The sequence below is a fragment of the Robertkochia marina genome, assembly GCF_004799345.1.
Lineage (GTDB): Bacteria > Bacteroidota > Bacteroidia > Flavobacteriales > Flavobacteriaceae > Robertkochia > Robertkochia marina.
The window spans coordinates 1-57,671 of the sequence record NZ_SSMC01000001.1 but is presented as its reverse complement, the minus strand read 5'-3'; the positions used below and the strand labels follow the sequence as shown (position 1 = coordinate 57,671).

The following is a 57,671-nucleotide window of genomic DNA, read 5'->3' as shown; positions in this document are numbered from 1 at the left end:
ATTTTTAAATACATTGCAGATGAAAGCTTTTAAACTGTCATTTTCATGATTCGGTATGTACTGATAATTTGTTTTGGTCTTTGTTTCGGTGTAAATGCCCAGACCCTGGATTTTGAACAACTACAACATTTAAAGATCCGGAATATAGGCCCGGCCAATATGAGTGGGCGTATTACCGACATTGCCGTGGTAAATGCCGATATGAAGACTATTTATGTGGGAGCTGCCTCCGGAGGGGTATGGATGTCGGAAAATGGGGGCTCGGCCTGGAGGCCGATCTTTGATGAACAACCCACACAGAATATAGGGGCGGTAGCTGTTGATCAAAGCAATCCTGATATCATTTGGGTAGGCACAGGGGAAGGAAACCCGAGAAATTCCATGAACCTTGGGATGGGAATTTTTAAAAGCGAAGACGGAGGTAAGACCTGGAAGCACATGGGGCTGGAGCATACCAAAACCATTCACAGGATCCTGGTGCACCCGTCCAACGGGAATATAGTTTATGCTGCTGCCATGGGCGATCCCTTTACTCCCGGTGAACATCGGGGGCTTTATCGTTCGGTTGACGGGGGAGGGCACTGGCAAAAGATCCTTTATACCAATACCTCCACCGGGGTGGGCGACCTGGTGATGGACCCTGAGAATCCCGATAAACTTTTTGCTGGCATGTATGAGCATCGCCGCACCCCATATTCGTTTACCTCGGGTGGCCCCGGTTCCGGCTTATTCATCTCATCAGATGGGGGCGATACCTGGCAACAACTGGGGCCGGAGCATGGATTACCTGATGGAGATCTCGGCCGCATAGGCATTGCCATTGCCCCAAGCAACCCCCAAAGGGTTTATGCCAAAATAGAGGCCGAAAAGAATGCCCTTTATCGCAGTGATGACGGGGGGTATACCTGGCAGATGATCAATGATGATCCTAAATACACCAATAACCGACCATTCTATTTTCAGGATCTTGCGGTGGATACCAAAGATCAGGATAGATTATATAATATCTATCAGCCCCTTTCTGTGAGTTACGATGGGGGAGAAACCTTTGACCCAACCCCTATGATCCCGGCCGATGAAACCAAAGGGATCCATGCCGATTTCCATGCCTTTTGGGTGAATCCCGAAGATCCTGAACATTTTATGATCGGGGGCGATGGCGGATTGGGCATTACCTACGATCATGGCAAGAGCTGGTATTTCCCGGAAACGATCCCGGTGGCTCAATTCTACCATATCAATGTGGATGAAGAAACCCCTTTTAATGTCTATGGCGGGATGCAGGATAACGGCAACTGGTCAGGACCGGCCTATACCTGGAAAAGGGGAGGTATACGAACCCTTTATTGGCAATACCTGGTTGGGGGAGATGGATTTTATATCGCACCCGACAGGCAGAACCCGAGATTTGGATATGGCACCTCTCAGAACGGAGATCTTTACAGGTACGATAAACTTACGGGATATTATTCAAGTATTGCGCCTCAACCGGAATCAGCGGATGATCCCTTGCGCTTTAATTGGAATGCCGGTTTTGCCAAAGATCCGTGGAATGAAGACGGATTGTATTACGGCTCACAATACGTGCACAAAACAACTGATAAGGGAGCTACCTGGAAGATCATCTCTCCTGATCTTAGCACCAACAATCCGGAGCACCAGAAGGGCGATTACGGCGGACTCACTCTTGACGTTTCCGGGGCAGAGAACTATAATAGCATACTCACCATTGCTCCCAGTGCTCTGAACAAGGATATGATCTGGGCAGGTACCGATGATGGCCGGGTACATCTTACCAGGAATAGTGGGGGCACCTGGCAAGATATTACCGCAAATATCAAAGGGTTGCCCCATGAGGCATGGATCACCCGAATCTACGCCTCCCGATACAGGGAATCGGCAGCATGGATGGTGGTTAACAATTACCGAAAAGGAGATTATGCCCCCTATTTATATAGAACGGAAGATTACGGAAAAACCTGGACCCCTATGGTTGATGAAAATGATGTAAGGGGCTATGCCTTATCCTTCGTACAGGATCCGGTAGAAAAAGACCTGGTTTTTCTGGGTACTGAGCACGGACTTTGGGTGAGTATCAATGAGGGTAAAGAATGGGCCCCGGTCAAGAATGGTTTTCCATCAGTATCAACCACCGACCTGGTGATACAGGATAAGGAATCGGCCCTGGTGATCGGAACCTTTGGACGTTCTATATGGATTCTCGATGATCTGTTGAGTCTGCGGGCGATCGCAGGAGGGAAAATGAATTCAGGGATCACCGGCTTGCCGGTTAATGAGGTAGTGCAGGTAAAAGGACTTTTTATAGCACCTCCCGGTAATATCTGGACAGGGTTTCATACTACTTTTGAAGGAGAGAACCGCCCGTTTCAAAAGGTGGAAATTCCTTTTTACCTGAACAACCTAAAGCCAACCGACTCCCTGGTAAGCGCCGTTATTTATAATGCCGAGAACAAAGAGATCAACCGGGTTAGCAAAACAGACCTCGTAAACGGATTAAATTATATCACCTGGCAGCTCGATGAAAAGGCAACAGTATTGCCCGGGACTTGGGTTACAGAGGAGTCGAGGGGTATTCCGGTTTTACCGGCAACCTATAAGGTGATGCTGGAGTATGGTAGCCATCAGGATACCACAATGGTTAAGGTAGTGTCTGACCCTCGCTTCGATCTGCCGGATGAGGTTGATAAGGAGCTTTACAGGTTTCAAAAGGCGGTAGATGCTCACGTAAGGGAGCTTACCGAACTAATGAACGGGCTGAAAACACAAAAGGAGTCTTTTGAAGCCATGGAGGACTATTATGAGAAAAGCGATACCAATGTACTTCCGGAGGAAATAAAGAAGTTCGGGGAAGTATTAACCTCCTTAGAGCAACAGGTAAAACCCACTCCCGATGAACGCCAGGTGGGGGCATGGCAATCCCAAACCATCTCAGCATACAGTGCAACCAGGGCTGCACAGAAGGCGGCCATGTCTCGTACCACGGTACCATCGCCCCACGATTGGGAGCGACTGGAAATGGCCAAAGAGCTTACTGCAGCCTTTATAAAGCAGTACAGAAGTTTTAACCGGGAATATTGGGAGCCTATACAAACCAAATACAAGAAGGAGTATCCGGATTGGTTTAAATAATGAATGGTTAATCCAGGCGGGCTTCAGCTTCGATCTCCACCAGGTATCCTTCACCAACCAGTTTTCCTTGTACCAGGGTATTCGCCGGGTTAATGCCGTCAAAGCGTTTTCCGTGGGCCCTGGCTACGGCTTCCCAGTGTTCAAGGTCATGTACGAATATGCGTGTTCTGACCACATCGTTTAATGATCCTCCTAATGAGGCGATAGCTCCTTCTATCTTATCAATGATGTAATGGGCTTGGGCTGCAGGGTCGAGTCCGCCAATACGAAGGTCACCATGGGTAGCTGTGGTGCCTGATACAAATATGGAATTCCCTTTTCTAACGGCCCTGGAATAGCCTGCAAACCATTCCCAAGGGGTGCCGCTGAATACCTGGTGTCGGTCCGGTCCGGTTTGTACCGCGTCAAACACAGGAGGAATGGTTTCCAGGTGATGGCTCAGGTCTCCGGAAGCTGTAAGGAAAGGAGGTTTCCGGTACTCATCTCCACAGTCGCCCGGCACCGGCTGTAAAGGTCCTTGTACTTCGCGAATTCGATCAATATCTTCGGGGTCAAATTCGATATTCAGCATCTCCCGGTGGTCCCTGATGTGGTTGCGTTCTCCCAGCCGGGCTCCTATGATCACCGCAGCCACATGCTGGTTTTCCAGCATATACCGGCTGGCTATATTGGCTATAGAAGTTTCGTGCTTTTTGGCTATACTATCCAGTACCTTAAGTATATCCTGAAACATACTCCAACCTCCTACGGCATCAATGAATCGTTTGTATTTCATCTGCGACCATGTGGTTAAGGAGTCCATCTCCGGTTCCGGTTTTCCCAGCCATTTATCAGAAAGAAAGCCCCCGGCAAGAGTGCCGTAAGCCAATAACTTCACCCCATATTCATTGCAAACCTCTGCCATTTCCTTTCTGGCGCGGCAATCAATAACAGAATGGGCAACCTGGTTGCTAACAATGGGAATACCGCTGGCCAGGGCTATTCTGAGGTGAGGGGCATCAAAATTGGTGACCCCGATGTTTTTAATGAGCCCTTCCTTCCTCAGTTCATCCAGGTAGAACAAGGCATCTATCCAATTAGGGTCCGGATAGTGCCAGGCATGAAACTGCATCAGGTCGATACTTTTTTGGCCCATGCGTTCGAGTGCAGAGTTTACGGCTTCCCGAACCGTTGTAAGAGTGATCTTTCCGGGTTTTGGCACCCATTTGGTAAACAGTTGAATACTATCGGGATCTGAAGAATTATTTTTGAAGGTCCCGGCAATGATCTCACTCGAGCCGTAGTGGTCGGCCATATCAAAGGCTGTAAATCCGGCTTCGTTGTAGGGCTGCATAAAATGAGCTGTGGCGGCCGGGTCTAAGGTTTCTCCGTGTCGTTCCATATCGGCGATCTGCCAGAGACCGATCACCACCCGTGGGATCTGAAGACTTTCGGAGAGTTGGAAATGTGTTTTCATATTATTCGTTTGGGAGAGTTTTAAAGTTGGAGGTTCCTGTGTTTGTGGAAGACACCTTTTGCCAATGATACCGGAATATAAAGCTTCCTAACACCATGACCAGGAGCCATACATAGGTGGAATGAAAATACCACGCCTCTACCTCTTTGGAGAGGTCTTTGTAAATATGGATCACCAGGAATAAAGTGATCAGTGCGATCCCGGTGATGCCTGTAACCAGCTGTAGTTTTCTGTTTCGAAATACCGTTATGGCTCCGGCCAGTTGGGGGTTCACTCTTGGAATGCTTAAGAGGGTAACAGACATAAGCAGGAAATTGACCAGCATGGCAATGACCATGATGTCGATGCCCAGGAAGAAGTCTCCTGCAAAATGAGATCCTAGCACGCCGATACTTGCAATGATTCCCGCAATGATTAGCGCCACGTAAGGAGTGTGATTTTTAGGATGTACCTGTGAAATCGCTTTTGGAAAAATACCATCACTGGCCCAGGCAAACATAAGCCGGGAAACAGAAAGCAACATGGCCGGTAAGTCGTTAATCAGTGCAATGGCCGCTCCGGCCAGAATGGCAATATCCCAACCTGATGGCAGGATCAGGCTCAACATTCCGGGAGCTGTGATATCTGTTGTTTGTGCCTGCAACGCTATATAACTCCAGGGTACCATATGATACACAGAGGCCGTAAATAAAAAATAAAAAGTACCTACCCCCAGGATGGCCAACAGGATGGCAAGGGGAAGGTTGCGGGTTGGATTTTTAGCTTCGCTTCCGGTTTGTGCGATGGCGTCAAAACCAATAAAACTGGAGAACAACACTGCTGCGGCCGATAAAAAGGTTACCCAGTTAAAAGGCTTCTCGTTAACCGGGATAAAGGGAGTAGCAGCCGTGGTCTCCAATGCAATTACATAGTCATTGGTGTCATAGAATAGACCGGAGACGATCACAATACCTCCAAGGGCAAAGATCAGCACCACCATAGGCAGTAATAACCGTGAATAGGTTTGTATTCCCTTGAAATTGATCCATACAAAAAACCAGATCATACCGAGGCTTAGCACAACCCTGATCCAGGGTATAGTCAGCAAATGTGCAACCTGATCCATATGGGTTACCACGGCGATATCGCGAACAAAAGGGATGGTCAGATAGGCGATAACCCCGATCACGATGGAGAGGCCAAACCATTGCGAAAAACTGGCAACAAAACCCAGGTAAGGATGAAGTCCTCGACTGGCGTAGAGGTAACTCCCTCCGGCGCGAGGCATGGCGGAGGAAAGAATGGCAAAGGCCAAACCGGCCATCAGCGCAGGCAGGGCAGCAAATACGAAGGCCCACAGCACATAGGGGCCGATCTCCGGCACGCTGCGGTGTATCATGAAAGGAACAATATTGATAGAAGCCCCTACCATCGATGATACCCCGGTGGCGGTAACCACAAGAAGTCCCATCTGTCTGGTTAGTTTAGCTTTAGCAGGTTTTTTCATGGGTGGGGAATTTACGAATGAAATTCCATGTAAGTATTTTAGTACGTGTTAAATTTTTCGGTGAAGATTCAAGAGATAAGAATCAAGAGTCAGGAGAAATACCGCAACGAACTATTTTGAAGTTTAAAGATTACAAATTTTAGCGTATATGTACTATATTGAAGACTTTGATACCCTGTGCTTTATCGTTTTAAGGAATCGGGAAGTTCAGGGATAAATTGACCAACCATGAAACAAATATTACCCACTTTGGTCTTAACGATGTATTTAATCTTCTTTTTTGTTGGTTTTAATAGCTCTGAATCCATTCAGAAAACTATTGATAGTAAAAACGTTTCTTATCGGTTAGCGGAAGGGTGGCCACTTATGTCCCCGACATTTAAATTAGGTAACCCTACGGGAATAGGGATTGATTCCAATGGTGACGTTATAATATTTCACCGTGCTAACCGTATTTGGACTGAGCCCATGCCTAAAGATCTTATCGACCGTAATACGGTTGTTAAATTAGACCCTAAGACAGGCCAAATTAAGGAGGAATGGGGTAGCAACTTATTTGTCATGCCCCATGGATTGGAGGTGGATAAAGATGATAATGTTTGGGTGACAGATGTAGGGCTCCACCAGGTGATGAAGTTTGATAAGCATGGGAATTTACTCTTGACTCTTGGTGAACCCGGAGTGAACGGAAGTGATGCACTTCACTTTGATATGCCTACCGATGTGGCAGTAGCATCCGATGGTAGTTTTTACGTGTCTGATGGGTATGGTAACAGTCGTGTAATGATGTTTTCATCAGAAGGTGATTTCTTGATGGAATGGGGAACAGAGGGTGAAATGGAGGGTGAATTCATTACCCCTCACGGCGTAGATCTGGATAATGAAGGGAATGTTTATGTTGCTGATAGAGAGAATAATCGGATTCAAAAATTTAATAAAGAAGGAGGTTTTTTAAGATCATGGAAAAACCCGGATGCTAAACAATTATATGCTTTAGCATTTGACACATTTAACCAGACGTTATTTGCTATTGATTTTGATTTTACTGACCAAGATCAAGGATGGAAAATACATGGTTCGGATATTATGGGTTTTAGTTCTGATCTTGAGCCAAAAATTAAATTTGGAAGAACCGGTAATTATCAAGGCCCGGTTACCAGGTATCACGATATCGCGGTAGACCCTGAAGGAAATATTTATGTGGGAGATATCCTGGGAAACAAGGTTCAGAAATTTATCAAAGAATAACACAATTCAAATCGATACGTTGATCAAACTGCCGATCATTGAAAATATGTGCTTTTAATCAGAAATTCCTCGGCATTTTCCATCATCAGGATATCATTTAAAGCTTGTGTCTTGTCATCCGCCTTGTCATAATAGGCCTTACATATTTTATACCCTATAGCGTACCCCAACAATCCGGGGTTGTCCTTTTGGTCGAGTGAATCCCAAAGCCAATACTTTTTATTTTGAGATTGAAGATCTTCCTTGAATCTGACTTTGAGGGCTTCTTCGTTTTCTTCTATATAGGTGAGTGATTTGGTTCGGGTAATATCATCGTTTACCAGCCAGGTGATGAATTCTGCGCCTCCTTCTCTCAGGCAGATCCCCAGCATATTTTCGGAGCTGCTGTAGAGGCTCACATACTTTTGTCCACCCATGGCCATAGCCTGCTGAAAGTGGGTGAGCTCATGGGTGGTCAGTTTTTTTAATTTTTCCATATTGTCAGCCACCCTTTCTACAGTGATTAACTGCCCTACCATAGAGGCTTGTCCGATACCTCGATTAGCATCAACCAGGAGCCATGTGGGAGCATACATAGCGTTAGGCAGTATTGTGCTGTAGGTTTTCATGAGTTCTTTGTACCGGGCTTCTGTCTCCCTGATGTTACTCAGCATAGATGGGATCAGGCCGTAACGATCCGGGTACTTTGTTAATGCTTCTTTTAACATCTGGGGTGTTAGCTGATGCCGGTTGATGAATTCTTTAAGACCCGGAGTTGCACGGTCAAAGTAAAAGGTTTGCAATACTGCCAGGGTATCACTGTTATTTTCGAGTTCCTGGTAAGCTTCAACAAAATGTTCTATATCGCTGTAATAGAGTTCCGCCTGTTCCGGATCGGTAGGGAAGGAGGGTTGGGCGTTCGAGATGAAAGAGAATAATATGAATAGCAGGGTAAGGGGAAAGGGACTTTTGCAGCTACTGGCTAAAAGTTTCATTTTTAATTGGTTTTGATGGTTATTTATTTAATGACGAGTGGGGTGGGTGGTTTGTTACACCTGGGGAGTAATGCATTTTTGCTTAGATTGGATCAGTTGAGGTTGAAATATGTTTATTTAATAAAAAAACACTCAATATCATGAGAATCATCTCTGTCAGGTTCCATGCTGACGGTATACCTCATGAAATATCTTGTAATGGCTAGACAATCATATTTTTCAATGCCTTGTAACTGGAATTATTCTTAAATTGTAATTATAACAGAACAAAAAAAATGCAGGCGCAAATAAGTTAAATGGCATTTAAATTTTTTAAATACCAGGACAAGCCAATTACCTTCTTGATGTTCTGGTTCAAAAAATCCCCCGTCCCATTTCTAAATAATTTTATAGAGTAGTAATTATAATTTCTTAAGAAATGAGAAGCATACCTCTTGTTTTTTGCGTTACGATCATTATGTTATTTTTAAGCTGTGGGGAAGATGAGCAGCCGACCTTATCAGAAGGTAATGATCTTATTCTATTTCGGTTTGAGTCAGTAAAGAATCCATCACTAAATATAGATATCAACGGTGTAATTGATAATGATAACGGAAGTGTTGAATTGATCATTCCTGATGGTGTAATTGAGGAAGAGGTGTCACAATTCATAGCAACATTTGAGGTTTCTACTAATGCCAGTGTTTATGTTGGGGAGACTAGACAGGTGTCAGGTGAGTCCGTCAATGATTTCAAATCCCCTGTAAACTATATAATCAGGGCCGAAAATGGGACTGAGCAAGTCTATAGAGTAAGCGTTACAAATCTTACCAAATCCGATGAAAATGATTTTCTGACCTTTAGTTTTCAATCGGTAAACAATACAAGCCTTAATGAGGATTTTATTGGGGAGATCAATGTGGAAAATAGAACGATTGAGGTTTTAATACCGGAAGGATCCATTGAAGGAGATTCTTTAGAACTCATTGCCACCTTTGACGTTGATGAAATGGCCACTGTGTATGTGGGTGAGGAAGAACAAATTTCGGGTCAATCGATAAACAATTTTTCTGAGACTGTTACTTATAAGGTAGTCGCTGAAAACGGAGACGAAGCCTTTTACTCAGTGAACGTTTCAATAATATCTGAGGATTCAAAATATATACTTTCATTAACCTTTCCTGTAGATCTGAACCCTAATTTGTTCAGAGAACCCTTTGTAAAGATCGATAGCGCTAATAAAACAGTTAGATTTCATAATCCTCAAGTGGTTGAAACAAACCTGATCCCGGTTTTTGAATTGTCTGAAGGGGCAAAACTTTTTTGGGGCGATATTGAGTTAAGCAGTGGTATCTCGATCATTGATTTTACCGAGGAAATTACGGTTGATGTTGTTTCAGCTTTCGGTAGGGTTACTTCATGGAGATTGTTGATGACCAGGGAAATTGTGGATATAGAGGATTTTTTAAGGGTGTGTCCGCTTGAGGATCCCAATATTAATTTAATACTTGATGATTTTGAATTCCGTCTTAATGGTCAGATCATCGGTGAGTTTCCTTGTGCTGAGCCTTATTACATAATGGAAGAGCCAACGGCCAATTTTTCCGAATCAGAATATTACAAGGAGACAACGATGCTACAGACACTTCGATTTTTATATTACCTTGATTACGATGATCCTTATATCATCCCCTGGGCAGGTGAGAGGCTCTATGACTGGGTTGGCTCAAAAATTGATGGAATCAATATAGTTGATGGCATCAGTGGAGGGGTGTGTTGCAGATCTTTTGATGGTAAAACGTTTATTTCGGTCGGTAATACAAGAACTGATGATGGGCAAAAAAGGTCTGCCGAAAATCTTTACTGGGGGTTCAGGCTTCTTAATATGATTATTATTCTTCATGAGGCCAGGCATGTTGATGGTTTTCCTCATTCCAGTTGTTGTGGTATAGCAAACGGATGTGATGATGTATTGAATCTTAACAATCCGAGTGCTTATGCTACCTCCGTCTGGTGGACTCAAGTTCAGTATGAAGGAATTTACGATTTTGATGCTTGTTCAATTGTAAAGGATGGAAGGGCAGCTTATGGCGATCGTATTCAGTTGTCCAGTATCTTTGATCCTAATATATGGTCAAATCGCTTTTGTTCGGGTACCTATACCTATGAATTTCCGGAAGAGGTATTGAGGGCATGTGATTGAATAGGCAATTGATAATTCTAGGTGATTTCATAAAAGTTGAAATTCAGGGGGTATCATGAAAGGGTATGTGGTGGTATAATCCGTATTTTTAATAACTGATTAATAATACTTTATAAATGGTGTCCAGGCTAATTATTTCCCTTCTGCTACTTATTCTCTTTCAAAATTTAAGAGCCCAGGAAGAGGTCTATGAATTAAGGACGTATCAATTCGAATTTTTCCGATCGGCAGATGTGCTCCATAACTATTTAGAAAAAGCACTTATTCCAGCCCTAAACCGGCAGGGTATAGAAAATGTTGGAGTTTTCGAAGAGGTTGGAGAAGCATTGCCCAAGAAGATCTATTTGTTGATTCCGCATAGTAATATCCAGGGTTTTCAAAATAGTACAGATCTGCTGTTGAAGGATCAGGTCTATTCAGAAAGTGCAACCCCGTATTTGATGTCTCCTGAAAATGCCATCCCTTTCAGCGATTATACCACCAACCTTATTCGTTCAACCTATGGATTTCCAAACCTGGTGAGGCCCGATGTCTCATCGGAACTTTTTGAGTTGCGCATTTATCACAGCCATAATGAAGATGCATTGCGCCGAAAAGTAAAGATGTTCAATGATGCTGAATTTCCCATCTTTAAGGATGCCGGATTGCCTATGGTTTTCTTTGGGATGGATATCGCCGGAGAGCATATGCCTTCTCTGACCTATATGCTCGCTAATAAAGATAAGGAGGCGAACGAAAAAGGCTGGTCGGCATTTCTGGAGCATCCTGAATGGAAACGCATCACCCAGATAGAGGAGTATGCAAATTCCGTGAACGATATTACACGTGTTTTTCTAAAAAGACTTCCGTATTCGCAATTGTAGGGTCTGCAAATTGTAAAAACACTTCTATTGCATTTCCGGCAACATCGCGCAGGCCTGGCTTCTTTGCTCCTTTACCCCTTCGCTCCCCTGCCTGCTGCAGGCAGGTTAGCCTCTTCACTTCTTTACTTTGAAATATTGTAATAACCCAAATATGTGTTTACTCAATGATTACTTTTATCCTGGTCTGATAATACTGTGGTTGCATCTACTGGGTACACATGACTAAGTCATCTACTATTGCTGAATCTTGTTTCTCATAAATATAGTTGTAGATCCCTTCGGTAGTTACATCTACCCAAATCATCAGGTCTTCTTCCACTGCAAATAGCCAAACATGTCCGCTGTTAAAGGTGATCTCTAAATATTCCTCTGTATTTTCAGTGATGGTTGCATCAAAGTCACTCAACTTATAATTGGAATGTTCATAACACCCCGCTCCATAGATTAATAACCACTGTTCAAAAGGAACAGACGCGTCATTGTGAAACATTAAATATTCACTGTTGAATTCATTGATCGCAATCTGCCAGAGGGTGCCTTGGTGTAGTTCTAAAAAAGTGGGTTCAACAACAGGGGTCATCTCATCGTCGTCACTTGAACAGGATGTGGTAATGGTAAACCCGAATACAATTACCAAAATAGTGAAATAGAAGTGCCTCATAATAGTAGATTTTAACACTTAAATTATTCAGGAACAGAAGGGTAGGTAATGATGGGGGTCAATTTCTGTGAAAGAATCAGTGGCTGTAAGTGCCGTTGGTCGAAAAATTACTGGGTGCACATCGTTAAGTCATCTACAACTTCTGAATTTTGCTTTTCTAAAGTGAAGATCGTCTCTCCTGAATCCACCGTTTTCCAGGTCCAGACCATGGAATTTTCTTCCACTTTAAATAACCAAACATCCCCGCTGATAAGGGTAATCTCTAAAACTTCTTCAGAGTTTTCAGTGATGGTCGTATCAAAGTCATCCAACTTAAAAATATCGTTTTCATAACAATCTCCCCCATTCAACGAAGACCATACTTCAAAAGGAGCAGACTCGTCATTGTGAAACATTAAATAATCGCTATAGGATTCATCAACCGCAATTTGCCAAACAGTCCCCTCGTATCGTTCTAAAAAAGTTGATTCAACATCGTCATCACTTGAACAGGAGGTAGTAATTGTAAAACCGAATACAACTACCAAAAAAATATAATAGAAGTGTCTCATAACAGTATGATTTATCTTCATAAAGTATTTGTTTTCAGCGCATTAGGCAATGACGAGGGTCAATTTATCTCAATAACTCATCGCCGATGTGTGCAGTTGGTCGAAAAATTACCGAAGCTTATTAAGGCTAATGTGAAAGCATAGAGAGGCGAATCGGGTAACTGATGCGCAGTGTTACGATTTCTACATTACTATGCCGAACCATCGGGATGACAACTTTGCTATATTATAGCTTAGCTTTTTTACTCCTTCGCTAAAGCTACGGAGTACAAAGTGGAATTTGTTTATTGGAATTTCTTATTGGTAATTCGCTGGATTAACTCCCTCGTTCCACTCGGTCGTTGGACCCGGTGGAGGACCGAACGTTAAGAAACGGTCCGGTGGACCGTTTTAGTGAAGGGGCCAGGCGGCGCGCTGGCAATACCAAAACCGGGGCTTGCTCCGCAAGGCCTGGTTTTTTATGCCCGTTATCCGGCTGAAACAGGTATATCCTCTTTGCTTCTTCGCTCCTTTGCTTCTTCGCCCTTTTGGAGTTTGTGTATTGGAATTTCTCGTTGGTGATACGCTGGAGTGCCTCGCTTTGCTCGGCGGACCTTGGGTGGAAGCTTACTACCAAAACCGGGGCTTGCTCCGCAAGGCCTGGTTTTTTATGCCCTTCCGTTTCGCTAAAGCAAGCTTTGCTCACGTTAGGGCATAAAAAAACCGGTTTCTCTCGAAACCGGTTTTGGTAGTAGCGGGAGCTGGACTCGAACCAGCGACCTTCGGGTTATGAGCCCGACGAGCTACCTACTGCTCTATCCCGCGATGTGGACTGCAAACATACGAATATTAATTAATGCAAAACAAGTATGAGTCAAAATAAATTTCCAGGTCAATTGCAGGGTATTCATTTTGAAAGCGTTGTCCTTTGAATTTTTTTTACCGGTATCTGCCAGCACTATATTTCAGCAGATCGTCACAGGCATTACATGGCCCTGTTTGCCGAAAGGCTGGCTGCCATTGACGGATCTTAATTCTAAAAGTATGGATGAAGTAATTGGCCAACCACCCCGGCCTGTGGCCCCCTCATTTCCAGGGAGGGTGTGTTTCTAACTCTTGGTGGATTTAGATATAGAAGCCTTCTTCACAAAGAGCTTGTCAGAAGTAAAATCCCCTCCCTGTTGGCAAGGGGGAGGTGGTTTTGCGTTGCAAAACCGGAGAAGGTGTGTCAGTTTAGTCAACCCCGGATGTATGTATAATGGGATCGCCACATCACACATCGTGATATTCACAAAGATGATTATTTTTCATTTGTTCGCATAACCGCATAACCGCATAACCGCATAACCGCATAACCGCATAACCGCATAACTGTCTAACAGAATTGCCCCATATTCTCCTAAAATGACTATTTTAACCTCCCGAAAATAATGTAGACACCCGAAAACCCAACTTGACCTATGCTTGAATACCTGGAAGGACTTACGAGTCAGCTAATTGGAATTGCCGAATGGTTAATGCTCATTTTTGTGATCGGGGGAGGTACCTTCCTCGTTTTTTATTCCCGCTTTAAACCCTATCGTTATTTTAAACATGCCCTGGAGATCACTGCAGGGAAACACGATAAAAAAGGTGATCCCGGCGACGTGAGTCATTATCAGGCACTGGCAGCTGCCGTAGCAGCAACAGTAGGTTTGGGTAATATCTCCGGGGTGGCCATTGCCATTCATCACGGTGGCCCGGGAGTGGTATTCTGGATGTGGATGACAGCTCTTATCGGGATGTGTATAAAATTCTATTCCTGCTCACTGGCAGTGATGTTCCGTACCAGGGAGGAGGATGGAAATGTGTTAGGGGGGCCAATGTATGTTTTAACCAATGGGTTGGGACGTTACGGGAAGCCTCTTGCTGTTGTTTTCTCGATTGCTGGTCTGGTAGGAGTTTTGCCGGTTTTTACGGTTAACCAACTTACCGAAACCCTGATCGCTGTTGTGCAGCCTGATCAAAACATTGCCATGTTCGGTGAATTCTCATGGCGTGCTATTATCGGAGTGATCCTGGTGATCATTACCTCCTTTGTAATCTTCGGAGGGCTAAAGAATATTGCCAAAGCTTCGGCATCTCTGGTACCATGGATGGTGGCCTTGTATCTGCTTGCTGCCGTACTGATCATTGTAACCAATATTGATCAGATCCTGCCATCGTTGGGCCTGATCTTTACCGAAGCCTTTAATGTGGAGACCATGGTGCAGGGTGGACTTTGGGGGATGATCCTTCTGGGAATTCGCCGTGCGGTCTTCTCCAGTGAATCCGGTGTAGGAAATGCGCCCATGTATCACGGACAATCAAAAACCACCGAGCCTGTACAGGAAGGTCTGGTAGCCATGCTGGGTCCTTTTATAGATACGATCGTCATTTGTACCATCACCGCTTTGATCATCCTGGTGAGTGGGGTATATCTCGAATCTGAAAGCAACGGGATCACCCTGACGCTTTTAGCATTTGAGCGTTCACTTTTTGGATGGGGAGCAGAGTTTCTGATGATCCTGGTAGTGGTATTTGCGATATCAACCCTATTTACCTATTCGTACTATGGTACCAAATGCCTCACCTTTCTTACCGGGAGTAAAAAGATAGGAGGATATTACAACCACATTTACATTATAAGTATTATTTTTGCTGCAGTTGCTTCCCTTGATCTGGTCATTAACATGATCGACCTGGCCTTTGCCGTAATGAGCATTCCTAATATGATCGCCGTACTGTACCTGGCACCCCATATCAATGCTAATATGAAGGCCTATTTCTCAAAAAAAGAACATGAGTACGCATAAAGCAGGATTTGTAAATATTATAGGGAACCCCAATGTGGGGAAATCGACCCTGATGAACGCCTTTATAGGCGAAAAACTTTCTATAATCACCTCCAAGGCCCAAACCACGCGTCACCGGATCTTCGGGATCGTGAACGGGGATGACTTTCAGGTAGTAATCTCAGATACTCCCGGAGTGATTAAACCTGCCTATGAATTGCAGAAATCCATGATGGAGTTCGTGCGTTCGGCCTTTGATGACGCAGATGTGTTGCTTTATATGGTAGAGGTAGGAGAGAAGGCCCTGAAGGATGAGTCTTTCTTTAAGAAACTGGAAAACTCTAAGGTGCCGGTGTTGCTTCTGCTGAATAAGATCGATAAAAGCGATCAGGAAACCCTGGAGAGCCAGGTGGACTATTGGAAAGAAGCCCTGCCTAAAGCAGAGATCTACCCGATATCTGCCCTGGAGAATTTCAACGTTGAAGTGGTATTCTCAAGAATTGTTGAGCTGCTTCCGGAATCTCCGCCTTTTTATCCGAAAGATCAGATCACCGATAAGCCGGAACGGTTTTTTGTCAATGAAGCCATACGCGAGAAGATCCTCCTAAACTATAAAAAGGAGATCCCTTATGCGGTGGAAGTTGAAACGGAAGAGTTCCTGGAGGATGAAGACATTATTCGAATTCGTTCGGTTATTATGGTGGAGCGTGAAACCCAGAAAGGTATCATCATAGGGCATAAGGGTGCCGCCATTAAAAAGGTGGGTATTCAGGCCCGGGAAGACCTTGAGAAGTTTTTCGGGAAACAGGTACACCTGGAAATGTACGTCAAGGTCAATAAAAACTGGAGGTCAGACCAAAGGCAGCTTCGTCGTTTTGGGTATGACCAGAAATAAAAAACCCGGCCAAAGCCGGGAGTTTCATCCATTTCCTTTTTCATAAATCATTGATCATTCCTTATTGTTCTTCAAAGGGGGTGTATTGAAATTTTTGCCCTCCTACCGAAACATCGGCCATCAGACCTCCTTTTGAATGGGTAACTACAGCTACTCCTTCTGAATAGGAAGGTTGATAGGACTCGCCCTGCTCAAGAGCAACGGCAGAGGCGCCCGCATCAAACTTGAATTTACCTTTTTTAAATTCTTCCAGTTCATTGGCGGTTTCAAAGAAAATGACCTGTATAAGGGCTTGTCCGCCAGCCTGAAGCCCTACATTCATCTTGGTAAGACGTGCAGAACCTATAGCTTTACCATTTTCATAAACCACTCCGTTCCCGGAAGCCCCTCCAACGACAAATCCTCCTTTTCCGACATTGGGAAAGATGGCATAACCTACTGAATTGTTGAACATTTCCTCTATGCCTGGGTCTTCAGCAATTAATGTCTGCTTGGCATCTTCGGCATCCAGCATGATCTTTTTGTCTTTAGTGGTCTGTCCTGTGGCGTTTAGGGAAAAAACTCCTAAAAAAACAACCAACAGCATTGTTTTTAGACTGCTCATAATGTTCTGATTTTTTTTCGTTGTTCTGTTAATGAAAACCAAATTTAGTAAAACATAAATAATTGATAATCAGATTATTGCATTATTTTTGAAATGTGTTCAAATTTTTAAGAGTAAGCCTGCAAAATTTTAATAATTAAGCTACCGGCACACAGATATTCAACATTTTGATCATGGTCTTAACAGTAGAAGTATTAATTGTTTTAACTTAAAGTCATTGTGCGTACCTTTGCGCACTAATTTATTTTTTATGAGTGGAATCGTAGCCATAGTAGGAAGACCTAATGTTGGGAAATCTACCTTATTTAACCGTATGATCAAGCGTCGTGACGCCATCGTTGATGAGATGAGCGGTGTTACCCGTGACCGGCATTATGGACGAAGCGACTGGAACGGCAGGGAATTTTCTTTGATCGATACCGGGGGCTACGTAGTGGGTAGTGAGGATATTTTTGAGAAGGAGATCGACAAACAGGTAGAACTGGCTATCGATGAAGCCGATGTGATCGTCTTTGTGGTCGATGTGGAAACCGGTGTTACAGGGATGGATGAAGAGGTTGCCCAACTGCTCAGACAGGTAGATAAGCCTGTGTTCGTTGCTGTAAATAAAGTTGACAATGCCATGAGGGCTGCTGATGCGGTAGAATTCTATGCTCTGGGACTGGGAGATTATTATACCATTTCAAGTATTAACGGTAGCGGTACCGGAGAATTACTCGATGCCGTGGTAGAAGGCCTTCCTGAGAATGTGGAAGAAGAAGAGGAAGACCTGCCAAGGTTTGCTGTGGTGGGTAGACCCAATGCAGGGAAGTCGTCATTTATAAACGCTCTCCTAGGGGAGGAGCGCTATATCGTAACTGATATTGCCGGTACTACACGCGATAGCGTTGATACCCGATACAATCGTTTTGGCTTTGAATTCAGCCTGGTCGACACCGCCGGAATTCGTCGTAAGGCCAAGGTGAAAGAAGACCTTGAATTCTATACTGTCATGCGCTCGGTAAGGGCCATTGAACACAGTGATGTCTGCCTGCTGGTGGTTGATGCCACAAGAGGATTTGAGAAACAAGATCAGAATATATTCTGGCTCGCTGAGCGTAACAAAAAAGGGATCGTGATCCTGGTGAATAAATGGGACCTGGTTGAAAAGGAAACCAATACCATGAAAGAGTTTGAGAACCGGATCAGGAAGGAGATCGAGCCTTTCACAGACGTGCCTGTCATTTTCATGTCTGCCCTCACCAAACAACGTATCTATAAGGCTATTGAAACGGCCGTGGAGGTGTATAAAAATAAAACCAAGCGCATTTCAACATCCAAGCTCAATGATGTAATGCTGCCTATCATAGAACATAATCCGCCGCCGGCACATAAAGGGAAGTACGTAAAGATCAAGTTCTGTACGCAACTGCCAACCCCAACCCCTCAATTTGCTTTCTTCGCGAACCTTCCGCAGTATGTGAGAGATCCCTACAAAAGATTCCTGGAGAACAAGCTTCGTCAGAATTTTGATTTTCATGGGGTACCTGTACAGGTGTATCTTCGTAAGAAGTAGGTTTTTTCCCGAATATTTCTGATTACTTTAACATGCAGTTTAGAGTGTGGGTATTAATTTCGGTCGCCAATGTCCGGAACCTTGTCCGATTATAAGGCGCTGTGCCTTTTTTGATGATTTTAACATTCCCCCGTTAAACCATCGGTACAGGAACCGGTCTAATCTGAATTAACGCCAAATACATGAGAAACCTTTACCTGCTTCTATGCTTCCTGTTGGGGAGTAATGTTATCATTGCCCAGGAATTTCACATCACCGGAAAAGTAATGGATGCTGCTAATAAGCAAGCCCTGGAGGCCTCCACCATTTATGCCGAGAGCTTAAAAGATTCCAGTCTTATTTCATACACCATTACCGGTAAAACAGGCGACTTTGACCTTGCCTTTAATACTCAGGAGCCCCGGGTAAAACTCTATGTTTCCTATAACGGCTACCAGCCGCAGTCAAGAAGTCTGACGCTCGACCAACGTACCCTGGCTTTAGGAGATTTTTTACTGGAGATACAGGCAGAGCAGTTGGAAGGGGTAGATGTGGTTGGTGAGCGTGTGCCCATACAGATCAAAAAGGACACCCTGGAATTTAATGCCAATTCATTCAAGACCCGGCCCGATGCTTCTGTAGAAGATGTGTTGAAGAAACTGCCCGGGGTACAGGTTGATCTCAATGGAAATATTACCGTGAACGGGAAGCCTGTTAACAGGGTATTGGTGAACGGACAGGTGTTTTTTGACAGCGACCCAAAGGTGGCTACCCGAAGTTTGCCAAAAGATGTGATCGAAAAGATTCAGATCACCGATACCAAAACAAGAACAGAGGAATTTACAGGAGACCAGGCTGATGGCGAAAATAAGACCATTAACCTGACCGTGAAAAAAGATCGCAATAAAGGAGTTTTCGGAAGAATGGCGGCAGGCTATGGTACAGATGATCGCTACCAGGCCAGTGGTCTGCTTAATTATTTTAATAATACCCAGCGGTTTAGTGTTTTGGCAGCTTCAAACAACGTGAATAGTCCGGGCTTTTCAACAGATGAGGTTTTTGAGGCTGTAGGAGGTAATATTAGAAATGTGCGGGTTTCCGGCAGAGGTACGGGGCGAGGAGATTCTTTCAATATAAACGGTATCAATTTTGGAGGTAACCAGGGGATTACTACCTCTACCAATGCCGGAGCCAGTTATGCTAATGCTGAAAAGGATAAGTATGAGTTAAGTAGCAATTACTTTTATGGAAACAGTGAGAATTTTAATGATCAGCGTACCCTCAGAGAGAATTTGTTGCCTGACAATACCTTCTTTACCGAAGATGTAACTTCTACCCGTGGAAGCTCCAATTCTCACCGTTTGAGTGGCGATCTTGAGTATAATCTGAGTGAGAGTTTCCAGATCTCGGTTCGTCCTGCTATGACGGTGAACAATACCAAGACGTTTAATGAGAATACTACCCGTAGCTTTGATGAGCAACAGGTGACGGCCAACGAGAATCAAACCACGAATTGGTCTAATGGAGAAAACAGAAATTACAACAATCGTGTAGATTTCTTTAAACGATTAGATACCCTTGGGCAGTTCGTGAGGCTTACTATCTCTAACGATAATAGTACCACTGTGAATTTAGGACGTCAGAACAGCCGCCGGGAGGTATTTGGTACAGATCCGTCCTTAGTGCTGCTAAACCAGGAAACTACCGTAAACAACGCAGAAGATCAGTATGGTATTGAATTAGATTATCGTTTTCCTCTTTCTAAAGCTTTGCGGTTAGAGTTTGAGTACAACTATGAACTCAATGAGCAGAAGAATATCAGGGAGGTATTTGATTTTGATGAAAATACCGGGGGTTATACCAGTTTTAACACCTTGCAAAGTTCTGACTTTGAATTTCGTAATATCCGTCAAAGTCCGTCACTGGGAATATCCTATCGTAAGAACCGGAATTTTATCAGTCTTGAGGGAGTGTTTCAGCGCAATGATCTGAGAAACGAAGATTTTCTGCAAGGCATTTCCTTTTCGAAGGCCTACGAAAATTTCCTGCTGCAGTTCAGGGCCGGTCTGGGTGTAGGAAAGAACACGCGGATCTTTATGGGGTATTTTCCAAATATAAACGTACCCTCGGTAGGGCAGCTTCAACCCATTCCTGATGTAAGTAATCCTTTGAATATCGTAGTGGGTAACCCGAACCTCGATCCGGAATTGACGCACAGGTTCAATCTAAACTTCAATAATTACGATTGGAAGAGCGGGCAGGGGTTCTTTATTTATGCCGGGGGTAGTTATAGTGAAGATCAGGTGGTGGCTCTTACTACTACCGATGAAAATTTCCTGAGAACCACAGCATTTACCAATGTTGACGGGGCTTACAATTTTGGTGTGGGTATTGGGTACAATAAACAGTTAAAGAAGAAAGATAATTATACGCTAAGCCTGCGTCTGGATCCGAATTATAGTATCAGTAAGGTTATTAATTTTTCTAACGGGGTTCAACTGGAAACAGAGACCAGCGCTCCTGGTATCAGGGCTTCAACTACCTTTTCCTGGAACGAAATGATGGAAATAGAACCTCAGTACAGTTTTAGGTATAATGATACGCGATATAGCCTTGATCGGTTTGAAGATGTGAATTTCGTGACCCACAATGCCGGTCTGCGAACCACTACTTATTGGCCGGAGAATATTATCTGGGGTAATGATATTACCTATACCTACAACGGAAATGTGAGTGAATCTTTTGATAAAGATGCCTTGTTCTGGAATATGACCCTGGGGGTGGAGTTGTTTAAAAAACAGGCCAGCCTGAAGGTGATGGCTTATGACCTGCTCAACCAGAATATTAATACCCAAAGAACCACCGGGGTTGATTTTGTTCAGGATTCCCAGGGAACGGTACTTACCCAGTATTTCATGGTTACCATGACCTGGAAGTTTGATCAGTTTGGTGGAAAACGTCCGGGCAATTCAGGAAGGATGAGGTATTACAGGAGGTAACAAGTGACAGGTAACAAGTTGTGTGCTGGTTGAATGCTATGAAGTCTATTCTTTTGGACTACCCTTAGCTCTTAACCCTTAGCCCTTAACTCTTTCTACCATCCCCCTGAGGCACCACCACCGCCGAAGCCGCCACCGCCAAAGCCGCCACCAAAACCTCCGCCACCGAAGCCACCTCCGCCGCCGAAGCCTCCGCTGCCAAAGCCACCGCCACTGCGACGTCCCATGTTGCTCAATATGATCACGTCCCAAAGGTCCAGACCTCTTTTGCTGCCCGGACCACGGCCGCCTCTGCCGCCTTTACGGCGTGAAAGTATTATCATGATCAAAAAGATCATAAAAGCCAGGAAAAAGATATTAGGGAAGCCGGAAGAAGGCCCTTTAGGCTTTCGGCTGCCTTGATATTCTCCTTGTAAGACCTGGAAAATAACATCAGCACCCCGATCCAGACCGGCGTAGTAATCGCCTTTGCGGAATTCGGGAAGAATAACGTTTTCAATAATTCTTTTAGACAGGGCGTCGGTCAGTAAATGTTCTACCCCATAACCTGTATTGATAGCGATCCTTCGGTCGTCCCTGGCGAGAAGGATCAGGACCCCGTTGTCTTCTTTCGCCTGTCCGATACCCCAGGCTTGTCCCCACTGGGCTCCCAGGTAATTGATATTCTCACCTTCTGTAGAGCTGATGATGGCTACCACGATCTGGGTCGAGGTAGTGTCTGAGTAACGAATCAGTTTCTGCTCAAGACTGTTTTTCTCACTGCCTGAAAGTAAATTGACGTAATCGTAAACACTGGTTTGAAGATCCGGTTTAGGTGGGATCTCAAACTGGGCATATAGCATGGTTGCCTCCCCAAGCATAAGAAAGAGGAGGATGAAAGGGCATATATATTTTCTAAGTTTACTCATCCTCTGGATACTTCATCAGACAATTCATTGGCGTCATTACGATCCCAGGGGAAATACTTTTGGAGTTGTTCTCCGGCATGAAGTACCCCGGCAATGATACCTTCTCTGAAGTGACCGTTTCTAAAGTAGAGTTGCATCTCATCCCGGGTACTGTCCCAGAAATCATGAGGTACTTTTTCATAGATACCCTTATCGCCGTAGATCACGAATTTATGCGCTTCTACCGCAATATAGATCAACACGCCATTACGGGCTTCGGTTTGGTCCATCCCCAGTTCGTGAAAAACATCAGCTGCGTGTTTCAGAGGGTCTTCATCGGTGGTGGGTTCCAAATGAACTCTGATCTCTCCGGAGGTTGTTTTTTCTGCCTTTCGTATGGCCTCTACAATGACCTTTTCATCCTCTTTACTTAGAAAATCTTCTACCTCAGACATAACTTAGTTTTGGAAATCAAACTCCACTTCGGGAGCTTTTTCTGCTCCTGCTTCGGCTTCGAAAGGCGCTCTTTTTTCAAAGCCCAGCATTCCCGCAACCAGGCTGTTGGGAAAGATCCTGACGTGACGGTTGTATACGTTTACGGTTTCGTTAAAACGATCTCTGGCCACGTTGATACGGTTTTCGGTACCTTCGAGTTGTGATTGTAATTCCAGGAAGTTCTGGTTGGCCTTCAATTCAGGATAACGTTCTACTGTTACCAAAAGTCGCGACAATGCTGAAGAGACACCTGATTGCGCCTGCTGGAACTCTGCCAGTTTTTCCGGGGTAAGGTTTTCCGGGTCTATTTGCACCTGGGTCGCCTTTGACCGGGCCTCAATAACATCGGTGAGGGTACCTCTCTCAAAATCGGCTGCTCCCTGTACGGTTTGTACCAGGTTGCCGATAAGGTCGTTCCTGCGCTGATAGGAGCTCTCAACATTTGCCCAGGCTTGTTTTACATTTTCGTCGTATTCTACAGCGGTATTATTGATCCCTGCGATCCAGCTACCGATCACAAATACCAGCACCCCGATAACGATCAGGGGTATCAGCCATTTTTTCATAAGATGTATGTTAAAGTTGATTTTTGATCTTTAAAAGCTCAGCTTTTATAGCTTCCAATTTACGAATAATCTCGTAATTGTTCAGGGTTTGCTGCCCCTGTTCCTTAAGGTGTGTCTTGGCACCTTCCAGGGTAAACCCACGTTCTTTGACCAAGTGGTAGATGACCTGCAGGGTCTCAATATCGGCCTTAGAGAACCGGCGGTCTCCTTTGGCGTTCTTTTTAGGTTTGATCTCCTTGAATTCCTTTTCCCAAAATCGTATAAGAGAGGTGTTCACCCCAAAGGCTTCAGCGACTTCTCCGATACTGTAGTATAGTTTATCCGGGAGGTTAAGATGCATTAATCAAGAGATTGGTTTTCTTGTGAGGCTGCTTTCAATAAGGCTTCGAATTCTGCAGCCGATAAACTTCCGTAATAGAAATTGATCGGGTTGATCCGTTGTTTGTCCTTCCATACCTCATAGTGCAGGTGAGGTGCCTGAGACCGGCCTGTACTTCCCACATAGCCAATAATGTCGCCTCGTTTTACTTTTTGCCCTTTTTTCACCTTGTATTTACTCAGGTGGGCATAAATGGTTTTGTATCCGAAACCGTGATCGATCCTGATGTGATTACCGTACCCGGTAGCCCTGTTGTCGGCGCGTATTACTTCCCCGTCTCCGGTAGCATAGATCGGAGTGCCTCTCGGAGAAGTGAAATCCATGCCGTAATGAAACTTACGAACCTTGGTAAAAGGGTCTGATCGCCATCCGTAACCGGAAGCCATTCGCTTCAAATCTTTATTTCGAACCGGCTGAATAGCAGGGATAGAAGCCAGAAGTTCGGCTTTTACCTCTGCCAGGTCAGTGATCTCGTCAAGAGATTTCGATTGGATCACCATACGTTTCTGTAGCTTTTCCAGTCGCTGAGTGGTGTTGATAATGAGTTCGGAGTTCTGGAAACCTTCAAGGTCCTTATAGCGGTTAACCCCTCCGAAACCGGCATTACGCTGTTCAGCAGGTATGGGGTCTGCTTCAAAATAAAGTCGGTAGATGTTGTTGTCTCGTTCTTCGATATTGGCTAAAACATCCTCGATCTGAGCCATCTTTTTATTTAACAACTGGAATTGGAGTTCATAATTCTTCAATTCGCGGGCCTGTGAGAGCTCCTTCGGAGTATTCACCAGACTGGTGTTGAGCAAAACAATGAGTCCAAGCGTTCCGAAAAGGAAAGAGGCCAGCAGGAAAAGAATGAATGTCAGGATGTTTTTACCTTTTTTAGGCGCGATACGCCTGTAGGATAAAGTGTCTGAATCGTAATAATATTTTACCTTCGCCATTCGCTTAAATGTTCTATTTTTGCCATCTAAAGATGCAGCAGTAGCAACTGTATAACAAACAAATATAAACATTGTTTTGTAGTTGCCTGAATTTTTGTAAAAAGTTAGGATTTTATGATGACATCAAAGGAGATACGGCAGGAATTCCTTAAGTTTTTTGAAACCCGAAAACACCAGGTGGTTCCTTCTGCCCCCATGGTAATAAAGGACGATCCTACCCTGATGTTTACCAATGCCGGAATGAACCAGTTCAAGGAATTCTTTCTTGGCAATAAAACTCCCAAATACTCACGTGTAACCGATACCCAGAAATGCCTTCGCGTAAGCGGAAAGCACAATGACCTTGAGGAAGTAGGAAAGGATACCTACCACCATACCATGTTTGAAATGCTGGGCAACTGGAGTTTTGGAGATTACTTCAAAAAAGAAGCTATTGAATGGGCATGGGAGTTGCTTACTGAGGTGTATAAGATCAATAAGGACCAATTATATGTAACCGTTTTTGAAGGAGAGGCAAGTGATGGCCTGAAAATGGACCAGGAGGCCTACGACCTTTGGAAACAAATCGTTCCTGAAGATCGTATCCTGATGGGGAATAAGAATGATAATTTCTGGGAAATGGGTGAACAGGGGCCTTGCGGGCCTTGTTCAGAGATCCATGTTGATATTCGATCTGAAGAAGAGCGTCAAAAAGTTTCCGGAGCATCCCTGGTTAATATGGACCATCCGCAGGTGGTAGAGATCTGGAACCTGGTATTTATGGAGTTTAACCGTAAAGCCGATGGCAGCCTGGAAAAATTGCCGGCTCAACATGTAGATACCGGGATGGGCTTTGAACGCTTGTGTATGGTTTTGCAAGGGGTTCAGAGTAATTACGATACCGATGTATTCATGCCGCTTATAAAGCAACTGGAAGCTGGTAGTGGTGTGAAATATGGAGCTTCAGAAGAAACAGATATTGCTATTCGGGTAATTTCAGATCACGTAAGAGCAGTGGCATTCGCCATAGCTGATGGTCAGTTGCCTTCGAATACCGGTGCAGGATATGTAATAAGAAGAATATTAAGAAGGGCCATCAGGTACGGATTTACCTTCCTAGATAAAAAAGAACCCTTTATCTATGAGCTCGTAGCCCTACTAAGCGACCAAATGAAGGAGTTTTTCCCTGAGATAGGCGCCCAGTCTCAACTGGTGGCAAAGGTGATCAGGGAAGAAGAGGCCGGATTCTTAAGAACCCTTGAACAGGGCTTGCAACTGCTCGATCAGATCATTGCCAACAATGAGGGGGATACGGTGAAGGGTGTTAAGGCTTTTGAGCTTTATGACACCTACGGATTTCCCATAGACCTGACGGCCTTGATTCTCAGCGAGCGAAATATGAAGCTTGATGAAAAAGGCTTTCACGAGGAATTAAAAAAACAAAAAGAGCGTTCAAGAGCGGCTACGAAGGTAGAAACCGGCGACTGGACCATCCTGGATGCCGAGGCGGGAGAAGAATTTTTAGGGTATGATACCCTGCAAACTCCTTCACGAATTACCCGTTATCGAAAGGTAGAACGTAAAAAAGGAGGAACCATATATCAAATGGTACTTGACCGTACCCCTTTCTATGCAGAAGGCGGAGGTCAGGTTGGAGATCAGGGCTACCTGGAAGACGTTGCAGGAAATAAGATTCCTGTAAGCGACACCAAAAGGGAAAATAATCTGATCATTCATTTTTCGAAATCCTTACCGAAAGATCCTGCGGGTGAACTAACAGCGGTGGTAAGCCGTAAAAAGCGTTTGATGACCCAGGCTAACCATACCGCCACCCATTTGCTGCATCAGGCCCTTCGGCAGGTGCTTGGTACCCATGTGGAGCAAAAAGGGAGTATGGTAAACAGTGATGGTTTACGCTTCGATTTCTCTCATTTCAGTAAAATGACGAAAGAAGAGTTGGCGGAGGTTGAAAAATTCGTCAACGACCGTATCAGTGAAAAACTTCCAAAAGTAGAAAAGAGGGCCGTAGGTTTTCAGGAGGCAGTTGACGATGGAGCCATAGCGCTGTTTGGTGAAAAGTACGGGGATAAGGTAAGAACCATTAATTTTGGAGAAAGTACTGAGCTGTGCGGAGGAACCCACGTAGAGAATACCGCTGATATCTGGTATTTTATTATTACTTCAGAAAGTGCTGTGGCTGCCGGAGTGAGAAGGATAGAAGCTATTACCGGAGAAAAGGCCATGGAATACCTCAATAAGAGAGATACTACTCTTGAGGAGGTTACCCAGGTGCTTAAAAACCCGGCAGATCCAGTAAAGGCAGTAAGTAATTTGCAGGAAGAGAACGCAGCCCTCAAAAAGCAGGTGGAAGTTCTGCTGAAAGAAAAGGCAGGAAACCTCAAGCACGACCTTAAGGGGAAGATCACTAATGTAAACGGCATAAATTTCCTGGCTGAAAAAGTAGATCTTAACCAGGGCGGGATCAAGGACCTTTGTTTTGAACTGGGTGGAGAGATGGACGACCTCTTTCTTTTCTTTGCTACCGAAGATAACGGTAAGGCCATGCTGAGCTGTTATATCTCAAAAGATCTTGCTGCTGCCCGGGGGCTTAACGCAGGTCAGATCGTTAGAGAATTAGGGAAATATATCCAGGGAGGGGGAGGTGGTCAGCCTTTCTTTGCCACGGCGGGAGGAAAGAATCCGGATGGAATTCCCGAAGCATTGGAAAATGTAAAGACGTATATTCAAGCATAAAAATAATCCCGCATTCGTGCGGGATTTTTATTTTTGGAAGGATAAATGCTGAACCCATGAAGTTTCAAACGTTAGTTCCTGTCAAAAAGGAAGACCCGCAGATCGATTACCATGCCCGTATGGTGCTCATGGGGTCTTGCTTTGTGGAGCATATCGGAGAAAAACTGGAGTATTACCAATTTCAGCAAATGACCAATCCATTTGGGGTGTTATTTAACCCTATGGCTATAACCGGGCTTTTAGAGCGGGCGGTAAATCAGCGGTGGTTCACTAAAAATGATCTGTTTTTTTCAAACGGACGCTGGCATTCTTATGAGTTGCATTCTGTCTGTAGTCATGCTGATGCAGATCACATCCTGGAAACGGTGAATAACAACATGCTAAGACTTTACGGGGAGCTTCAGAATGCCAGTCACTTTATTCTTACCCTGGGCACTTCATGGGTGTACAGGCATTTGGATACGAACAGGGTGGTAGCAAACTGCCATAAACAACCTCAAAGGCTGTTTGAAAAAGAGCTGTTGGATATTCATGAGATCGAATTGCAATTAGAGAAGACCGATCATCTTATAAAAAGTATAAATCCTGACTGCGCTGTAATTACCACAGTCTCTCCTGTGAGACATATAAAAGACGGGATAGTAGCCAATCAGCGCAGTAAAGCGCACCTAATAGCTGCCCTGCATCAATTCCTGGAGACTGTAGATACCTGGAGTTATTTTCCTTCCTATGAGATCCTGATGGATGAATTAAGGGATTATCGCTTTTATACCGACGATATGCTTCACCCTTCCCCGATGGCGGTAGAAGTGGTTTGGTCAAGGTTTCTGGAAGCATGGGTGGCACCCGGGACACATTCTGTAATGGAAAAAGCAGATCGGATCAGGAAAGGTTTAAAGCATAAGCCATTTGATCCTGAAGGGGAGGCGCACCTGAAGTTTGTAAAAAAGATAAAACAGCAAATCAAGGAGCTCGTTACCCAATACCCGCATATGAAATTCGATGATGAATTTTTCGGATCCTGATGCAGTCTAGCCTTTTTCAAGAATCCATTGTACCAAACCTGTTTTAAGATCAGAGCCGCTTACCGGAAGGCTGTCAATAAGTGGAGATTGTTTTTCGACTATACTGTTGTTCACTATCTTTTGATAATGAAGTTGAAGGGCTTCCAATTTTCCGGTAGTCCAGTAGATCTCTTTTTGATAGGGGGCGCCTTCGGCGGAGCTTAGTACACTTACGCTAAGATGACCATTTCCGATAAATCCCGGGTATAGAAGCCTTTGTTTTTCCTTGTCGGTAATGATACCGCCGAGTATACTTATACCATCAAGGGAGGGTGTGCGTGAAAATCTCCCGTAGTCAGGGTTGTAGAGGTAAACTATATATTCGGGATTGCCATTATTGTCAGTTCCTTTTTTGAAGCTGAAATCAGTATATCCGTCAAAATTCAAGTCTTCCTGTTTATAATGTTTTTCCCGGGTAATAAGATCGGTCAAAGAGGCTCTTCCGGGAGTTCCTGCCTGCGGTAGTCTGAATATCAGCCTGTTTTTTACCGGGTCAACCAGGTCCTTATGTTGTACTCTAACCGCTACCTCTTGCTTTAATGGGTTCGCACGATGATAAGAAGCCGTGTATTTCCAAGCTAGCTGTTTCCCGTTCAGCCTAAAGGTGTCGGTTTCTATTTCAAACACACTGTCCTTAAGCTGGCGGTAGTATTGGGGGTAGTTTTCAACCGATCTTACAGAGTCTGTCTTTATAAGATCGAAGGTGAAATTCCTATCATAGCGATAGTGGCGTATAACCGAGTCTTTTTGGTAAACAACCAGGTGGGGATGATCATATACAAGGCTGTCACGAACGCTGTGCTGCAAGAACAAAGTGTCGTTTACAAACGCAGATTTTATGTAGCTGTTCACTTCTTTACCCCTTTTCTCAGCCCTGAGGGTTGTTACCTGGTAGGTGCTGTCAGTAGGGTAGGTAACAAGAACATTGGCTGTTTGATTTTGAGATACCACCCATAGTCTCTCCATAGATACGCTGAGATAATCAGGTAGTAAGGGTCTGTGATCTGTATAGACCTCCTTTCCGGGAAAAACAGAGTCCGAAACAAAGGTGTTGTTCAGCCTGGCCGATTTGATGGTTTTAAAGAACCGGTTAGGGTTGGGGAGATCTGATTCAAATTGACGTTGGGTAAGAAGGTCAAAATAATAATTAGCTTCCATAGGGGCCGGAAGCAGTTCAAGGGTGTCTGAATGGATCTCAAGCCCTTGGGCGCTTACCTCACCCGAATCCTTCTCAAGAACGTAAAATATAACCTTGTTCTGATCGCGGAGGTCAGTGCGGAATAATTCTCCTGGGAGTATTCCTCTGGCCACTTTGCCGTTGTAGGTAATAGCGGTGTGCGTAAAATGAGTGATCCTGCCTCCCTGGTTCGACTTCCCGGTCAACTTCACCCCGGTGAGAAGAGAGTCTTCAATGGCGATAACACTGGCTTCTGAATACACTGAATCGCCGGAGGTAAAGGAGTTATTCTTTACCCTACGCACACGTTCGGCTAACTCCTCTTCAGTTTCAAGGCGTTTTCTATTGTTGATGGAGGCCTGAAGAAGGGAATCGGCTTTTTGACGTTCTTTTTCAAGAGCCTCATCATCAACCTCGTTTTTGCACGAAATTGTGCATAGCAATATGGCTGAAATAATCACAAAAAATAGTGAAAAGGCAGAAGATCCTCTTAGTGGATGTCGACTTAGGAAATGTAATCTCATGAACCGACTTTCGATGTTTCGACCAATTCTATGCCATTGTCAATGAGGTGACCAACCTCAGGTCGGTCCAGTTTGATCTGTTGTAAATGCCCGAGGATCTCCTCGGCAAATTCATGGTCGCCTCCTTGTACTGCCAATTCGTATAGCTCCACAGAGAGCAGCCAATCTCTTGGGTGGTCTTCACGAAGTTCGTTAAAAACCTTATGACGTGAAATGGTTTGGTTGCTGCCTTCTCTGTATTCTCTGATCTGTTGGTATAACTGTTCAAGACGCAGTGTTTTTTCAGGTCTTTTGGCTTTTATGGTCTGTTCTGAAGGAACATGGGTGATCAGGTCAAAACTATTACTGTCTGCAGGACCGCTGAAAGCAGAAATGACTTCTTTTCCTACCGCCATATCGTAAATTCCCCATTCCGGTTTAAAAAGGACTTCCTCTCCATAGGTAACGGTACAGTTTTCAAAACTGATCAAAATGATCTTGCCCTGAAGATTTCGTTTCCCGGTAATAATATTTCCTTCTACGGCGATACCTCCTTCGAATTCCAGGCGAATAGACTCTCCTTCATAGATCTTATAAGCCTTCAGGTCACGCGGACTCATATCTTCAATAGCCAGGTTAATGCCTTTTAATTTGCCAACCGGACTTCCGAAACCGTCAGGGTGGTTAAGTGTGCCGTGACCAACCAGTTCTTTTTCCCTGAGGGCCAGGGCAGTATCTCCATGGGTTTGAAAATAGATGGGGCGTCCTTCGTGGCTTATCACCCTATTGAAAACACCCGATACTTGCAGGCCTGTGCTTAATTCTACCGTGCCCAGGGCCTTGGAGTTGATCAGTTTCTGCAATCCGCTCAATCCGCCCTTGCGAAGGGCCATGGTGTTGGCAAACTCTTCCAGTACCAGGCTTAAGTGGGCAAAGTCGGGGGTCACGAAAAGTTGTGGTTGAGGTTTGGTGATGTCAAAATCCTGGTAAGCTGCTTCCAGGGTATATGGCAGTTTCTTAACCTTATCCGTCATACACCAGGTACTTTCTCCAATGGAGGAAAGCAAGCCCGCTCCATAGATCTTCGGGTTGTCAAGAGTTCCTATAAGTCCGTATTCAACGGTCCACCAATGCAGGTTTCTTATAAGCGCCATTTCACTGGGTTCGCCGGCTTCCTTCTGGAGCTCGTCTACCTTCTTTTCTGCCGCTTCGATCTCCTCAACCGGGGTGCCTTCGGCTTCCTTAATAATACTGAGGTGTCTTATAGCTTCGTAGATCTCATAATCGCGGGCGCTACTGATGGCCTTGCACCCTATTTCTCCAAAACGTCTGAGGTATTCGGCGTATTCGGGGTTGGCAATGATGGGGGCGTGGCCTGCACCTTCATGAATGATATCGGGTGCCGGCGTGTATTCAATATTCTCCAGTTGACGGATATCTGAGGCGATCACCAAAACGTTATATGCCTGGAATTCCATAAAAGCATTTGGAGGGATGAATCCGTCAACAGCAACGGCAGCCCAGCCGATCTCTTTCAGGATACGGTTCATGCCGTACATGCTGGGGATATGATCAATGGAAATTCCGGTTTTCTTAAGCCCTTCTGTATATGAATCGTGGGCTACCCGGCTGAGATAGTCAACATTTTTTCGCATTACGTACCGCCATACAGCCTGGTTAATCGGGGTGTAGTCGTCGTAATTCTGAGGCTTTATAAATTGCTTGAGATGCCTGGGCAAGCGCTCAATCAATGGGTTGGTTTCGTACTGCATTTCCATAACTAGTGTTTGTTGCAGGATAAATTTACAAAACAGGCAGGAAAATGTTCTTAAAAAGGATATAAGTTATGCGGTTATACGGTTATACAGTTATTCGGAAATAAAGCTAAAGGCAGAACTGCTGTTTAACGGCATAACCGTATAGTGGTATAACTAAAAAAGCCTCCATCAGGAGGCTTTTTCTAATTTCCGGCAGTTTCTGCCTTTATCGGTGGAGGGAATTCCCCCAATATCTCGTTCACAAAAAGTGCTATGCGCTCTTCTTTTTTGGTAATGTCACCGTTAGTGATCAGGTCACCGGTACCCTTACCCTGCCACACCAGTTCTTTACGTTTGGTGTCGATCAGGTCGATGTAGAGCGATCCTTCGGTATTGGTGCTTACAGTAGAACCATAAGCTCCGCCCCATCCGGGTCCCCAACCGGGACCCCAGCCCCAGCCCCAACCCCAGCCCCAGCCGGCGTTGTTGTATACGGTAACGCGATCGCGCTCACTGGTGAAAATACTGATCAGCATATCGGGGTTGCTTGATTTCTGATAGCCACGATTAACCAGTTCATTCTGTATACTGCGCAGGATACGCTTTTTATCCAGGTCAGAAATATTAGCCCGGTCAATGCCCGGTTTATAGAATGCAAAGGTTTTGTATTGATCAAAATCGGCCATGCGATCGTAATCGGTGGCCACCCGAACACTGGTGCACCCGGTGAGTAAACCCACCAATACTACCAAAGACAATGTTAGTTTAAGTGTTTTCATAGTTTTTTAGTTAAAGTGTTAAGCATGGCAGCACCCTTAAAAGGTTGGTTGGCGACCTGCTTTAACCCTAAAGAAGGTCAAACAACTTTTCATCTACCCGGTTAGGCAGTGTAACCTTTAGTTTTGGTTCGGCCTTCATGGCTCGTTTAATAGCAAACACGGCTTCCTCGTTACGGGCCCAGCTTCTGCGTGCAATTCCGTTGTTTACATCCCAGAATAACATGGACTTAAGGTTGGCATCTGCTTCCTTAGAACCATCAAGAACCATACCAAAACCACCGTTGATCACCTCTCCCCAGCCAACGCCACCGCCGTTATGGATGCTCACCCAGGTAGCGCCGCGAAAGCTGTCGCCGATCACATTGTGTATGGCCATATCGGCTGTAAACCGCGACCCGTCATAAATATTTGAGGTTTCTCTAAAAGGAGAATCTGTACCGCTTACATCATGATGGTCTCTTCCTAAAATTACAAAACCAATTTCATTTTTTGAAATAGCTTTATTAAAGGCCTCTGCAATTTTCATACGGCCCTCGGCATCGGCATATAAGATCCGGGCCTGTGACCCAACCACGAGTTTGTTTTCCTGAGCCCCCTTGATCCATTGAATATTGTCGGCCATTTGTTGCTGGATCTCCCTAGGGGCATGTTTTCTCATCTCTTCCAGTACCTCACAAGCAATGTCGTCAGTTTTTTGAAGGTCTTCGGCCTTTCCGCTGGCACAAACCCATCGGAAGGGACCAAAGCCGTAGTCGAAGCACATGGGCCCCATGATGTCTTGTACATAGCTTGGGTATTTGAATTCTTCAGAGGAATTGTTCTTCATAATATCGGCCCCGGCTCTGGAAGCCTCTAAAAGAAAGGCATTGCCATAATCAAAAAAGTAGGTTCCCCTTGCAGTGTGTTTATTAATGGCATCTACCTGTCGCCTAAGAGATTTTTGAACTTCTTCCTTAAATTGTTCCGGTGCTTCGGCCATCATCCGGTTGGCTTCTTCGAAGCTTAGCCCTGCCGGGTAATAACCGCCGGCCCAAGGGTTATGAAGGGAGGTCTGATCAGATCCCAGGTCAATATGAATGTCTTCTTCATAGAATTTCTCCCATACATCAACAACATTGCCGTCATAAGCAATAGAGACAACTTCCCCTTCACGCTGTGCCTTTCTAACACGTTGCACTAATTGATCAAGGTCTGCAATCACTTCATCCACCCATCCCTGGGAGTGTCTTGTTTTAGTCGCTTTTGGGTTGACCTCGGCACAAACGGTAATACAGCCTGCAATATTTCCAGCTTTGGGCTGTGCTCCGCTCATTCCTCCAAGACCGGAAGTAACAAAAAGGTGTCCTTTCGGGGCTTTACGGATCTTTCTGAAGCCATTTAATACCGTGATGGTGGTACCGTGAACGATGCCTTGCGGACCAATATACATATAACTTCCGGCAGTCATTTGTCCGTACTGGGTTACTCCAAGGGCATTAAACCGTTCCCAATCATCAGGCTGAGAGTAATTAGGGATCATCATACCATTGGTAACAACCACCCTGGGAGCATTTTTATGGCTGGGGAAAAGTCCCAGCGGATGACCGCTGTACATGACCAGGGTTTGTTCATCAGTCATTTCGGCAAGGTATTTCATCACCAGGCGATATTGCGCCCAGTTTTGAAATACGGCTCCATTCCCGCCATAGGTGATCAGTTCATGAGGGTGCTGAGCAACCTTAGGATCCAGGTTGTTTTGTACCATCAGCATGATAGCCCTGGCCTGATGAGACTTGCCCGGATATTCTTCGATAGGGCGGGCATACATGTCGTAATCAGGCCTTAACCTGTACATATAGATGCGACCGTAGGTTTCCAGCTCCTCCAGGAATTCAGGGAGCAGGGTGCTGTGCTGGCTTTTATCAAAATAGCGAAGCGCATTGCGCAAAGCGAGTTTTTTCTCCTCCGGATTTAAAATGTCTTTACGTTTGGGTGCATGGTTCACCGAAGGGTCATAAGGTTTTGCTGAGGGTAATATGGCAGGAATGCCTTCCAGAATTTGGTCTGTAAAAGTCATGATCTTTTAGATTGAAATTGGTAAATAAGGGCAACCCACAACAGAGAGCATCGTTCATGTGGGTGCATTCAGGACCTGTTTAATGGCCGAAGATTTGGAAATTTCCTTTTCAGGAGATCGCTAACTAGGGGTAGCGTATATCGGCACGGTGTTGATTACCGTATATCATGATCTTGTATTTCATGATGCCAATATCCATAGGGCTACCTGTTTGTGTTGGTTTTTTTATTGAATCCGTATGGGCAATGACGACATCCACTCTGACAACAATACCCTCGCTTTAAGTGGTATTGTTCGGTGAACACCCTGTAGCCTTCAGGGCTCAGGTAGTAGTCACCTTCTTCAGGAGGAAGAATCTTTCGGTTCATCAGATGCAATAAAATTTGGGTTGTTTTTGCAAATATAGAAGAAAAGCGTATCTATATACCATCATTAGATTTATGATTTTAATTTTCAAATACATATTTCCGGGTAAATACGTCGGATTGGCCCTTTGGCCATTTATCGTATTGAAGAGTGTTGATCTGAAGGAAGATCATTCACTAATGAATCATGAGCGTATTCATCTCAGGCAGCAACTCGAAATGTTGATCCTGCCTTTTTACCTTTGGTATACCTTTGAGTGGCTTGTACGGTGGATAATTCTTGGCAATGCACATCGCGCTTACAGGGAGCTTAGTTTTGAACGGGAAGCCTACGCCCATGAAAATGATCCTGATTACCTGAAAACCCGCCGACCCTGGTCATTTTTCGGGTACCTGGCCTGAGAAAGTAATGGTTCTTTTTATTTTTGTGGCAAATACACCTCCCTTGCAGAATCAAAAAGTTGATCTGGAAATATTCGAAAAAGCTTCGCTCGAAGTCCATCTTAAAAGAGAAGATGAGATACATCCTGTGGTTTCCGGGAATAAATTTCGAAAGCTGAAATACAACCTGCTTCATGTTCTTGAACACGGATACCGGGGGGTACTGACCTTCGGAGGGGCTTTTTCCAATCATATTGCCGCTACAGCCTATGCCTGCAAGGAGGCCGGAATACCTTGTGCAGGAGTCATAAGAGGGGAGGAGCTGAAGGATAAGCCATTGAACGATACGCTTGCAGCTGCTTCATCGCAGGGGATGCTGCTTCATTTTGTATCCAGGGAAACCTACCGTGAAAAAATGAGTTCCGAAATGAAGGCCCGATGGCGGGCAGCATACCCCGGGTATTATATTCTTCCGGAAGGCGGTAGTAATGACCTGGCAGTAAGAGGGTGTGCAGAGATATTGACAGCCGAAGATGCCCGGTTCGATGTGATCTGTGCAGCGGTAGGTACCGGAGGAACTTTAGCCGGTTTGATCACAGGATCTCACCCCGGTCAGCATGTGATTGGATTTCCGGCATTGAAGGGTGATTTTTTAAAGGAGGAAATTGTTAAATTTGTTCAGTCAGAAAATTGGAGCCTGCAGACCAGGTTTCACTTTGGAGGCTATGCCCGCATAAACGAGATCCTGGTAGATTTCATGAATTCGTTTAAATTGAAAACAGGTATTCCGCTTGATCCTGTATACACGGCAAAAATGATGTATGGAATACAGGTTTTGGCAGAGGAGGGCTATTTTAACCCCGGCACTAAAATACTTGCCATCCATACCGGTGGCTTACAAGGCATACCCGGTATGAACCGAGAACTTAAAAGAAAAAAACTACCGCTTATACTATGAAGATCCAATACCCTGCACTAATGCTTTTGGCCCTCCTGGCAGTGGGCTGTGGAACCCATAAAAGAACGTACAACGAGAAACCACGCCAGCCCGAAAAAAAACAGGTTGAGGTTGAAAAAGCTGAAACGGAAACCCTGGAGTCAACTTCTAAGACCACGGTTTATACCGATGTGGTAAGAGCCTATATAGGAACCTATGATGACATTGCCATGGCGCAGATGAAGACCTATGGTATACCGGCTAGTATTACCCTGGCGCAGGGAATTCTGGAGAGTGGAGCAGGGAGAGGGGACCTGGTGAAAAGAGCCAATAACCACTTCGGGATAAAATGCCACAAAGGATGGACCGGCCCGTCTGTTTCACATGACGACGATAGCAGGGGCGAATGCTTCAGGAAATATCGCCACCCTGAGGAATCTTATGCTGATCATTCCCGTTTTCTAACAGGAAGGCAGCGTTACGCCTTTCTTTTTGAGTATGAGAAAGACGATTATAAAGCATGGGCAAAAGGGCTGAAAAAGGCCGGGTATGCAACCGATCCGCGTTATCCTAATAAGCTGATCAGCATTATCGAAAAATACGGCCTTTATACCTTTGATGCCATGGTGCTTGGGAAGAAGGTAAACCAACCTGCAGTGGCATTTGAAGGAGAAGACCTGAATGCCTATAAGGTTCAAAAAGGAGATACCCTTTATTCTTTATCCCGTAAGTATGGGGTAAGTGTAGATAAGATAAAAGAGCTCAACGGACTAAAGGATAATAATATTCAGATCGGTCAGGAGCTTTATTTTAAATAGAAATCAAAATTTTAAAAATGATCTATAAGAGAAGTAGTGCCTTATTTGCTGAAGCGCAGAAAGTGATCCCGGGTGGGGTGAATTCGCCCGTAAGAGCGTTTAAGGCTGTTGGAGGAGATCCTATTTTCGTGAAGCGTGCCAAAGGTGCGTATCTATATGATGAGGATGGAAATAAGCTAATAGATTATATTGCTTCCTGGGGGCCATTGATCCTCGGGCATGCCTTCGATCCGGTCGTGGAGGCTGTAAAGCAAAGGGCAGAGTTGGGTACCTCTTACGGAATGCCCACTGAGCTGGAAACAAAGATCGCCGAACTGGCGGTTTCCATGGTGCCCAATATAGATAAGATCCGTTTTGTGAACAGTGGTACCGAGGCTTGTATGAGTGCGGTGCGTCTGGCAAGAGGATTTACCGGCAGAGATAAGATCATCAAGTTTGCCGGGTGCTACCACGGGCATTCTGATTCCTTTCTTATTCAGGCAGGAAGCGGGGCTGTAACTTTTGGAAGCCCGAACAGCCCTGGAGTTACCCAGGGTACGGCAAAAGATACCCTGCTGGCCGCATACAATAACCTGGAAGAGGTAGAGACTTTGCTGGAAGCCAATAAAGAAGAAGTTGCTGCCATCATTATAGAGCCTGTTGCAGGAAATATGGGATGTATCCTGCCGGAAGAAGGATTCCTTGAGGGGCTTCGAGCACTCTGCGATACCCATGGCACCTTGCTTATTTTCGATGAGGTGATGACCGGTTTTCGTTTGGCTCCCGGAGGGGTACAGGAACTGTTAAAAGTGAAGGCCGACCTGGTTACCTTCGGAAAGGTGATCGGAGGAGGTTTGCCGGTAGGCGCTTTTGCGGGTTCAAAAGAGATTATGAGTCACCTGGCGCCGGAAGGTCCGGTGTACCAGGCGGGAACACTGAGTGGTAATCCACTGGCCATGGCAGCGGGGTATACCATGCTAAAACACCTGAATGATCATAAAGAAGTTTTTAAAAGTCTTGAAGAAAAGACGGCCTATCTTCATAAGGGGCTTGAAGCGGCCATGAGTACTGCAGATATGCCCTGGTGTATTAACAGGCTGGGTTCTATGATCAGTCTGCATTTTACCGAAGAGGTAAAAGATTTTGCCACCGCAGCAAAAGGGAATAATGACACCTTTAAAAAGTATTATCACCATATGCTCAACAGCGGCATGTACTTGCCACCGAGTGCCTTTGAAAGCTGGTTCCTCAACGATGCCTTGAGTTACGAGGATCTTGATAAGACCATAGAAGCCACAGCGGCCTTTGTGAAACAATAAACAAAAAAAGCGGGAGACTCCCGCTTTTTTTGTTTCAGTAACCTAAAGGAAAGTTTGTTTTTTAGTCTTCGCGAGTTCCGGCTTAGCCGGAACGTGGCGACCTGCCTGGCAGGCCACGGCAGACAGGTCTCCGAAATAAAATAAGAGTACTTATTTTATTTCGGTTTAAGAAGCCCTCCCCTCCGCGCAAAGCTTTATCGCCAGCTGGCGCGCGGAATAAATCTCAACTTTCAAATCGCAAATTCCAAAGAATAAAATCGTCTTCGCGAGGGGCTGCTTCGCAGACCTGTGGCGATCTCCCAATTATGGTACAGGGGTTATTATGGGCTTCTTCATCAATAGCTAATTAGAAGTAACTTGCTAACCACCCCGCCCTTTCCCCAGCGTGCCAGCTGGCCCTTTCGCTAAAATGGTCCACTTGCCCTCGCACCACCTGGCTCCTCACTATGAAAGGTTCTCAGAACCTTTCATTACCGTTCGGCCCTACACGCTCAGTCCTCCTTGGAAAGGAGGGGGTATATTTCAATTCCAAAACCAACTACAGTGCCGAAAGGCATTGAATTCGATTCGGGAGATCGCCACGGTTTACTTTGTAAACCTCGCGAAGACGATTATTTTTCATTTGTTCGCATAACCGCATAACCGCATAACCGCATAACCGCATAACCGCATAACCGCATAACCGCTTACCTCTAAAAGAAAGTTAAAGAATCTCCCAACTGTTAAATTCTTCAAAATACCCGTAACATTTTGATTTATAGATAGTCTTATTAGTGTAATCAATCATCAAACGAACCAATAAATAATCAAAAAATGAACAGTTTAATTTTAGTAAGTAGTTTAATTCTGGGATGGAACGGAACTACTCAAATGGAGAGCGACACTACAGAGTATGAACCTGTATACAATGAGGTGGCCTGTGAAGCGTCTGCAGCAGAACTTAACATCGATCAAATTCTTTATGTAGAAGAACAAGAAGAGATCGTTTTAGGATTCGATACGGCAGCCTACCTGCCTGAGAATTTTGATGCCCATGCCGGGAATCTTAATGACATTGTATTTATCGAAGAAGAAGCGGAAGTGGTTCTTGGTTTTGAAACCGCCGAATACCTTCCGGAGAATTTCGACGCCTTCGCCGGCGATCTTAATGATATCTTATACGTAGAGGAAGAAGAGGAGATCACCCTGGGGTTTGAAACGGCTCAGTACCTTCCTGACGGATTTGATGCGCATATGGCATACCTGAATGATCTGGCTTATGCCGAAGAGGAAGAAGAAATAGTGCTGGGTTTTGATACGCTGGCATGGCTTCCTGAAAATTTCGACCCTCATGTAGGCGACCTGAATGCGATCAAGTACATAAAAATGGATTATCATTTTATGAACAGATTCAGACAGTCTGAGGCCATTGCCGAATTGGATTTCTAAACAGGTAAATGAATCATATAGTTAGTTAATTTTAAGTGTGATTTTGTTAGTAGTTAGAGTGTTGACACCAAAGCCTAATCAACTTTAGTGTCAACGACAAAAAAGAAAAGACCCGATATAAGGGTCTTTTTTTTGCCATAAACTTGCTTTAATTCTCAACACATTTTAAGGGTTTGACAACAAATAGGGGTGTTAATGTTTTTAGAATCAGTATTTTATATTACTTTCATTTTGCAAACCCCAATCTAATGAAGTCAAAAGAACAATACTTCAATCCGGTGCCAATGATCGTCATAGGAATGGCTTTCACCCTGGCAAGCCTGGCACTGAGTCTGACGCTGTTATTTAAAATGGTATAAAGGCTTGGTTAAGTTTTCTCAAAAGGAACCCTGATCATTGTGATTCTTTTTGAGTGCTGCTTCCAGGTTGAATGGCGCTACTCAACATCTCTTCCTCTGAGTAATTCATCTCTCAGTTGGTTTCCTTTTTTTCGTATTAGATAGAACTCATGCCCGTTTTTTTGTGGTTAGGTAGTTGTTGCCTGATAAATTCAATGGTTCGTAGTGCTTTTATCAGGTAATAGGCAGGAATTAGTAATTTCCGGGAAAAAGTAACAAGATGTCTAAGCTTCGTCGAAAATTCTTGAAAGATTCTGCCCTTTTCACCGGTGGACTAATCCTAATGCCCAATTTGATAAGTTGTGAAGATGATGAACCACTGGAAGAACAATTGCCCGATGAGGCTGAAAACTCCTTGAGGAGGGATAACTTTTTTGAAGGGGTGGCCAGTTTTGATCCATCAGATACCCAGGTAATTCTCTGGACCCGTTATACCACTAGCAATGATAGCCAGGTCACCCTTGGGTGGCAGATAGCCAATGATGAGGGCTTTAAAGATGTGGTGAGGAGCGGCGAGGTGACAACCGATGCCTCCTATGACCATACCGTTACCCTTGAGGTGAGGGATCTTCCTGAAGGCACCTCCTTTTTTTACCGATTCTTCAACCTTAAAGATGGCATGGTGTCATCAGTAGGACAGTCTCTGACCCTACCTTCTAAAAATGATCAAACGGCACAGGTCAGGATTGCAGCTTGTTCGTGTTCCAATTACATAGCCGGTTATTTTAATGTTTACGAGGCGATCGCAAATTCTGAGGCCGATTTTGTATTGCACCTGGGCGATTATATCTATGAATACGCAACTCCTTCTTCGGTTGATGCTGGATTAAACAGAAACCATGAGCCTGATAAAGAACTATTGCAGTTGAATGATTACCGATCAAGGTACCGGCAATACAGGAAAGACCCCCAGCTTCAGGAACTGCATCGCAGAAAACCTTTTTATGTGGTCTGGGATGATCATGAGGTAGCAGATAATGCGTGGCAGAGTGGCGCCTCGGCCCATCAACAGGATGAGGGTAGCTACGAGGTACGTAAACAGGAAGCCATAAAAGCATTTAGTGAATACCTTCCCGTACGAACTGAAAATATAGCAAAGGTATACAGAAGGGTTGAAATAGGTGGTATAGCTGATCTCTTGCTGTTAGATACACGGCATGCCGGCCGGGACCTGCAATTGAATTACCGGTCTTTTCTCAATAATGACACTACTGTTGACTCGGAAGCCTTAAATAATGCCCGAAACGCGGCAGACAGAACTCTTTTGGGGGCTGAACAACGATCCTGGTTGGAAGGGAGTTTGGGTAATTCAACAGATAAATGGTGTCTGATAGGGCAGCAGGTATTAATGGGAAATATGCTGTTTCCTGCAGAACTGTTACCTCTGGTAGACCAGGGTTTCTCTGAGCAGGAGGCATCGGGTAGTATTTCGCCTGAGACCCTTGAAAGTCTTGAGATTACACTAAGAGAGCTTCTGGAGATCAAACTGAGACAGCAAAATGGAGATCCGACCCTGTCGCAGGAAGATTTAGAGCGGGTCAGGGATGTAGTGCCTTACAATCTTGACGCCTGGGATGGGTATGCTGCCGAGCGGGAATGGTTGTTGAGCAGGGTAGAAGCTCCGGTGGTTGTCATTTCCGGAGATTCGCATAATGCATGGTTCAATGAACTCTATACCCTAGATCGTACGCTTAAAGGGTATGAAGTGGCCACAGCAGGAGTGAGTTCAGCTGGCTTCGAAAGACTTTTATCGGGCACTACAGCTTCAGCAGCCCAATTTGAAGCTGCCCTGACGCTTTTAGTTGATGACTTGGTATACAGTAATATTTCCAATAAGGGCTTTGTGCTTCTCGACTGTAGTTTGTCAACCATTCAGGTTAGCTGGAACTTTGTGAGTACCATTACAGGTACAGCTTTTAGTGTACTGAGTGATCGCACCGAAATCCTCACCCGCTGATATAAAAAAACCGTCGCTGCAAAGCGACGGTTTTTATGATAGATGTAATTTTTGCGATGTTTATTCCTGTATTACAGGACCTCTACGATCAAACCTTCTTCTGTTTTTTCAACCTTCGCAGCCTGATTCTTTGTGAGTTCTTTAATGGCTTTATCCCATTTTTTATTGGATAATCCGGCCTCTGACTTAAGAACGTCCAAAGGCATTTTTTGCTCCTTATTTAATAACTCCAGTACTGCTTTGGCATCATCACTAATGACCAGTGGTTTTTTCTCCGGTCTCATTTGCGGGAAGAACAATACCTCCTGAATGGAAGAGTTGTTGGTAAGCAGCATCACCAGGCGGTCAATACCGATCCCGATCCCTGAGGTAGGAGGCATTCCGTATTCCAGGGCTCTTAAGAAGTCCTGGTCAATGAACATAGCCTCATCATCACCTTTTTCAGATAACTTCAATTGATCTTCAAAACGCTCTCTCTGATCAATAGGATCATTAAGCTCTGAATAGGCATTGGCCAGTTCCTTTCCGTTTACCATGAGCTCAAATCGCTCGGTTAGCGCTTTGTTATCTCTGTGCTCCTTGGTTAGCGGACTCATTTCCTTAGGATAGTCGGTAATAAAGGTAGGCTGTATGTAGTGGTGTTCGCATTTTTCACCAAAGATCTCATCGATCAATTTCCCGATACCCATGGTCTCATCAACCGGTATCTCCAGTTTTTGACATACTTCACGAAGTTCATGCTCATCCATGCCGGCAACGTCAAATCCGGTGTGTTGTTTAATGGCCTCCAGGATAGGAACCCTTGGGTAAGGCGCCTTGAAACTTATGGTATTATCACCCACCTGAACATCTGTCGATCCTGTAGCATCTACGGCCACCTTCTCGAGAAGTTGCTCTGTGGTATTCATCATCCAGTGGTAATCTTTATAGGCAACATAGAGCTCCATGACGGTGAACTCAGGGTTGTGAGTACGGTCCATCCCTTCATTTCTGAAGTCCTTGGCAAACTCATACACCCCGTCAAAACCACCAACAATAAGTCGCTTCAGGTATAATTCATTGGCAATACGCAGGTAAAGCGGAATATTAAGGGCGTTGTGATGGGTTTCAAAGGGTCTTGCCGCCGCTCCGCCGGGAATGGCCTGAAGGATCGGCGTTTCTACTTCGAGGTATCCCTTGTCGTTAAAGAACTCCCGGATACTGTTGGTGATCTTTGTTCTTTTGATAAAAGTGTCTTTTACCTGAGGATTCACGATAAGGTCTACGTAACGCATTCTGTATCTAAGCTCAGGATCATTGAACTCATCGTATACCTTACCCTCACTATCTACCTTTGGTAGTGGTAACGGACGCAGGGATTTATTCAGAACTTTGAAATTCTTCACCATAATGGTTTTCTCTCCTACATTGGTGGTGAACAGTTCTCCTTCGATCCCGATAATGTCTCCGATATCAAGAAGTTTTTTGTAAACTTCGTTGTACAGGGTTTTGTCTTCCCCGGGGCAGATCTCATCCCGGTTAAAATAGATCTGTATGCGACCTTCACTGTCCTGTAGTTCAGCAAATGAAGCCTTCCCCTGAATTCTTCTCGACATTAATCGACCGGCAAGGATCACCTTTTTTCCTTCCTCATAGTTGGCCTTTACCTGTTTTGAGGTATGATCTACCGGAAATAATTCGGCGGGATATGGGTTGATACCCATGGCTCTTAACTTTGAAAGTTTTTCTCTACGGATCAGTTCCTGTTCAGAAAGTTGCATAGTTTCTTTTTACATTTAAGCCTGCAAAGATAGTGAGTATTTGATAATCAGTCAAAGCCATGTGCTCTTTTGCAATAACGGCTTCAGATTAGTTTGTGTAAACTGTAACAAATGGCCTTTTGGAGAGTCTAATGAATTGCATAAGGCCTTATTAAAGCCCCGTTAAAAGCAACTTCAAAAGCAAACCCCATGAGTATCTGGAGAGTATTACTGTCTATTATTTGTCCGCCCTTTGCTGTTCTTGATAAAGGCTGTGGTTCTGTGATTATTGTTTTTCTGTTATGGCTCTGTGGATGGGTACCCGGCGTGATCGCGGCCCTGGTTATCTTGAATAATCCGAACCGGTAAACCACCCTGTCTGCCGGCAGGCAGGCCCGCCCGCTATGCGGGCACCCCTCCTTCGCAAGGAGGGGATATAATTTGATTCTAAAAAAGCTTGAGCACTGGAAGCCCCCATCCGATCACACAAAAGTGTGATTACCTTCCCCCCCCCAAAGGGAGAAGGATTCTTTATATGAAGTGGCTTTGTATTTTCTCAGTAGTTGGCAGTTGCGTAATACAACTCCCCTCCCGCTGGGAGGAGGGCCGAACGATTGTGAAAGGTTCAGTGAACCTTTCATAGTGAGGAGCCAGGTGGCGCGCTGGCGAATAAGCTTCGCCTGGAGGGGAGGGCTTATTACAGGTAAGCCTTAATTAATCCCAGTACTAGTTGAGGCAGATCGCCACAACCTACTTCGTAGGTCTCGCGAAGACGATGCATTCACAATCCATAATCCATCATCCATAATCCATCATTCAAACTCGTTCCTCAAACTCGTTCCCCAAACTCGTCCCTCAAACTCGTTCCCCAAACTCGTTCCTCGAACTCGTCCCTGACACCTAAAACCCTTATCTTTGCCACATGAATAAAAAGGTATTGTTACAAGACCTGGGCCATCGTGATTATAAGGATACGTGGGATTACCAGGAGCAATTATTTCAGGAAACTTTTGATGTTAAGGTCAGGAACAGGAGGGAAGCGGCTTCTGAGCCAACCCCGAATCATTTTTTGTTCGTAGAGCATCCTCATGTTTATACCTTAGGTAAGAGCGGTGATCTCTCTAACCTGTTGCTCAATGAGCAGCAATTAGAAGAAAAAGGTGCAACCTTTTATAAGATCAACAGAGGAGGCGACATTACCTATCATGGACCCGGACAGATCGTGGGGTATCCAATACTCGATCTGGAAAATTTCTTTACCGATATTCATAAATATCTCAGACTGTTGGAGGAGGCTATCATATTAACCCTTGACGAGTATGGCATAAAAGCAGAGCGCTCTAAAGGTGAAACGGGCGTTTGGCTTGATGTGGGTACTCCCTTTGCCAGAAAGATCTGTGCCATGGGCGTGAGGGCTTCCCGATGGATCACCATGCACGGGTTTGCTTTTAATGTCAATGCCGACCTGGGTTATTTTGACAATATCGTTCCCTGTGGTATTAAAGACAAGGCTGTAACCTCCCTGAATGTCGAACTGGGTGTAAAAGAAGTTGATGTTGAGGAGGTAAAACCTAAGATCATCAAACATTTTACCGACTTATTCGAAGCGGAAATGATCGCTGTAAAACCTCAGTTGTCCTAAACAACAGGATTCTGATCATTTGAGGCTGTAAACCACTACGCTGTTATCATCTCCTGTGGTAACCAGTTCCACCTTTTTGTCATTGTCAATATCATCCATATCCACCAGTGAGGTGCCGTAAACAGGGAAGTTTTTTAACAGTTCTCCATTACTGTCAAACAGGTACACCTGGTGGCTTTGCTTGTCGGTAACAGCTATGTAAAGTTTGTCATACAGGTAAAATATCCTGGGCTGGGTATACATACCGTAATCTAATTCAATGCTCTTGTCTTTGATGTAGAGTATATTATTCGAAATGGCCGTGAGTGTATGAAGGGTGGCATCTATTTTATGAGAAGATTCAAAAGGCTTTTTAACTCTTTTGATATTCCCTTTGGTATCTATGGTCAGGAGGTCTCCGTCTCTGGTGGTTGCGGTAAATTGATCATTGTATTGGTAGACTTCATTGTCTGAAAGGTCCAGGTTTTGTTCGATCTTGATCCTCGGTTCTCCCGTTCTGTGCAACAGGTGAAGTCTTCCGTTAGCCTCTTTAACGGCAATAAAATCTTTTTTCCCAATGCGCATATGCTTAGGGGTATTGCTAATAGGGCTTTGGGTGGGTTGCATATTGAAGCCTGAAATGATCTTGGCTTCCCGGTTGTACATAACGCTCTTATTGTTGAGGGTCAGGCAGAATCGGTAGTTCTTGGTGTTGTCATAATCAAAAACTCCTAACGGTTGGGTGATCGCAGACTGAGGGGTAATCGGAAAAGGCGCTACATCATTCCCGTTCCGGTCTACCACATACATCTTTCCGGCAGTGTTGAAGGCTAATTGCCAGCGCCCGTTGCGATAGATGTCTATCTGTTGAATATCTCCCAGTACCGGTCCGTCCAGCTGCTTTTTCCAAAGCACTTTACCCGTAGTAGAGATCAGGTATAAACCGTTGTCGGCATCCTGTATAACGACCTCTTTCTTTTTGGTGCGATGGTTGTAAACAAATTGAGGTCGGCTAATTACCGGTGCATCAACCTCGGTATTAAATACCTGGCTGATCAGGTGATCTTTCGTGCCGGTCTCGCTTGACTTTTTGGTGATCAGATTCACATGGGCAAAATCTCTTTCCATGATGTACTGCAGCGCGAGCATTTTGTGATCATTCAGATCTTTAATTGATTTTTTAAGGTCTTCATCAAGAATGCTGTTGTTCTTTCTCAGGCTTTCCAGGTTCACAAATAGTTCAATAGAGGAGGCGTCTGCTAATTCTGTTCTTACATTTTTAAAGGCGCTCAGGTTGCTCATTACAGAGCGATTCTGAATATTTGCAATAAGGTCCTTAAGTCCTTCTTTGTTGTCAGAAAGGAACAGGTAAGGAGATTTTAAAGCTGCAAATTCAGCGTCTGTTTCGGCTTTTAAAAAGCCAAACCGGTCTCTGATAAGATCTTTATTGTTTAAGGTAATGATGTCGAAATCCCGGTAGCTTTCTCCACCTGCTTTATAAGGTCTCAACCGCTCCGTAAGGTCTGTATCATCTTCAAATTCCAGCGTCCAGATCTCTGTGTCTCCCAGCTTGATAAACCCGGCTTCTTTGGCGTCTGTAAAAAGACTGTCTTTTGTGTTGGTCAGGTCTCTGATAAGTCCGTTTGCATTGGGAATACCTATAAAATAGCTGCTTATGGCCGGAGTTATGTCGGCTATTTTGCTTCGTCCCGGCTCCCGTTGCTTAAAGCGGTTTAGAATATTGGGGATGCTGTCGCCGGCGACTGCGATCCCATTCCCTCTCAACAGTTCCTGATCGATCTCAAGATCTAATGAGCTCCATTCTGACATGGCCCGAAAAACATCGGCTGTTTCGTTGTTTATGACCTTTGAAAGTAATTGCCGACTGTTCTTATTATTGATGAACAGGGTTGCTGAAGCCTGTGTTTGTGCAACCGTATACAGTCTCATTAGCTCTTTTACCCCCTGTATTTTGCTTCGGTTCCTTATAAGATCTTCTACGGGTAACTGAGAGGAAGAGGCAATAAAGAACTTCCCGATACTGGTGGAAAATATTGGCTTGTTCTCAATAAGGAGTTTGTTAATGGTGTGGTTGTCGTAAGAAATTTGCTCTATGGACCGCCCCAGGGTTGAGTCGATGGCGATCAGATCATTATGATTCTCAGTGATCAGTGTGTATTCAAAATTGTCTTTGCCGATCTCAGAAAAGTATAGCAGGGACTCTCCCTTTGGGTTGATGTATTGCAGTGAACTAACCAGGTCTTCACCTTCACGAAAAACATTGGCCTCACCTAAAGACTGAAGCAGTGCGTTGTTTTTTAAGTCACTTTTAAAACCTTCGTAGTTATTTATTCTCACTACAGCAGTGGCCTTTTCCGGAACCATGGCGATAAGCTCAGACGGGGTGTTTTCAGGTTGGCCACAGGAAAAAATAAAAGCCAGTCCGAAGGCAAGCAGAAGATGTTGGCAGTTCATAGGTGTTCAGGTTTGTAGCAAAAATATAATTTTAAAGGTCAAGAGACAATTGCTCAGGGATTAAGCGGAAAGATTTTCGGTGATAGGCAGTAGGACCGAACTTAAGGATCGCATCCCGATGCTCCCTGGTGGGGTAGCCCTTGTTTTTACTCCATTGATATTCCGGGTGCTCCAGGCTGATGTTCTCCATAAATTCATCCCGATACGTTTTGGCAAGCACAGAGGCGGCAGCAATATTGAGGTATTTGCCATCGCCCTTGATGATGCAGGCGTGGGGAATATTGCCAAAAGGGGTGAATTTATTGCCGTCTACAGCGATGAATTCCGGGGGTGTTGTAAGCTGTGCCAGGGCTTCATCCATGCTTTTTATAGATGCTTTTAAGATGTTTATCTCGTCAATTACCGCCGGCGGGGTGTGAATTACTGCAAAGGTTAATGCTTCCCGCTCAATGATCACCCTGAGTTCTTCTCGCTTCTTTTTGCTGAGTTGCTTAGAATCATTCAGGTGAGGGTGTCTGAAATCGTCGGGAAGTATCACGGCGGCAGCAGTAACGGGGCCTGCCAGACATCCTCTGCCTGCTTCATCAGTACCTGCTTCGTGTTGTAACCTACTGTATTTACCTTTTAAACCCATGGCTTTTTATTCTGACGCAAGGTACAAAACTGTCTTTAAAATGATGTTTTGGTGATGTAACTCATCAATTTTTCAATCTGTTATGAGCAGTGAATGTTGCGTTGTATTAATATATGTTCTAAACTTTTGGGATACACTAATTCAAGGTAATTTAAATCATGAAGTTAAAGTTGGCTTGTATGTTGACACTGTTTTTCGAAGTTGGCATTTCAGTTCTCTATGGCTCAGGAAAAAATCATTACCGGTACCATTACCGATCAGGAAGGGCTTCCTTTGACGGAGGCAAATGTACTTGTTAAGGGTTCTTGTACGGTTAGCCAGATCGATCTGAAGGTATTCTTATCCACCTGATGAGATGGGGTCCAATCCGAATATTCCTTCTCAAAAGTTCCTGGATGCACCCATGTGGTTCAAGAATTAAGATTGAGAATAATAACCTTTATAAAACTCCGGATCGTTTTCCGGAGTTTTTTTATGGCCTGAACAGAAGGTGTTTAACGGAAAAAGGAAAGATAAACCCCGCTTTTAGTTCTCAAAAAAGAAGCGATAAAGGTGCCGGATGTCTTGTAATTAACTGTTTTTGTTGATAAAACCGAAGGTTGAAAGGGTGTTTTGTTATGGATTTGATGATATTTCAGGTAGCTTAAACAAAATAATCTTAACAATTTATAAACATTCATAGATGTTGTTGATGACAAATAATCAAACTAAATATTCTTAAATGTAAGAATAATAGCTCAGCCAGGATGTCTCTTAGTTTCATAATTACCAGATAACTAATAACATACATTTTTTTTTGCGGTAAACCTTAATTTTCCAAAGCATATTGAGGATTTTCTGAACCTCTCATTCTCAAGCTGAACGATGGGTAATATTTATGGCAGAGGGTTGCAATTTTCATATTAAATGATGACTTTAGCGCCTCGCTAATTCAAATTAATTTAAATATGAGATCAAAGTTTACTTGGATGTTGACGCTTTTTATGGCGTTCGCACTGCAGTTCTCGTTTGCTCAGGAAAAGACGATCACTGGTACGGTTACCGACCAGGACGGACTTCCTTTGCCGGGAGCTAGTGTTTTGGTAAAGGGTACTACAAATGGTACCCAAACAGATTTTAATGGTAACTATTCGATTGTTGCCAGTGAAGGGGAGACCCTGGTTTTTGCATTTATCGGTCAGAAAACTGAGGAGCGTATTATCGGTGCTTCTAGTGTGATTGATGTACAATTGGTTGAAGATGCCCAAGCGCTCGAAGAAGTAGTAGTGATTGGGTATGGTAAGCAAACCAAAGAAAAACTTGTTCAAAGTGTAGCTATTGTAGGAAGTGAGCAGATCGAGGATATTCCTGCTGTTGCTCCCCAAGAATTACTTCAGGGACAAGCTTCAGGGGTTCAGGTGGTAAATTCATCTGGTATTCTTGGTGCTGCACCTGTAATTAAGATTCGTGGGGTTGCTTCCATCAACGCTGGTGGTAGACCATTGGTAGTTGTTGATGGGGTGCCGTTGAACGATGCTAACCTTTCTTCAGGTCAGGGTGGTCAAGCCCTGAACCCGCTTGGAGATATTAACCCGAACGACATTGAGTCCTTTTCTGTACTTAAAGATGCTGCAGCAACTGCCATCTACGGTTCTCGAGGGTCTAACGGGGTTGTACTGATTACTACCAAGTCTGGTAGAAAAAATCAGAAGACTAAGATTACCCTGGATATGTCTACCTCATGGTCGGAGTCTACAGATCTGTTCGATATGATGGATGCAGATCAGTTTAGAGGTTTTGTTGCTGAACGCGCGGGAGCTACACCAGAGGATTATCCTCAGGGAGGTTTTGACTGGGCTCCTAATGTGGTGAGAACCGGACTTTCAAATGATCTTAACTTTTCTGTGAGTGGTGGTGGAGAGAAAACCACTTTCTTTACTGGTTTCACCTATAAGGATCAGGAAGGTTTTATTATAGGGAACAATCTGAACCGTATGAGTGGAAGATTAAACCTTACGCATGAAGCAAACGACTGGCTGCGTATGGGTGTAAACCTCAGTGTTACGGAGAACAGAAACGACCGTGTAGGTTCTGAGAATTCTACCTTCGCACCACTTACAAGTTCATTCCTTCAAACGCCATGGGTAGAGCCTTATGACGAGAATGGAAACTTTGTTAATACCGGGTTTATTGCAAACGTAATTGCGATCGAAGCTTTAGATATTAACGATTCGAACAGTTTCAGAACTGTTGGTAATATCTTTGGAGAGATCAGTTTTACTGATGATCTTTATTTCAGAACTGATTTCGGTATTGACCGTGTGCTTCTGGAAGAGTTTTCAAGATCTTTTGAGATCAATAGCCCTGGAGGTTACGGAGATGATTATGTAGCTCAGCAAAACAAACTGGTTTGGAATAACTCCCTGAACTGGAATAAAACATTTGCCAACAAGCACGATGTTTCTGCTGTAGCTGGTATGTCTTATGAGCAAACCGATATCAGAGATATTTTCGTAAGTGCTACAGGGTTCCTTTCTGACGATCAGATCAACACCGTTTCTGGTTCTGAACCTGGAACTACGATCAATACAGTTACAGGTAGCCGTCTTGTAGGTTACTTCGCAAGAACTAACTATTCTTACGATAACAAGTATACCGTCGAGGCATCTTTCAGAAGAGATGGTTCTTCAAGATTTGGTGCTAACAACAAATACGGTAACTTCTGGGCTGTTGGTGGTGCGTGGATGCTTTCTTCAGAGCGTTTTATGGAGAATGTTGACTGGATCGATATTTTTAAGCTTCGTGGAAACTACGGTACTGCTGGTAACGACAGAATTGGAGATTTCGCTTCTTTGGCACGTTTTGAAGGAGGAAATATCTCTAACTATAACGGAGCTTCAGGTTTGAGACAGCTTTCTGCAGCGAATCCTGATCTTCAGTGGGAACGTTCTAAATCATATGATATTGGATTTGAGCTTGGGATGTTTAATAACAGAGTAAACCTAAGCGTTGACTACTATAATAAGACCACTACTGATCTGATCCTTAACGTTCCGATTCCACAAACTAACGGAGGTCTGAACTCGATCACCGATAACGTAGGTGAAATGGAGAACAGAGGTTTTGATATCGATCTGAATACAGTCAACATCAGAACTCCTGATTTTGAGTGGACAACATCGCTTAACCTTGGTATCAATGAAAACGAAGTGCTTTCATTACCAGGTGCCAGCGTTGATGATCAAGGTCGTGAATTTATCAGCGGTAGTGCTTCTCAGAGAGCTATCGTAGGTCAATCGGTGAATACATTCTACCTGATCAGATACAATGGGGTTAACCCTGAAACCGGTGATGCTGAATGGTTGGATAAAGATGGGAATGTAACGACAACCCCAACAGCCGATGATCGTGTGATCGTAGGAGACGCCAACCCTGATTTTGTTGGAGGTTTTAGGAACACCTTAAAATGGAAAAACTTTGATCTTAATTTCTTCTTTAACTTCAGTTATGGGAATGATATTATGATCGACGGATTGAGATTTACAGACAACCCTAATGGTTTCTTTAATAAGAGAGCACAGTTATTGGATGTTTGGGAGAATCCTGGAGATGAGGCCTATGTTCCTTCTTTCAGCAGTTCAACTTTCAGTACTTTTGCACAAAGATCAACAGCGCAACTTAGAGATGGATCGTTTGCTCGTCTGAAGAACCTGACTCTTGGTTATAGTGTGCCAACATCTTTCCTTGAGAAGTCAGGATTCCTTTCAGGAGCCAGAATCTATTTTACGGCAAACAACCTGCTTACTATTAAAGCAGATAATATGGATGGTATCGATCCTGAAGTTACCGATACTGTTGGTAACTTAGGTCAGGGTGAGAGCTTCTTTACTCCACCACAATCAAAAACCTATCTTGTAGGTGTGCGATTAAACTTCTAATAAATAAAATATGAGACGAAATATGAAAAGTTTAAAATATATAGCTAAGATCGCTTGTGCCTCGCTTCTTTTGGTGGCGTGTGACAATGAGCTTGATCTTGCTCCGGAGGATATCCTGACTCAGGAAGTGGCTTTCTCAAATGAAACTACAACCCTTGGGGTGTTGACAGGTGTATATAGTACCGCTCAACAGGACGACGTATTGAACGGAACCAACCAGTTGATGGGAGACTGGATGGCGGATAACATTGATTTTGTGGGGTCGTTCCCTACCTTTAATGAGATCAGATTGTATACTACATTATCAGATAATGGTTCTATTGCAGCCGTTTGGGATGATAATTATGAAGCTATTGGTGGTGCGAACCTTGTTATCAAGAATGCTCCCCTGGTAGACGACCCTAATTTCACTGAAGAAGAAAAGGCTAATGTTGTAGCACAAGCCAAATTTTTAAGAGCTTTAGTGTATTACAACATTTCTAACTGGTGGGCTCAACCCCTTCAGGTTGCAGGCGCTGGTACCCTTTCTGTGCCGCTGGTGACTGAGCCATTCGAAGGTGAGGTTTCTTTTCCTGAGCGTGCTACCTTGGGTGCTGTTCAGGCCCAGATCGAGCAGGATCTCTTAGAGGCTATCCCTGCTTTGGCTGATGGAGGAGATCGTACCATTGCTTCAAAAGGTGCCGCAGAAGCACTTTTGGCAAGATTGTACCTGATTCAGGAGCGTTGGGCTGAAGCTGCCGATTATGCGAATAGGGTGATCCAGAATCCTAACTATACACTGGCTTCGAACTATGATTTCTACAACACTCTTGATGCCGAGCACGTATTTACCCTGGTAAATACAGCTGCTGATGGTCAGGATAGTGGTCAGGGATGGTCTGGACTTACTTCTCCGGTACCCACCGGAAGGGGTGATGCTCCGTATTCTGATAACCTGATCGCCACCTTTGCTGAAGAGGCTGGAGACCTTAGATATAGTGAATTGACCGTTATCGGAACAGATGCATTGGGTGCTGAGAGACCGTTCTCGTCTAAATTCCCAGAAGCTATTAACAATAGTGATAATGCTCCGGTAATTCGAATCACTGAGATGTACCTGACAAGAGCGGAAGCAAACTTTAGAGGTGGTACCTCTGTAGGTGATACTCCGGTTAATGATATCAATGCCTTGCGTGCTCGTGCAGGTCTGACTGCACTTGGTTCTGTAGATCTTGATCAGATCCTGAACGAAAGACGTAAGGAGCTTTGTTTCGAAGGTTTCAGAAGGATGGACCTGTTAAGGAATGAGTTGAATCTGAGAAGACCCGGTATGCCTAATGAAGCAGCATCTGCTCCAGGACAACCTAAAACCATCTTCCCAATTCCGGTTCTACAACGTGACCTGAACCCGAATATGGAACAGAATCCAGGTTACTAATCATTAGTGATCATGTAGATGAAAAACCGCCTCAATCGAGGCGGTTTTTTTTATGCTTTAATTTACTAAGATGGATTATCAAACTTTAAGCTCATTTCCAGATTCCAAAGTGCAATATAATCTCAAAGAGTTTTAGAATTCTATATTACTTATATAGAGCTATAGCGATAAATCTCGATAATAAAAAGCTTTGCATGCATGAGTTATTGTTCATTTTGCCTTGATGCAACGGCGTAGCCCTCATGAGCTCATCTAGAACAATAATAGATTCGCGAATAAAACGAACCGTAATACTTAACTTTTTTTCCCGGCGCGCCTTCTGGCTCCTTCGCTAAAAACAGCCACAGGCTGTTTTCTTAACGCTCGGCCCTGCTTCATGCTCCGCACTTCCGCTTGGTTTACATCCAGCACACCATCTGGCCCCTCACTATGTAAGGTTATTAAACCTTACATGTCCGTTCGGTCCTGCTGCAAATATTCGTCCCTTCCAAACCAGCATCACAAATTGGATTAACTGAATTTAATTCTTGTTAGGTATAGAAAGCTGTCCTCAGGTTCTGGCAGGCCAGGCTCCGCTTGATGAAGTTGCCGTGAAAAGCCAGGTGCTGTTTAAGCCACGCTGAAGGCGTGGTGAGCCTGCCTGCGGTAGGCAGGTTCACCTTGCTTAGGCAGGACTGAGCGTAAAGAAAAGGTCTTGCAGACCTTTTTAGCGATAGAGCCAGCCTGCGCGTGGTCATTAGATCAATGGTTTCGGTTTCACTGTGATGTTACTTTTTTACTCACACCCTTTCTATTGTTTTAGAGGTGTTCGTGAGCCCTGGCGGGGTTGGGCAATGCAAAAAAGTAAAGGCTATCAATTATGAGAAGTCAAAAATTAAATTCTTAAGCTGTAGCTTGTAGAGCGGGTTCTAGCGAGCAGCCTGGCATGCCACAGCAGACAGCTCTCCTTAATTCGTGTATGGCAGATTCAAAAAACAATGGGGCTTTTTAAAGGATTATTCTACCTTTGCTTCACAAAAATCATTGAATGAGACCTGTATTTTTTCTGCTTTTATTGTTCTTCGTAGGTGCCTCAGTATCCTATGGTCAATCACAACGTCCCGAAGCCCGGGAGATACAGGATACCACCCTTAATTTTAGCAGACGGTTCGAGCAGCAGAAAAAACCTGAGCTCGAAGTGCCAATTACCGATTATATGATCATCTCTGCTGCCAGAGATACTTCAGTGTTTGATACCACGCTCACGATCAAAAAAGAATACAAACACAATTACCTTCGAAAAGATAATTTTGAACTGCTTCCGTTCTCGAACGCGGGGCATCCATACAATACGCTTGGGCTGCCTTTGTCAGGGCAGGGACTTTACCCTAGAATGGGGGCACGGGCTAAACACTATCAATACCTGGAGGTAGAGGATATCAATTACTACCACGTTCCAACCCCTACCACAGAGATCTATTTTAAAACGGTCATGGAGCAGGGGCAGAACCTCGATGCGTTGTTTACCCTGAATACTTCTAAGAACCTGAACCTGTTTATTGGGTATAAAGGATTAAGGTCGCTCGGAAAATACCGGCATTACCTGGCGAGTAACGGGAATTTCAGAATGGGATTCTCTTATAAAAGTCCGAACGGGAGATACCGGGTATGGTCGCATATGACCTCCCAGGATTTCTTAAATCAGGAAAACGGCGGACTGTTGGTTCCTTCTCAGTTTACCGAAGGTGAGTCGGAGTTTACTGATCGGGCCAGGGTAGATGTACTTTTCGAAAATGCGGAAAACTTTCTGGTAGGTAAACGTTATGTTGTAGATCATGACTTCTTGCTTATTCGTCCGCAGGACAGCCTAAGTGACCGCGGTATCAGGTTGTCTCATACCTTTAATTATGAGACCAAGACCTATGAATATCGACAGGACAGTCCGCTGCTTTATTTCGGAGATGCCTTTACTTCAGAGGCCATTAACGACAGGGCAAAGCTTAGGGTGATGCAAAATAAGCTTGGATTAGGTTGGGAGTCGAAGGCCCTGGGGAATTTATCGGCCGAGGTAAATTGGTTCAATTATAATTACTTTTTCTCCAGTGTAGTCATCACTGAAGACCAGTTTATAGATAATGCTCTTAAGGAAGACGAGGTAGCCGTAGGCGGAAGCTGGGAAAAACAATGGGGGCCTTTGAACTTAAAAGTCCGCGCCCTTCAAAATATCGTGGGTGATCTTGGCGGAAATCTTCTGGATGCCTCCGCTACCCTGCAGTTTACTAAAGACCTTAGTTTGGAAGGAATGTTGTATCGTTCCAGTAGAATGCCTGATTTTAATTACCTGCTTTATCAAAGTGATTATACCAATTACAACTGGCAGAATACAGACACCTTCAGCAAGGAGAATTACAATACCCTTACAGCGGCCTTAGAATCTCAGAAATGGGGCCGCCTCGAAGCATCATGGTCGGTTATTGATAACAAGGCTTATTTTGCCACTGCTCCTGAAGGTGATCTTACCCTGTTGAATGAACTGGATCGCTTGATGGTTCGTCCGTATCAGCTCGATGGTACCATCAACTACCTCAAGGTGAAATTTGAAAATGACCTGCGGTTGGGAAATTTTGGGCTGTATAATACAGTGATGTATCAAAATGTCACCCAGGATCAGCCGGTGATGAATGTACCGGAGATCGTGACCCGAAATACCCTGTATTACCAGAATGAGATCTTTAAGAAGGCCATGTTTATTCAAACCGGGATAACTCTGAAATACTTCACCTCCTTTTTTGCCAATGCTTACAATCCGGTGCTCGGAGAATTCTATGCTCAGAACCAGGAGGAGATCGGCGATTTCCCGATGCTTGATTTCTTTATCAATGCCAAGGTTAAGCGCACCAGGATCTATTTAAAGGCAGAGCACTTTAATTCATCCTTTACCGGGTATAACTTTTATTCAGCTCCGAACTACCCCTATCGTGACTTTATTATCAGGTTCGGGTTTGTTTGGAATTTCTTTTCGTAGTTCTTTATTACTATAGTAATTCCGGAGTAACGGGCATACACCTTCCCCTGGTTAGGGGAAGGAGAACGAAATTCTTTTTCTCTTTCGTAGACGAATGCCGTGCAATAATAAGCTAATCCGAAGTAACATCCCCTTCCCCTTATTTGAAGGGGAACGTGCCGTCGCTCGAAGCGGCGGCGGAAGAGGTTTTCCGTTTTATAACGTCTGCCGTAAGTATTAGAATCCACCATTATCAGTCAGTTTTGGAGTTGAATTCCCCTCCCTGAGGGAGGGGATACCGCGCTTTGCGCGGAGGGGAGGGCTTCTTCCTAAATAGCGTATCAGTAGTAACAGCCCCTGGCGGGGTGGTTTAAGTAAGTTATACCGTATTTTGCCAGCCGGCGCGAGGGAGCAATGCCGAGGGTGTTGACGGATGGGGGCTTCTTTCTCCAAATATCTTTCGCTTTACTCGTTTCATTTTTAACTCCTTACAAATACTCTTCAAATTTTAACACCCAAAAGCTTGGAGGGAAGCAAAAACCCGTCTTATATTTGCACCCGCTTTGAACAACAA

At 44.4% G+C, this 57,671-nt stretch carries 42 protein-coding genes and 1 tRNA gene; 22 read left to right on the top strand and 21 right to left on the bottom strand.

The features are described from left to right. The first annotated feature begins 45 nt into the window (after positions 1–45). The gene (locus tag E7Z59_RS00205; RefSeq protein ID WP_136334276.1) at positions 46–3,150 is read left to right on the top strand and encodes a sialidase family protein; all 3,105 of its coding nucleotides are present in this window, start codon (positions 46–48) and stop codon (positions 3,148–3,150) included. 7 nt (positions 3,151–3,157) lie between these two features. Here E7Z59_RS00205 and E7Z59_RS00200 read toward each other — a convergent pair whose 3' ends face one another. Both E7Z59_RS00200 and E7Z59_RS00195 read right to left on the bottom strand, forming a co-directional pair. Beyond that, positions 3,158–4,606: an aldo/keto reductase gene (locus E7Z59_RS00200; protein ID WP_136334275.1), complete on the bottom strand. Its 1,449-nt coding sequence runs from the start codon at positions 4,604–4,606 to the stop codon at positions 3,158–3,160. A 1-nt stretch (position 4,607) separates the two neighbouring features. Further along, positions 4,608–6,092, bottom strand: coding sequence for an APC family permease (locus E7Z59_RS00195; RefSeq protein ID WP_136334274.1), 1,485 nt, complete (start codon positions 6,090–6,092; stop codon positions 4,608–4,610). 228 nt (positions 6,093–6,320) lie between these two features. On the opposite strand from E7Z59_RS00195, the gene E7Z59_RS00190 reads away from it, so the two are divergent. Beyond that, positions 6,321–7,340 carry a peptidyl-alpha-hydroxyglycine alpha-amidating lyase family protein gene (locus E7Z59_RS00190; protein WP_136334273.1) on the top strand — a complete coding sequence of 340 codons (1,020 nt, stop codon included), beginning with the start codon at positions 6,321–6,323 and terminating at the stop codon, positions 7,338–7,340. Positions 7,341–7,375: 35 nt separating this feature from the next. Here the strand turns inward: E7Z59_RS00190 and E7Z59_RS00185 are convergent, their stop codons facing one another. Then, entirely contained in the window at positions 7,376–8,314 is a 939-nt protein-coding gene (locus tag E7Z59_RS00185) for a DUF2268 domain-containing putative Zn-dependent protease (RefSeq protein ID WP_136334272.1), read from the bottom strand. 418 nt (positions 8,315–8,732) lie between these two features. Between E7Z59_RS00185 and E7Z59_RS00180 the strand changes: the two genes are divergently transcribed. Both E7Z59_RS00180 and E7Z59_RS00175 read left to right on the top strand, forming a co-directional pair. Further along, positions 8,733–10,496 (top strand): zinc metalloprotease, encoded by a 1,764-nt coding sequence (locus tag E7Z59_RS00180; protein WP_136334271.1) that lies wholly within the window; start codon positions 8,733–8,735, stop codon positions 10,494–10,496. A 116-nt stretch (positions 10,497–10,612) separates the two neighbouring features. Continuing rightward, positions 10,613–11,359 (top strand): NIPSNAP family protein, encoded by a 747-nt coding sequence (locus E7Z59_RS00175; RefSeq protein ID WP_136334270.1) that lies wholly within the window; start codon positions 10,613–10,615, stop codon positions 11,357–11,359. Between the two features lie 205 nt (positions 11,360–11,564). Here E7Z59_RS00175 and E7Z59_RS00170 read toward each other — a convergent pair whose 3' ends face one another. The 3 genes from E7Z59_RS00170 to E7Z59_RS00160 form a co-directional block, all read right to left on the bottom strand. Continuing rightward, positions 11,565–12,020 (bottom strand): hypothetical protein, encoded by a 456-nt coding sequence (locus E7Z59_RS00170; protein WP_136334269.1) that lies wholly within the window; start codon positions 12,018–12,020, stop codon positions 11,565–11,567. Between the two features lie 107 nt (positions 12,021–12,127). After that, a complete protein-coding gene (locus E7Z59_RS00165) occupies positions 12,128–12,571 on the bottom strand; it encodes a hypothetical protein (RefSeq protein WP_136334268.1) in 444 nt (147 codons plus the stop codon). Positions 12,572–13,302: 731 nt separating this feature from the next. Continuing rightward, positions 13,303–13,375: transfer RNA gene (locus E7Z59_RS00160), tRNA-Met, on the bottom strand. A 635-nt stretch (positions 13,376–14,010) separates the two neighbouring features. Here E7Z59_RS00160 and E7Z59_RS00155 point away from each other — a divergent pair. Together E7Z59_RS00155 and era are read left to right on the top strand one after the other, a co-directional pair. Next, on the top strand, positions 14,011–15,384 hold the full coding sequence (locus E7Z59_RS00155; protein ID WP_136334267.1) for an alanine/glycine:cation symporter family protein: 1,374 nt from the start codon (positions 14,011–14,013) through the stop codon (positions 15,382–15,384). After that, on the top strand, positions 15,371–16,258 hold the full coding sequence (gene era, locus E7Z59_RS00150) for a GTPase Era (RefSeq protein ID WP_136334266.1): 888 nt from the start codon (positions 15,371–15,373) through the stop codon (positions 16,256–16,258). Before E7Z59_RS00155 ends, era begins: the two co-directional genes overlap by 14 nt. Before the next feature lie 61 nt (positions 16,259–16,319). Here the strand turns inward: era and E7Z59_RS00145 are convergent, their stop codons facing one another. Continuing rightward, positions 16,320–16,862: a lipid-binding SYLF domain-containing protein gene (locus E7Z59_RS00145; protein WP_136334265.1), complete on the bottom strand. Its 543-nt coding sequence runs from the start codon at positions 16,860–16,862 to the stop codon at positions 16,320–16,322. A gap of 250 nt (positions 16,863–17,112) precedes the next feature. On the opposite strand from E7Z59_RS00145, the gene der reads away from it, so the two are divergent. Together der and E7Z59_RS00135 are read left to right on the top strand one after the other, a co-directional pair. Continuing rightward, complete coding sequence (der, locus tag E7Z59_RS00140; RefSeq protein ID WP_136334264.1) at positions 17,113–18,417, top strand: ribosome biogenesis GTPase Der; 1,305 nt, start codon at positions 17,113–17,115, stop codon at positions 18,415–18,417. Between the two features lie 182 nt (positions 18,418–18,599). After that, positions 18,600–21,395 (top strand): outer membrane beta-barrel protein, encoded by a 2,796-nt coding sequence (locus E7Z59_RS00135; RefSeq protein ID WP_136334263.1) that lies wholly within the window; start codon positions 18,600–18,602, stop codon positions 21,393–21,395. Positions 21,396–21,490: 95 nt separating this feature from the next. Here the strand turns inward: E7Z59_RS00135 and E7Z59_RS00130 are convergent, their stop codons facing one another. Genes E7Z59_RS00130 through E7Z59_RS00110 form a run of 5 tightly spaced genes read right to left on the bottom strand, consistent with a single transcriptional unit; the run spans position 21,491 to position 24,660 of the window. Beyond that, positions 21,491–22,303, bottom strand: coding sequence for a TPM domain-containing protein (locus tag E7Z59_RS00130; protein WP_199287185.1), 813 nt, complete (start codon positions 22,301–22,303; stop codon positions 21,491–21,493). After that, complete coding sequence (locus tag E7Z59_RS00125) at positions 22,300–22,737, bottom strand: TPM domain-containing protein (protein WP_136334262.1); 438 nt, start codon at positions 22,735–22,737, stop codon at positions 22,300–22,302. The genes E7Z59_RS00130 and E7Z59_RS00125 overlap by 4 nt, the downstream gene beginning before the upstream one ends. A gap of 3 nt (positions 22,738–22,740) precedes the next feature. Beyond that, entirely contained in the window at positions 22,741–23,343 is a 603-nt protein-coding gene (locus E7Z59_RS00120) for a LemA family protein (protein WP_136334261.1), read from the bottom strand. A 10-nt stretch (positions 23,344–23,353) separates the two neighbouring features. Continuing rightward, positions 23,354–23,683 (bottom strand): MerR family transcriptional regulator, encoded by a 330-nt coding sequence (locus tag E7Z59_RS00115; RefSeq protein WP_136334260.1) that lies wholly within the window; start codon positions 23,681–23,683, stop codon positions 23,354–23,356. Beyond that, complete coding sequence (locus tag E7Z59_RS00110; RefSeq protein ID WP_136334259.1) at positions 23,683–24,660, bottom strand: M23 family metallopeptidase; 978 nt, start codon at positions 24,658–24,660, stop codon at positions 23,683–23,685. Before E7Z59_RS00110 ends, E7Z59_RS00115 begins: the two co-directional genes overlap by 1 nt. Before the next feature lie 117 nt (positions 24,661–24,777). On the opposite strand from E7Z59_RS00110, the gene alaS reads away from it, so the two are divergent. Both alaS and E7Z59_RS00100 read left to right on the top strand, forming a co-directional pair. Beyond that, positions 24,778–27,393 carry an alanine--tRNA ligase gene (gene alaS / locus E7Z59_RS00105; protein ID WP_136335474.1) on the top strand — a complete coding sequence of 872 codons (2,616 nt, stop codon included), beginning with the start codon at positions 24,778–24,780 and terminating at the stop codon, positions 27,391–27,393. 56 nt (positions 27,394–27,449) lie between these two features. Next, on the top strand, positions 27,450–28,418 hold the full coding sequence (locus tag E7Z59_RS00100; protein ID WP_136334258.1) for a GSCFA domain-containing protein: 969 nt from the start codon (positions 27,450–27,452) through the stop codon (positions 28,416–28,418). A 6-nt stretch (positions 28,419–28,424) separates the two neighbouring features. Here E7Z59_RS00100 and E7Z59_RS00095 read toward each other — a convergent pair whose 3' ends face one another. The 5 genes from E7Z59_RS00095 to E7Z59_RS15190 form a co-directional block, all read right to left on the bottom strand. After that, positions 28,425–30,158, bottom strand: coding sequence for an XAC2610-related protein (locus E7Z59_RS00095; protein WP_136334257.1), 1,734 nt, complete (start codon positions 30,156–30,158; stop codon positions 28,425–28,427). Continuing rightward, the gene (locus E7Z59_RS00090) at positions 30,155–31,909 is read right to left on the bottom strand and encodes an aromatic amino acid hydroxylase (RefSeq protein WP_136335473.1); all 1,755 of its coding nucleotides are present in this window, start codon (positions 31,907–31,909) and stop codon (positions 30,155–30,157) included. Before E7Z59_RS00090 ends, E7Z59_RS00095 begins: the two co-directional genes overlap by 4 nt. 188 nt (positions 31,910–32,097) lie before the next feature. Beyond that, positions 32,098–32,673: a DUF4136 domain-containing protein gene (locus tag E7Z59_RS00085; RefSeq protein WP_136334256.1), complete on the bottom strand. Its 576-nt coding sequence runs from the start codon at positions 32,671–32,673 to the stop codon at positions 32,098–32,100. Between the two features lie 67 nt (positions 32,674–32,740). Further along, a complete protein-coding gene (locus tag E7Z59_RS00080) occupies positions 32,741–34,729 on the bottom strand; it encodes a urocanate hydratase (protein ID WP_136334255.1) in 1,989 nt (662 codons plus the stop codon). A 203-nt stretch (positions 34,730–34,932) separates the two neighbouring features. Further along, entirely contained in the window at positions 34,933–35,097 is a 165-nt protein-coding gene (locus tag E7Z59_RS15190; protein WP_168731214.1) for a DUF5522 domain-containing protein, read from the bottom strand. A 72-nt stretch (positions 35,098–35,169) separates the two neighbouring features. Here E7Z59_RS15190 and E7Z59_RS00075 point away from each other — a divergent pair, with 72 nt between their 5' ends. From E7Z59_RS00075 to E7Z59_RS00050, 6 genes are all read left to right on the top strand, one after another. Further along, positions 35,170–35,496, top strand: a complete 327-nt coding sequence (locus E7Z59_RS00075) for a hypothetical protein (RefSeq protein ID WP_136334254.1) — start codon at positions 35,170–35,172, stop codon at positions 35,494–35,496. A gap of 43 nt (positions 35,497–35,539) precedes the next feature. Beyond that, a complete protein-coding gene (locus tag E7Z59_RS00070; protein WP_242015651.1) occupies positions 35,540–36,433 on the top strand; it encodes a 1-aminocyclopropane-1-carboxylate deaminase/D-cysteine desulfhydrase in 894 nt (297 codons plus the stop codon). Further along, on the top strand, positions 36,430–37,230 hold the full coding sequence (locus E7Z59_RS00065; RefSeq protein ID WP_136334252.1) for a glucosaminidase domain-containing protein: 801 nt from the start codon (positions 36,430–36,432) through the stop codon (positions 37,228–37,230). The genes E7Z59_RS00070 and E7Z59_RS00065 overlap by 4 nt, the downstream gene beginning before the upstream one ends. A gap of 17 nt (positions 37,231–37,247) precedes the next feature. Then, positions 37,248–38,528, top strand: a complete 1,281-nt coding sequence (gene hemL, locus E7Z59_RS00060; RefSeq protein ID WP_136334251.1) for a glutamate-1-semialdehyde 2,1-aminomutase — start codon at positions 37,248–37,250, stop codon at positions 38,526–38,528. Between the two features lie 813 nt (positions 38,529–39,341). Then, the gene (locus tag E7Z59_RS00055) at positions 39,342–39,956 is read left to right on the top strand and encodes a hypothetical protein (protein ID WP_136334250.1); all 615 of its coding nucleotides are present in this window, start codon (positions 39,342–39,344) and stop codon (positions 39,954–39,956) included. A gap of 618 nt (positions 39,957–40,574) precedes the next feature. Further along, positions 40,575–42,311 (top strand): alkaline phosphatase D family protein, encoded by a 1,737-nt coding sequence (locus tag E7Z59_RS00050; protein ID WP_136334249.1) that lies wholly within the window; start codon positions 40,575–40,577, stop codon positions 42,309–42,311. Between the two features lie 71 nt (positions 42,312–42,382). Here E7Z59_RS00050 and lysS read toward each other — a convergent pair whose 3' ends face one another. Then, on the bottom strand, positions 42,383–44,071 hold the full coding sequence (lysS, locus tag E7Z59_RS00045; RefSeq protein ID WP_136334248.1) for a lysine--tRNA ligase: 1,689 nt from the start codon (positions 44,069–44,071) through the stop codon (positions 42,383–42,385). Between the two features lie 189 nt (positions 44,072–44,260). Here lysS and E7Z59_RS00040 point away from each other — a divergent pair, with 189 nt between their 5' ends. Further along, positions 44,261–44,419: a YqaE/Pmp3 family membrane protein gene (locus E7Z59_RS00040; RefSeq protein ID WP_136334247.1), complete on the top strand. Its 159-nt coding sequence runs from the start codon at positions 44,261–44,263 to the stop codon at positions 44,417–44,419. Between the two features lie 553 nt (positions 44,420–44,972). Then, positions 44,973–45,692, top strand: coding sequence for a lipoyl(octanoyl) transferase LipB (gene lipB, locus E7Z59_RS00035; protein WP_136334246.1), 720 nt, complete (start codon positions 44,973–44,975; stop codon positions 45,690–45,692). Positions 45,693–45,707: 15 nt separating this feature from the next. Here the strand turns inward: lipB and E7Z59_RS00030 are convergent, their stop codons facing one another. Both E7Z59_RS00030 and E7Z59_RS00025 read right to left on the bottom strand, forming a co-directional pair. Beyond that, positions 45,708–48,146 (bottom strand): ribonuclease HII, encoded by a 2,439-nt coding sequence (locus tag E7Z59_RS00030; protein ID WP_136334245.1) that lies wholly within the window; start codon positions 48,144–48,146, stop codon positions 45,708–45,710. A gap of 31 nt (positions 48,147–48,177) precedes the next feature. Beyond that, positions 48,178–48,780, bottom strand: coding sequence for a ribonuclease HII (locus E7Z59_RS00025; RefSeq protein ID WP_136334244.1), 603 nt, complete (start codon positions 48,778–48,780; stop codon positions 48,178–48,180). A 219-nt stretch (positions 48,781–48,999) separates the two neighbouring features. On the opposite strand from E7Z59_RS00025, the gene E7Z59_RS15465 reads away from it, so the two are divergent. From E7Z59_RS15465 to E7Z59_RS00015, 3 genes are all read left to right on the top strand, one after another. Continuing rightward, complete coding sequence (locus E7Z59_RS15465; protein ID WP_262708813.1) at positions 49,000–49,131, top strand: hypothetical protein; 132 nt, start codon at positions 49,000–49,002, stop codon at positions 49,129–49,131. A gap of 596 nt (positions 49,132–49,727) precedes the next feature. After that, entirely contained in the window at positions 49,728–52,697 is a 2,970-nt protein-coding gene (locus E7Z59_RS00020; RefSeq protein WP_199287184.1) for a SusC/RagA family TonB-linked outer membrane protein, read from the top strand. A 22-nt stretch (positions 52,698–52,719) separates the two neighbouring features. Beyond that, positions 52,720–54,114: a RagB/SusD family nutrient uptake outer membrane protein gene (locus tag E7Z59_RS00015; RefSeq protein WP_168731213.1), complete on the top strand. Its 1,395-nt coding sequence runs from the start codon at positions 52,720–52,722 to the stop codon at positions 54,112–54,114. A 530-nt stretch (positions 54,115–54,644) separates the two neighbouring features. On the opposite strand, the gene E7Z59_RS00010 is transcribed toward E7Z59_RS00015, so the two are convergent. Further along, positions 54,645–54,851, bottom strand: coding sequence for a hypothetical protein (locus E7Z59_RS00010; protein ID WP_136334242.1), 207 nt, complete (start codon positions 54,849–54,851; stop codon positions 54,645–54,647). A gap of 290 nt (positions 54,852–55,141) precedes the next feature. Here E7Z59_RS00010 and E7Z59_RS00005 point away from each other — a divergent pair, with 290 nt between their 5' ends. Further along, the gene (locus E7Z59_RS00005; RefSeq protein WP_136334241.1) at positions 55,142–57,118 is read left to right on the top strand and encodes a putative porin; all 1,977 of its coding nucleotides are present in this window, start codon (positions 55,142–55,144) and stop codon (positions 57,116–57,118) included. Positions 57,119–57,671 lie beyond the last annotated feature (553 nt).

What these genes read in the sequence shown, in the direction of transcription:
- E7Z59_RS00130 (WP_199287185.1), bottom strand. Translation starts at nt 22,303, where the DNA reads ATGAGTAAACTTAGAAAATATATATGCCCTTTCATCCTCCTCTTTCTT.
- E7Z59_RS00175 (WP_136334270.1), top strand. Translation starts at nt 10,613, where the DNA reads ATGGTGTCCAGGCTAATTATTTCCCTTCTGCTACTTATTCTCTTTCAA.
- alaS (WP_136335474.1), top strand. Translation starts at nt 24,778, where the DNA reads ATGACATCAAAGGAGATACGGCAGGAATTCCTTAAGTTTTTTGAAACC.
- era (WP_136334266.1), top strand. Translation starts at nt 15,371, where the DNA reads ATGAGTACGCATAAAGCAGGATTTGTAAATATTATAGGGAACCCCAAT.
- E7Z59_RS00085 (WP_136334256.1), bottom strand. Translation starts at nt 32,673, where the DNA reads ATGAAAACACTTAAACTAACATTGTCTTTGGTAGTATTGGTGGGTTTA.
- E7Z59_RS00025 (WP_136334244.1), bottom strand. Translation starts at nt 48,780, where the DNA reads ATGGGTTTAAAAGGTAAATACAGTAGGTTACAACACGAAGCAGGTACT.
- E7Z59_RS00090 (WP_136335473.1), bottom strand. Translation starts at nt 31,909, where the DNA reads ATGCAGTACGAAACCAACCCATTGATTGAGCGCTTGCCCAGGCATCTC.
- E7Z59_RS00145 (WP_136334265.1), bottom strand. Translation starts at nt 16,862, where the DNA reads ATGAGCAGTCTAAAAACAATGCTGTTGGTTGTTTTTTTAGGAGTTTTT.
- der (WP_136334264.1), top strand. Translation starts at nt 17,113, where the DNA reads ATGAGTGGAATCGTAGCCATAGTAGGAAGACCTAATGTTGGGAAATCT.
- E7Z59_RS00110 (WP_136334259.1), bottom strand. Translation starts at nt 24,660, where the DNA reads ATGGCGAAGGTAAAATATTATTACGATTCAGACACTTTATCCTACAGG.
- E7Z59_RS00185 (WP_136334272.1), bottom strand. Translation starts at nt 8,314, where the DNA reads ATGAAACTTTTAGCCAGTAGCTGCAAAAGTCCCTTTCCCCTTACCCTG.
- E7Z59_RS15465 (WP_262708813.1), top strand. Translation starts at nt 49,000, where the DNA reads ATGGCTCAGGAAAAAATCATTACCGGTACCATTACCGATCAGGAAGGG.
- E7Z59_RS00120 (WP_136334261.1), bottom strand. Translation starts at nt 23,343, where the DNA reads ATGAAAAAATGGCTGATACCCCTGATCGTTATCGGGGTGCTGGTATTT.
- E7Z59_RS15190 (WP_168731214.1), bottom strand. Translation starts at nt 35,097, where the DNA reads ATGAACCGAAAGATTCTTCCTCCTGAAGAAGGTGACTACTACCTGAGC.
- E7Z59_RS00165 (WP_136334268.1), bottom strand. Translation starts at nt 12,571, where the DNA reads ATGAGACACTTCTATTATATTTTTTTGGTAGTTGTATTCGGTTTTACA.
- E7Z59_RS00100 (WP_136334258.1), top strand. Translation starts at nt 27,450, where the DNA reads ATGAAGTTTCAAACGTTAGTTCCTGTCAAAAAGGAAGACCCGCAGATC.
- E7Z59_RS00195 (WP_136334274.1), bottom strand. Translation starts at nt 6,092, where the DNA reads ATGAAAAAACCTGCTAAAGCTAAACTAACCAGACAGATGGGACTTCTT.
- E7Z59_RS00180 (WP_136334271.1), top strand. Translation starts at nt 8,733, where the DNA reads ATGAGAAGCATACCTCTTGTTTTTTGCGTTACGATCATTATGTTATTT.
- E7Z59_RS00010 (WP_136334242.1), bottom strand. Translation starts at nt 54,851, where the DNA reads ATGACCACGCGCAGGCTGGCTCTATCGCTAAAAAGGTCTGCAAGACCT.
- E7Z59_RS00200 (WP_136334275.1), bottom strand. Translation starts at nt 4,606, where the DNA reads ATGAAAACACATTTCCAACTCTCCGAAAGTCTTCAGATCCCACGGGTG.
- E7Z59_RS00030 (WP_136334245.1), bottom strand. Translation starts at nt 48,146, where the DNA reads ATGAACTGCCAACATCTTCTGCTTGCCTTCGGACTGGCTTTTATTTTT.
- E7Z59_RS00190 (WP_136334273.1), top strand. Translation starts at nt 6,321, where the DNA reads ATGAAACAAATATTACCCACTTTGGTCTTAACGATGTATTTAATCTTC.
- E7Z59_RS00205 (WP_136334276.1), top strand. Translation starts at nt 46, where the DNA reads ATGATTCGGTATGTACTGATAATTTGTTTTGGTCTTTGTTTCGGTGTA.
- lipB (WP_136334246.1), top strand. Translation starts at nt 44,973, where the DNA reads ATGAATAAAAAGGTATTGTTACAAGACCTGGGCCATCGTGATTATAAG.
- E7Z59_RS00155 (WP_136334267.1), top strand. Translation starts at nt 14,011, where the DNA reads ATGCTTGAATACCTGGAAGGACTTACGAGTCAGCTAATTGGAATTGCC.
- E7Z59_RS00135 (WP_136334263.1), top strand. Translation starts at nt 18,600, where the DNA reads ATGAGAAACCTTTACCTGCTTCTATGCTTCCTGTTGGGGAGTAATGTT.
- E7Z59_RS00125 (WP_136334262.1), bottom strand. Translation starts at nt 22,737, where the DNA reads ATGTCTGAGGTAGAAGATTTTCTAAGTAAAGAGGATGAAAAGGTCATT.
- E7Z59_RS00050 (WP_136334249.1), top strand. Translation starts at nt 40,575, where the DNA reads ATGTCTAAGCTTCGTCGAAAATTCTTGAAAGATTCTGCCCTTTTCACC.
- E7Z59_RS00005 (WP_136334241.1), top strand. Translation starts at nt 55,142, where the DNA reads ATGAGACCTGTATTTTTTCTGCTTTTATTGTTCTTCGTAGGTGCCTCA.
- E7Z59_RS00095 (WP_136334257.1), bottom strand. Translation starts at nt 30,158, where the DNA reads ATGAGATTACATTTCCTAAGTCGACATCCACTAAGAGGATCTTCTGCC.
- E7Z59_RS00065 (WP_136334252.1), top strand. Translation starts at nt 36,430, where the DNA reads ATGAAGATCCAATACCCTGCACTAATGCTTTTGGCCCTCCTGGCAGTG.
- E7Z59_RS00170 (WP_136334269.1), bottom strand. Translation starts at nt 12,020, where the DNA reads ATGAGGCACTTCTATTTCACTATTTTGGTAATTGTATTCGGGTTTACC.
- E7Z59_RS00080 (WP_136334255.1), bottom strand. Translation starts at nt 34,729, where the DNA reads ATGACTTTTACAGACCAAATTCTGGAAGGCATTCCTGCCATATTACCC.
- E7Z59_RS00015 (WP_168731213.1), top strand. Translation starts at nt 52,720, where the DNA reads ATGAAAAGTTTAAAATATATAGCTAAGATCGCTTGTGCCTCGCTTCTT.
- E7Z59_RS00020 (WP_199287184.1), top strand. Translation starts at nt 49,728, where the DNA reads ATGAGATCAAAGTTTACTTGGATGTTGACGCTTTTTATGGCGTTCGCA.
- E7Z59_RS00115 (WP_136334260.1), bottom strand. Translation starts at nt 23,683, where the DNA reads ATGCATCTTAACCTCCCGGATAAACTATACTACAGTATCGGAGAAGTC.
- E7Z59_RS00075 (WP_136334254.1), top strand. Translation starts at nt 35,170, where the DNA reads ATGATTTTAATTTTCAAATACATATTTCCGGGTAAATACGTCGGATTG.
- hemL (WP_136334251.1), top strand. Translation starts at nt 37,248, where the DNA reads ATGATCTATAAGAGAAGTAGTGCCTTATTTGCTGAAGCGCAGAAAGTG.
- E7Z59_RS00040 (WP_136334247.1), top strand. Translation starts at nt 44,261, where the DNA reads ATGAGTATCTGGAGAGTATTACTGTCTATTATTTGTCCGCCCTTTGCT.
- E7Z59_RS00055 (WP_136334250.1), top strand. Translation starts at nt 39,342, where the DNA reads ATGAACAGTTTAATTTTAGTAAGTAGTTTAATTCTGGGATGGAACGGA.
- lysS (WP_136334248.1), bottom strand. Translation starts at nt 44,071, where the DNA reads ATGCAACTTTCTGAACAGGAACTGATCCGTAGAGAAAAACTTTCAAAG.